The organism is Pseudomonas sp. S32, assembly GCF_016648095.1.
In the GTDB taxonomy this organism is placed as follows: domain Bacteria; phylum Pseudomonadota; class Gammaproteobacteria; order Pseudomonadales; family Pseudomonadaceae; genus Aquipseudomonas; species Aquipseudomonas parafulva.
Genome location: NZ_JACVVF010000042.1, coordinates 1 through 42,344 on the forward strand (window position 1 = coordinate 1; position 42,344 = coordinate 42,344).

Consider the following 42,344-nt stretch of genomic DNA (forward strand, 5'->3'; position numbering starts at 1 on the left):
CTGGTACCCGGCCGCCGGCGAGCCGAGCGACGAGCCGGGTGCGCCCACGCCCTGGAACTGCCCACCCGACCCTTACGGGTTCTCGCGGCATTTGCGTACCGACACCGCACATCCGCTTGGCGAGGCGCTGCCGGGCGCGCAGACCTTGAGCACGCACTATCGTTATCAGGCACTGAGTGTGGTCGCCAGCAGCAGTGCACCGCCAGGGTTGCTGATGGTTAAGGAGGAGCAAGCGCAGATCACTGGCCAGCAACGAGATACACTGCAGGTCATCCACTACCGGTATCTGGACCAACCTGATGTCGCGCTGCTGCATGGACGCCTCGAAACCCGGGTTCACAGTGTCGGCGGGCTGGAAACCACGGTCTGCCATAAGTACGAAAAAGATCCCAAGGTCGGACACCACGTGCTGCAGACGATTCAGACCATCACTGGATTCGACCATGGTACGACCCTGCCGGACGGCAGCGTGCGGGATGCTTGCAAAACCTTGACCCGGCGTGAATCGGTACTGATCGGCCAGCCGTTGCTTGATCGGGATGATAATGACGTCGAGATCGCTTACGAGTACGACGCCCTACGGCGAGTGACCAAGGAAACGGTCGCCCCGAACGACCCTCAATTTACCTCGTCACGTCGTTACGCTTATACCCTGGTGTCACAAGCGGGTGGCAGGGCAGGGCAGACCCTGATCGATGTCAAGAATGTGGCTACACGCAGCTGGGTCGATGGCCTGAATCGCGAAGTCAGCCGGGAACGTCAGGACGCCGATAATGCCTCGACGGCAGCGGCTCAGAACTATCGTCCGGTGCTGAGCGCGGCCTATGACTGCCTGGGCAATCAGATCGCGCAGACCGAATACGATTGGCTCGATTACGATGAGCCCGAGCGACGCCGCGTGCTTGAACTGGTCACTCGCTATAAATTCGACAACTGGGGAAAGGCCTGTTGCGAGACAGGCCCGGATGGCGTCAGCCATTACGAGCAGACTGACCCGATCGGCACGGCTGAATCGTCAGGGCCGATACAGACGGCCTGGAGCCAGTCCACCGATGGCAGTCACAAGAGCGCCGTGATTCAGACCTGGCTGAACCGCTTCAAACTGCCGGTGAGAGTCGAGCGTTTCACACGTGAAGGTAGCTCGTACAGTGACGAGCAGACGTTCTATGACGGCCTCAAACGCAAGGTCCGTGAGGTCGATGCCAGGAAGGAGACCAAACGCTACGCGTATGACGCCTTCGACCGGCTGGTGGATGAGACGTTGGCGGACAACGTGGTGGTGCACCGCGACTATGCCGCGCACAGCACGGAAGACTTGCCTAGCTTGATCAGCGCCGCTGGCATTGTCCTGGGAGAACAACTGTACGATGGCCTCGACAGGCTGGTCGAATCCATCACCGGTGGTCGCCGACGTTTGCACTTCTACGCGCCGGGCCAGCGTCAGCCCATGTCAACGCTGACGCCGTCCGGGCAATACATCGATTACGAATACTCGCTTCAATTGACCGACGAGCCGAGAGTACGCCATATACGCGGCTCGCAAGCGCAGGCTACTTATGTCTTCGACAGCGACAATGCCCGCTTGCTCAGGTGTGAGGAGCAAGGGCTGCAGCTCGAGCGTGGGTATTTCAGCACCGGCGAAATGAAGGTGGAGACGCGGGTGCAAGACGGCCAGGCCTACACCATGTACCACGCTACCAGCCTGCTGGGCCGGGCGCTGTCTTACACGGACGTCAACGGCGATGTCCAGGCCTATCACTATGACAATGCCGGTCGCCTCGAAAAGACCGGGTTAGGAACGCTCACGGCGGAATTTGACTACGATGCCCTCGGCCGTTTAAGCCGTACCCACACGTCGGAGGACGATCAATACCTCACCACCACACTGGACTACGATGAATTCGGTAGGGAGTGCCGTCGCCATTTCGATATCAATGGAGCACCGCAGACGCTCACTCAGGATTACCATGTCACCGACGCGCTGTCGGACAAGTACCTGAAAGCAGAAGACACCCTGCTGCGCCATGAAGTCTATGACTACGACGGTCGCGGGCGGCTGACCCGTTATACCTGCACTGCACCAGACGCTGCCTATGCACCTGTAGATCCCTACGGAAAAGTTATTCAGCGGCAGCTGTTCCGCCTCGATGCGCTCGATAATATTACCCATGTACAAACGGTCTTCCCTGGAGGCAACAACATGGCCACGTACCGGTTCGATAACACCGATCCGGCACAATTGAGCAGTATCGAGAATACGCACCCGGATTATCCTCAACACATTACGTTGTCCTACGACGCCGACGGCAATATGACCCAGGATGAAGCCGGGCGTGTACTTGAATATAACGCGCTAGGCCAATTGTGCAATGTGGCGGATCCAGCGCAGGGGCAGCTGTCCGCGTACGGGTACGATCCGTTGGGTCGATTGGTCAGTCAAGGCAGTGACTCCGGAGAAGCCTTCAAGTAGCACGGTTTGTCGCAACGTCAACCTGATAGAAATGCCAGTTGTGCTTGTGCCGCAGTGATGACGAAATGGGCATGACTGGTGGGTGGCTAACTTAGTTAATTTCACATTCTATTTTTGGGAAGGTGTAGATATGCTCAAGCCATTATTGACTCCGCAACAGGCGCGCGCCATGGCGCGTAAATCACGGGCAAAAGTTTCGTTGGATGATAACCTTGTTGCGCCCTCCATCGATCCAGCGCTGTTGGCAGACCCGGCAGATAACACGGTGTGGCGCGCTGTATTGAAAGAAGGCGGGGATGATTTTGTATTGTCCATTCCGAAATGGGCATTGAGCGGACGCAAGGACACGGTCGTTCTTCATGTCGAGGGGTCGGAGGACGAACTGTTCAGCGGTGAGTACTCTCGGGCGGATGAGGCTGACTTTCCCATTCCGGCAAAGATTGAAAAACCGCTGCTGGACGCCATGGCGGAGGGCAGGCATGCTTTTGTCTACGAAGTAATAGCCTTCAATGGATCGGTCAAGGTTTCCGAGCCGCTGGCATTGATCTTCGACCGCATGGATCCTTATTACGGAGATGTGCCTCCTGCGCCTCCCGCCATTACCGATGTGCTCGAGGCCAACAAAGACAAAGTCAAGGTGACTATTCCGGCCAACCCTAACTGGGCGGAAAAGGACACGGTTCGTGTCTTTTGGCTGGCCAAGGTTCCGGAAGACCCTCTGAAAACGCCTCCCGCCGCCACGGCGGTCCTTAATTCGGCAGCAGCCCAGACCCTCGATATACCGCAGGCCCATATCGAGGCGACGGGTGATGGTGGCATATCGGTTTTCTACGTGCTCATCGACAAGGCCGGCAACTTCTCCCACGTGTCCGAGCCCGTTCAGGTCGGTGTTGCACTGGGCGCTTTCCCAACCGCATTTGCCTTGCCGGTAGTGGACTTGGCGGCGGATGGACTGATCGATCAGGCCGACGTCGCGTTGGGTGTTGTCGTGGACGTTCTGCGGTTCGACAATCACAAGGCCTCTGACGAGGTGCGTGTACTGTGGGGCAGTGCTACCAGTGAGTGGCGTGCCATTGGATCGGACACCTTTCCGTTGCAATTCAGTGTCAGCGCGCTTGATATCCTTACGGAATACGGTGGACCCTCCGCTCAAGGTGAAAAGGTCGCCAAAGTGGCATACGAAGTACGCCGCGGTACTGTCCTGCTGACCAAGCCCAACCCCACTATCGATGTGAAGGTCAATCTGGAGCGATTTGGCCCTGGCAACCCCGACTGGCCGGAGCCGATCAATCCAGACATGCTTCCCGCCAAGGTATTCGGTCGAAATTCCAAGAAAGAGAACGAGCTGATCGACACCGATGCAGGCCAACCTGCTGACGTGCTGATCGAGATCGATGCGGCGTTCGCTGACAAGGATGTGGTCTCGCTGTATTGGGATGGCGTGCATGTTGCCGAGGCCGACCATCCGCTCACCGCTGCTGAGATCGGTACGGAAATCTCGCTGAGCATTCCGTGGGCGTACATTCTTTCAACCGGTAACAGAACCGTGCCCATGCATTATGAAATCAGGCGTGGGTCGAACCCCAATGCTGCGCGACCTGAGGAAACGCCCGTGGTGGTGGACGCTGTCGTCGTCGTGCCTGATGCTCCGCAATTCGACGGCAAAGCGAGTAACGGCATGTTGCGTTGTGAAGCGATCTGGAGTGATCCACCGCATGCGGATGATCCTGCCATCCGCGTTGTCGTCGCAGAGCTTTCGCAATGGGGGCTAGCTGCGGGTGACACGATCAAGATGATCTGGCGAGCGACCACCGAATTAGACAAAACGCCAATTCCGGAGGCTGGGCATGAGGAAGAGGTGACGCTGGATGCGGAGACGCTGAAGGGGTTCATCTGGCGCATCCCTTATGTGGATTATGTTCTGCCGATTTATGAGGCTGATGAGGATGACCGGGATGGCTATGGTTATGTGCGGTTTGAGTTCACGCTGAACGGCAAGCCAGGGTCGTCGAAAGAAGAAGAGGTCTATGTCTCCATGCATGATGCGGGTGGGAGCTGTGCGCTGCCTTCGCCCTGACATTTATCGGGTTGCATCAATAGATCTGACTTTTCCTACAGGAATTTAGGAGAGTGGATCGTACGCTTGTGGGCAAAAGGCCCGGGTGGCCGATCCCTTTCTATAACCTGAGGTAATTAGCCTAATGGCGATTTTACGCACTTTCACCCTTGCGCCGCTGGCTCGCGCCATCCTCCGGACCTCGGCATTTTTGCTGGTCGCCGGTCCGGCGGGTGCTGTGACCGTGGTGGATGAGTCCCTCACCATCGACGAAACCACTGCGCTGGACCGCTACGTGCTCAATCCCGGCGCGACGTTGAACGCGACGGGCGCTAGCGTCGAGCGTATCGATGCGCGCGATAACGCGCGATTGAACCTGCAAGGCACCACGGTGAACGCTTCGGGCGCCGATGCCATCATGCTCAGGGCGGGCGCGCAGGCGGCCATTGGCAATGACACGCGTATCATCAGCGATCGCCTGGGGTTGCGTTTGCAGCGCGTTGGCACTGCAGGCTCGACCGCTACCGTCAGCGACAGCCGTATCGAGGGCGGGCAGGGCGGTGCTCTGGTTTCAGGGGCATCGACGCTGAACTTGGTCAATAGCACAGTGGTGAGCAACGGTGAGTTTGCCGCGGTGGAGTTGTTCGGTAATGGTGTATTGAGCGCCCAGGGCAGTACGCTGACGGGCGCCAACGCCGGCTTGAGCATCCAGGGCGATGCCGATTTCGACGAGGCGGCCCAGGTGCGGTTGGTCAATACTCGCGTTCAGGGATTGAATGGTTCGGCGATCGTGGTCGGGGAAGAGCTGCTCGACCCCGCCAAAGCGAGCATCCTTGTCGGCCCCGGTACAACCCTGGAGGGCAGCAATGGGGTGTTGCTCGACGTGGTTGCCAACTCTGACGCCACCTTGCAGGTCGACGGCGCTCAGTTGGTTGGCGATGTACGCGTGCAGACCGGCTCCACGGCGAACCTTGCCCTGGACAACCAGGCCAGCCTTACCGGTCGCCTGGAAAACGTCGCGGGTCTGACGCTGGCCAACCAGGCCCGTTGGACCATGGTCGAGGACAGTCAGGTCGGGGCGCTGACCCTGAGCGGTGGCGCTGTCCGCTTCGGTGAGGCCGACCAGTATCAGCGTTTGTCGCTAGGCTCGCTGTCCGGTAATGGCACCTTCATCATGGACGCCGATTTCAGCACGGGGCAGACCGATTTCCTGGACGTGGGTACCGCGACGGGCAACCACACCCTGTTGGTGGGCAGTAGCGGCGCGGACCCTGTCACCGAGAACGATGTGCACCTGATCCATACGGCAGCGGGTGATGCCTCCTTTGCATTGCTCAATGGGCCGGTCGATGTCGGGACCTTCTCCTACGAACTGGTGCAGCGTGGCAACGACTGGTTTCTGGATGGGGCGAGCAAGCTCATCAGCCCAGGCACGGAATCGGTACTGGCACTGTTCAATACCGCGCCGACCGTCTGGTATGGCGAACTCACCAGCTTGCGCAGCCGGATGGGTGAGTTGCGTTTGAACGAGAGCAAAGCGGGGGCGTGGGGGCGCGCCTATGGCAACAAGTACAACGTCGATGGTGCCGCCGGCAGCGCTTACACGCAGACCCAGCAGGGCTTCTCGCTGGGTGCCGATGCGCCGCTGTCGGCGGGCGATGGCCAATGGTTGATCGGCGTCATGGCGGGCCACAGCACATCGGACCTGAACATGTCCCGTGGTGCCTCCGCTCAGGTCAAAAGTTACTACCTCGGGCTCTACACCACGTGGCTTGATGCTCAAAGCGGCTACTACTTCGACGGTGTGGTGAAAGCCAACCGCTTTGCCAACGACTCGAAAGTCACGCTCAGTGACGGTGCGCGTACCAAGGGCCGCTATGACAACCTTGGCGCAGGCGTTTCAATCGAGTTCGGTCGCCACCTCGCATTGGCTCAGGGTTACTTCATCGAACCTTACACGCAGTGGTCCGCTGCGACCATACAGGGCAAGGATTATCGTTTGGATAACGGCATGCGGGCCAATGGCGACGATACCCGTTCGCTGTTGGGCAAGGCCGGGGTCACCCTGGGCAAGACCTTTACGTTGAGCGAGGGGCGTCATGTGCAGCCTTATGTACGGCTGGCGTATGCGCATGAATTCGTGGACGACAACGAAGTGAAGGTCAACGCCAACCGTTTCAACAACGATGTGTCGGGTTCTCGGGGGGAGATCGGTACGGGTGTCGCAGTGTCATTTAACGACCGCCTGCAACTGCATGCCGATTTCGACTACGCCAGCGGTGGGCGCGTCGAGCAACCTTGGGGCGCCAACGTGGGATTACGTTTCAGTTGGTAGCAGAGGGGCGGGGTACTCCCCGCCCCTTTTTCTTTTTGCCGCTACGTCATAGGGAGCACAGAATGGTCAGCCATGAACTGCCGGAGCAACAGGCGAGGCCATTGCCGCCCGCCAGCGCCCCAGATGCACTTGAAGACATTCCTGGCGCGGACCCGAACTTGCTGCCGGTGAGCGTTTTGTCCGCTCCACTGCGCATTGAGGTACCGATGTGGCTTTCTTCAAGGCCCAGCCCTGAGCGACCTGAAACGCTGAGACTGTACTGGAACGGCGTGGAGGCGGGATGGAAACGCTGGACTGCACGCGTGCCAGCAGATGACCTGTATATCGAGGTGCCGGTGGCGTTCCTCAATCACGGGTCAGCGATCGTGAACTACACGGTGGAACTTTACAACGGCTCGGTCGCCGATTCTGAGAGGCTGGTGCTCACTCTCGACAGGCAGCCACCGGTGTTGGGGGCGAACAGAGGCCAATTGGTGTTTCCGGAGCTGGTCGGAAGTGAGGTGAACGCCGATTACCTGGAGGATCACGGCGATGTGCTCCATGCGCAGGTGCCCGATTACGATGTGCCGGCACCCGGTGACACCATTGTCTATTACTGGAACATCGAGCCCTTTTCGCCATTGCTGGCGGGGGAACGAACGCTGAGCCAGGAAGATCTTGGCAAGCCGTTGATCATCGACATCCCTGGCAGCCTCATTCGTGAGCGGGGGGACGGGCCGCGTTACGTGTTCTATGCCATCCGCGACAGGGCGGGTAATCTCAGCAGCGACGCTTTACCCCAGACATTGACCATCGCGGCGCAGCCGGCGCCACGCGCTTTGCCCCTGCCTGAAATTCCCGCGGCCACAGGCTCCGGGCGGGATGTCTCTCTGAATCTCGTGGAGGTCGGGGCGTCCATCACGGTGAAGATTCCCCAGGACGCCGACATTCGTGCTGGTGAGGCATTCGGCTTGCAATGGGGAGATCCGGAGCTTTTCCGCAGTAACCGGTTCAATGGCCAGGCGGGCTTGCGCACATTCACCATCCCGGCTCGCAATGTGGCTGCAATGAGCGGCAAGGTCGTGTCCGTCTATTACGACGTCGAGGTGCGCGGTCAGCTTCAGTGTTCGGAATCACGCAGGCTCAAGGTCATCCCGATACCCATGACCAGCTTGCCCATCCCCAGGCTCGCTGGGCTGAGTGGTGGCACCTTCGACAGAGCTCGGTACACGTTCGACCCCCCCTTGACACTGGATAAGTGGAAGCTGATCGGGGTCGATCAGCGAGTCAATATCGTAGTCATCGGTGCAGGAGGGAAGCGACACCAACTCCTTGACAATCATGCGGTAACTTCCGATGAGGTCAAGGATGGTATCGGCAAGGCAGGAGACGTCACAGTCCCCCTGACTTTTCTGGATGAGCTTCCCGTCGGGCAACTGTTTTTCATTGAGGTCACGGTCAGCTTCGATGCCGGACAAACATGGCCGTCTGAACACAATTTCGAACGCCTGGAACTGGTGATGAGATAGTCCTTTACCAGGTCAAGGTTCGATGTGATCGTGCAGTGGCACTGTTATCGCGGTGGTGCTGCCGCCATAGTCGTTGATGGTTGTGAAGGTCAGTGTTGACGTCGCGGGCGGCACGGGGAACTCCAGCTTGTAACGCTGCTGGTTCATCGGCATCGCCATGGCTTTGGTTTCCACTCGATTTTTTTTGCCGTTCACATCGATCTCTACCCGGCCGAACGTGAAGTGGTAAGGCGACGGGTTGTTCACCACCAGATAAGACTGCCCACCCTCTTTTTGCAGGGACCAATCGAGCTGCTTGAGGTGATCTTGCGGTTGGCCCTTGAGCTGGCTGGGGCGATAGAAAACTTTCAAGCGTGTGCGCAGGGCGATGGTAAGCGCGTTGTCCTGCATGTCTTCTTCGACCTGGGGTATTTCCTGGACGTTGAGGAAAAAAAGGGACTCGCGGTCTTGCGGCAGGTCGTTGGGCAGCCGATTGATTTTTACGATCTGTTCTTCATTCGGCGCCAGGCGAAAAAGGGAGGGCGATGCCAGCAATGGTGTCGGCGTCGTGATGTCGTCAGCTTCTGTATTGACCCAGGCTTGTGCTGCGTACGTGCGGGTACTGGGGTTCGCGACGTTGATCGAGCTGCTCGCTTTATCGCTCCCATGAATGATCCGGGTCTGATTGGTGATCAGTGCTGCCTGTGCAGTGCAAGGTATGCCGACAAGGGCGAACAGGGCGCTTCCCCATAGCCAGCGTTTTTGATAGAGGGAGGGCATGGAAAGTCCACGTTTCAAAAGTGTAGGATCCGGGTGTTGGAGCACCCGGAACTGAGATCAAGGCAGTGCGACAGTGAAGCCTACATCTGCCTGGGCAGCGCCCTCAGTCACAGGAACCTTGATGGCCTCGTATTGCGCATAGAAGGCCATGTGGGTAGGGATGTTTTCAAAAAGCGGATACTTTCGCGAATCATCCAGAGGCGCTAACTTTTTATCGTCGGCATCGAAGATCGCGATTCCCAGGTCCGGGGTTCCGCCCGATGACAACTTGTACAAGTCGCTCTTGGGCCCTGTGGCACCGCCTCTGGAATCGAAGGCTACGCTAACCTCCGTACCTGGATTGATGACGCAAACGCCCGGTGTAGGGGTGACTTTGAGGGTGAACTCCATCTTTTTGGACGTCGCGCCTACGGCGTCGAAGTAGGTGCTTGGAAAGTGCCCCAACTGCACGGGTGTACCAATTCCGCCGCCCGGATTCACCACTTCGATCGGGCAGGGCCCGCCCGCGTAAACGCTGCCGTTGAAATTCACCACGCCGATCTCTGGCGCGGCGAATGCCGTACCAGTGACACAGGTGAGCGCTACTGCAAGGAATTTGCTTTTCATCGAACTATCCATATTGCCGAGAAAGTTGACTGCGTCGTACAACGCAGCACCCGGGCAATTGCTCCTGGTAAGGAACAAACGCCTGAGCGCCAACGATCATAGGCAAACGGGCAGGCCATTTATGTAGGTTCAATGCTCGACCCGGCCTGGGTTTTTTCTACGTGGCGTCTATCATTGCGGCGTTTGCGCCGCTGTGGCTAAAAGACCGAGACGGTGTTTTTGCAGGTGCCAGTCGAAGTCTTCACCGTTTTCGTGCGCGGCGTGGCGCTGCTCATCCAGTTGTTGGTAGCGGTCGAGTTCTTCGTCGGGCATGAAATGCAGGCAGTCGCCCGCAAAGAACCACAACAGGTCGCGCGGCACCAAGTGGGCGATTTGTGGATAGCGCTGGATCACCTGGCAGATCAAGTCCTGCCCCAGGTACTGGCTTTCCAAGGGGGCTTGCGGTAGCACGGTCAGCAGCTCGTCGAAGCGTTCGAGAAACAGAACGTGACTTTCTTCCGGGACCTGATCGGCTTCACCGACTGCTGCCAGGATGGTACGAAGGTGGTGGAGCAACCGCAGGTGGTAGTCCAGGTGATGATCGGCCATGCCGGGATCCTCGGTGTCAGCAGAACGGGGGGAGGATCATACGCTTGATGGCTGCTTGGGTAAATTTCTTACCGCACAAGCGGCATTACCTGGCATTTTTGCCAGTTGTCGAATACTCAGTGCACGCTTTGAATGGCAGCGTAATTATTTGCCCGGGCGTATTTATGAACAGTGCTGAAGAGAGCGAAAAAGAAGGTGTTTTCTCTGACGATCTCTTTGGGTGGAGCGGGTATTTACGTTGCTATCTGGAGCATGTGAATACGGCATCTGAGGAATTCAGTCAACGCTCAGCTAGCCAGCGATCAACCTTTGAAATGGTCATTACGCCCGGTAGGCAGTGGTTCGCTTTCAGCGGTCAGCTGACGGCGCCGCTACTCGCGTTCAGTGTTCGCGGCAATCGACAAGGTTATGTGTCAGTGAGCCGTCGCGTTTCGAATGCTGTACACCTGCTGTTGGGTAAAGAGCCGGGCGCAAAGGTGAGGGAGGTCCGTCGGGTCGAGGTGTACTTGTCTCAAGCGACCGTTGGAGTGGAGTCAGAGCTGTGGAATACGCTAGGCAGTTATCGGGTGGATGGAAATGTCGTGTTGAGTTGGCAGGCGCCACCCCGCTTATATTTCATACGGGACGGCCAGGATGACCCAGCACTGGCTGCAAGATTCAATGATGGCATGCGTGAAACGGAGCGTCCGCTGGGTTGGTTGAGTCAGCAACAGCACTATTCCCATTTACTTGCTGGCGCGACGTTCAGGGTGGTATTGGAGTCGTCAGGTTGGGCGCCTAAGATTATTCTGTATTTTGCCGTTTCAGGCCGTAGCCAAGGTCAACTACCACCCGCCAGTCAGACGGCATTGCCATGTGGCGTCGCGGGGGAGCGTTCGTTGCTTGGGTCAGGGGACGTGTTGTGTCATGTTGATACCAAGGTGGGGAACATCGGTGCGGTGTCGAGTGAAAGTGTAAATTTGCCAAATGATTTGTTGTATTTACCTGACATAATCTATCCACATCGCACTCAGCACCTCAGGTCAATAAAAGATCTTGATAATAAAATCATAGAGGTGGAGTTTGCGTCCAGTTTGGTAATGGCGCAGGCCTCAAGCGCACCCACACCGACGATGAGGCGAAACCTAGCGCTTATTCCGGCCATGGTCATCAGCCAGCGTGGTGGTCAAGCGATACCGCTGACGGTAGATATACCTTATAAGCCTAATTCATTCAGGCACAGCCAGCGCACACCTCAGCATGGCGTGGTTCGGATGTTGGACGGTGAATTATTCTATGAGCCGCCCCCTGCCTTGGCCCTTGTCCTTGCCTGCGACGAAGGCAGTAAAACAACAACCAGTGCTGCGCTCAAGACTAACCAGCTTGGCCTTGTCAGTGTTGATATCCTTGACGTGTACCATGCTCGCAGTCCTTTCATCCCCGCAAGTGCAGCCTTTTTAATCTATAACACGCCGACCACTCATTTTTTCCGCATGAGTAAAGCGGGGGACGCTTTGCGTTTGACCCTGCATTATGTGGATAAAAGGGGCAACGAGTTGGCAGTCGACCCTGCGGACATCGAGTGGAAAGTGTTGGCGGGTGATGGCGCGATCTCCCAGGAAGGGATTCTTACGCCAAGCCAAGGGTACAGCGGTTGCACGGCGATCCAGGCTGTTGAATACGATGATGTACGGTGGTACTGGTCAGCCATCATCATTCCACCGCTGAGCGTTGATGAGCTGTTGGCGTTGCAGTGAAACGATCTATATAGCCCTGCACCCGTCGCCATGGCGATGGCGGCGGGCGTGGGTTTATTTTTAGCGAACGCTGCCCGTTGGCAGTAATGCGTCCTTGTCGAATGCATCGACGTCGATGACTACGCGGCGTGCCTGTTCTGCCAGTTGTAGTGTGTGCACTTCGTCTGCTGTGAGAATCCCGGACTCCAGGGCGGACTGGATTAAAGGCTGGCCGATCGAGCCACGCAACTTTCCGTCCCTGACAGCCTGATTCAGTGCCTTGCGAAGCGGCGCGATGTCTTCTAATGCGTCACTGGCCCGCTGCAGCGCTGCCACTGAATCACCCTCTGCCTGCGGCCTGAAGCAACCGGCGAGCAGCTCTTCCAGCGCCGGGTCGCCTTTGCTGCGGCCAATCAAGGCGGCTACCTCGGCGTCCAGTTCATCGCTCGGTCCGGTGTACCGCCGCCCGAACGGGAAGACCAGCACCCGAAGAGCGCAGCCAACGACGCGGTTCGGGAAGTTGTCGAGCAAGCGATCGAGTGCATGCTCTGCCTTGCCCAGGCTTTCTTCCATCGCCCAGCGCAGCAACGGCTGCATGTATTCGGGCGAACCTAGATCGTGGTAGCGCTTTAGCGCGGCCGAGCCCAGGTAGAGGTAGCTCAGCACATCGCCCAGGCGCGCGCTAAGACGTTCACGGCGTTTGAGTGCGCCGCCGAGCAGCATCATCGACAGGTCCGCCAGCAGGGCGAAAGCCGCCGCCTGGCGATCCAGAGCGCGGAAGTAGCCCTGGCTCAGGGCATCCCCCGGCTTGCGCTCGAACCGTCCCAGGCCGAGGCCGAGCACCAGGGTGCTGGCGGCGTTGTTGACGGCGAAGCGGACATGCTTCAGCAGCAGATCGTCGAATGCCTTGAGGGCCTGCTCGCGATCCTGGATGCCGGCCACGGACATTTCCTTGAGCACAAAGGGGTGGCAGCGGATCGCGCCCTGGCCGAAGATCATCAGGTTGCGTGAAAGGATGTTGGCGCCTTCGACGGTGATGAAGATCGGCGCCCCTTGCCAGTTGCGCGCCAGGTAGTTATTCGGGCCCATGATGATGCCCTTGCCGCCGTGCACGTCCATGGCGTGCTGGATGCATTCGCGGCCGCGTTCGGTGAGGTGGTACTTGAGGATCGCCGACAGCACCGAAGGTTTTTCGCCCAGGTCGACCGCCTTGGCGGTGAGCAGCCGTGCGCTGTCCATCAGCCAGGCGTTGCCACCGATGCGTGCCAGCGATTCCTGGATGCCTTCGAAGGCGGCCAGCGGCACGTTGAACTGTTCGCGGATGTTGGCGTATTGGCCGGTCACCAGGCTGGTGTATTTGGCCGCGCCCGTCCCGACGGCGGGCAGGGAGATAGAGCGGCCCACCGACAGGCAGTTCATCAGCATCATCCAGCCCTTGCCGAGCATCTGCTGACCGCCGATGAGGAAATCCAGCGGCACGAAGACATCCTTGCCGCTATTGGGCCCGTTCATGAAGGCGGCGCCCAACGGCAGGTGGCGCTTGCCGATCTCCACACCCGGGGTGTCGGTGGGGATCAATGCCAAGCTGATGCCCAGTTCCTCGTCCTCACCCAGCAGGTGGTCAGGGTCGTAAGCTTTGAAGGCCAGCCCAAGCAGCGTGGCGACGGGGCCCAGGGTGATGTAGCGTTTTTCCCAGTTCAGGCGCAAGCCGATGACTTCTTCCCCGTTCCATTGGCCCTTGCAGATGACGCCGCTGTCGGGCATGGCCCCGGCGTCAGAGCCTGCCAGTGGGCCGGTGAGTGCAAAGCAGGGTATTTCTTCACCACGGGCCAGCCGGGGCAAATAGTGATTGCGTTGTTCGTCGGTGCCGTAATGCAACAGCAATTCGGCCGGGCCCAGGGAGTTGGGCACCATCACCGTTGAGGCCAGATCCCCGCTGCGGGTGGCCAGCTTCATCGCCACCTGGGAGTGTGCATAGGCGGAGAACCCTTTGCCGCCGTACTCCTTGGGGATGATCAGGGCAAAGAACCCGTTCTGTTTGATATGGGCCCAGGCCTCGGGTGGCAGGTCGAGGTCCTGGCCGATCTGCCAGTCACTGACCATGGCGCACAGCGCTTCGGTGGGGCCGTCGATAAATGCCTGCTCTTCATCGGTCAATGTCGGCGCGGGATAGGCGAGCAGCGTGCGCCAGTCGGGGCGGCCACTGAACAACTCACCATCCCACCAGACGGTGCCGGCGTCGATCGCTTCGCGCTCGGTTTGCGACATGGGCGGCAACGTGCGCTTGAACCAGTCGAACACCGGCGCCGTAAGCACTTTGCGGCGCCATTGCGGCAGCGCTACCACGGCCGACATCAACGCCAGCACGAGCCACAGCACCACCAACAGCCAGCCAGGGGCATTACTGAAAATGCCCATCAGCAGCACGTACCCCGCCGTGATGCCCAGGATCTGCAGGGGCGCCATGCGCCTGTGCAACAGGTACGCCGTACCTATCATCAGCACTACCAACCACAACAGCAACATAATCGGTCCTCCTTGGAACCAAAGGCTTGAGCCGTCCCAGACAGCTTAGACGCTACGCTGTGAACGACCGGGTCAGAACAGTGACAGGGTGTGGCGGTGGGAGTTTCAGTCTGCTACTTGGCTGTCTTGCAGTAGACTGGATCACCTGCGCATTCATCAAGGACATTGCCATGCTGAAGATCTGGGGCCGCAAGAACTCGAGCAACGTACGCAAAGTGCTTTGGATAGCCCATGAGCTGGGCCTGGACTTCGGGTGTATCGACGCGGGCGGCGCCTTCGGTGTGGTCAACGAGCCGCAGTACCGTACCCTCAACCCCAATGGCCTGGTGCCAATGCTCGAAGATGGCGACCTGGCACTGTGGGAGTCCAACACCATCGTGCGCTACCTGTGCGCAGCCTATGGTGCAGAACAGGGCTGGTATCTGGAGAATCCGCGTGAGCGCGCGATGGCCGACAAGTGGATGGACTGGACGACCTCGTCCTTGGCCACGCCGTTCCGCCCACTGTTCTGGGGCTTGCTGCGCACGCCAGAAGACCAGCGCGACTGGGTGGCAATCAATGCAGCGCATAAACAGTGCGCCCAACTGCTGACCATCGCCGATGAAGCATTGGCCAAGCAGCCTTACCTGTCCGGTCAGCAGATTGGCATGGGTGACATCCCGTTGGGTAGTTTTGCCTACGCGTGGTTCGAGATGCCCATGGAGCACCCACCCATGCGCCACCTGCAAGGCTGGTACGAGCGCCTGAAAGCCCGCCCCGCCTACCAGGCCGGCGTCATGAGCGCACTGACTTGATCGAACACCTGGTGTTCCTTGATAGTCACTATCAATGCACGTAACTGTACTTAGGCTGCCCGGCCAAGCACCATAACTGCACCCACTGCGCCGGTGATCTGCCCCGGCGTGCCTCGACCCTCTTCCGGTAAGTGATCCGCTATGAGTTCTGCCCTGTCCATCCGGCAGCTGACCAAAACCTACGGTAACGGCTTCCAGGCCCTTAACGGCATCGACCTGGATGTTGCCGAAGGCGATTTTTTTGCTTTGCTCGGCCCCAATGGCGCCGGCAAATCCACGACCATTGGTATTTTGTCGACGTTGGTCAACAAGACCAGCGGCAGCGTCAATGTATTCGGCCATGACCTGGATCGCGAGCCGGCGGCCCTCAAGCGCTGCCTGGGCGTTGTGCCCCAGGAGTTCAACTTCAACCAGTTCGAGAAGTGCTTCGATATCGTCGTGACCCAAGCCGGTTACTACGGCATCCCCCCGAAAATCGCCAAGCAGCGGGCCGAGCAGTACCTGACGCAGTTAGGCCTGTGGGACAAGCGCGACGTGCCCTCGCGGTCGCTGTCTGGCGGCATGAAACGCCGCCTGATGATTGCCCGCGCGCTGATTCATGAGCCGCGCCTGTTGATTCTCGACGAACCCACGGCGGGTGTGGACATCGAGTTGCGCCGTTCGATGTGGAGCTTTTTGACCGAGCTGAACCAGAAGGGCATCACCATCATCCTCACCACCCATTATCTGGAAGAGGCTGAGCAGTTGTGCCGTAACATCGGCATCATCGACCACGGCACCATTGTCGAAAACACCAGCATGCGCCAGTTGCTGGGCAAGCTGCATGTCGAAACCTTCGTTCTCGACATCAAGCAGGATTTGGCCACGGCGCCTGCATTGCAGGGTTACCCATGCCGCTTGCTGACGCCGCATACCCTGGAAGTTCAGGTAGACAAGGACATTGGCATCACTGCGCTGTTCAGCCAGTTGGCAGTGCAGAACATCGAGGTGCAAAGCCTGCGTAACAAGACCAACCGGCTGGAGGAGCTATTCGTGTCCCTGGTAGAAAAAAACCTGTCGAAGGTGGCCGTATGAGTGTGGAGCTGCGCACCAACTGGGTGGCCCTCAACACCATCGTCTACCGCGAAGTGCGGCGCTTTCTGCGCATCTGGCCGCAGACCCTGCTGCCGCCTGCAATCACCATGGTGCTGTACTTTGTCATCTTCGGTAACCTGATTGGCCGGCAGATCGGCGACATGGGCGGCTTCACCTACATGCAGTACATCGTGCCGGGGCTGATCATGATGTCGGTGATCACCAACTCGTATGGCAACGTGGTGTCGAGCTTTTTCGGCAGCAAGTTCCAGCGCTCCATCGAAGAGCTGATGGTGTCGCCGGTGTCACCTCACACCATTCTGGTGGGTTATGTGCTGGGCGGCGTGTTGCGGGGTCTGGCCGTAGGGGTCATCGTTACCATCCTGTCGATGTTCTTCACCGACCTGCAGGTGCATCACCTGGGTGTGACGGTCATCGTGGTGCTGCTGACCGCTACTATTTTTTCGCTGCTGGGTTTCGTGAACGCGGTATTCGCTCGCAATTTCGATGATATCTCGATTGTGCCCACCTTCGTGCTGACGCCCCTGACGTACCTCGGTGGGGTGTTCTATTCGATCAACCTGTTGCCCCCGTTCTGGCAGACCGTGTCGTTGGCCAACCCTGTGCTGCACATGGTCAACTCGTTCCGCTACGGCATTCTAGGTGTCTCGGACATCAGTATCGGTACCGCCATCACGTTCATGCTGGTGGCCACCGCGGTGCTGTACCTGCTGTGCGTGCGCTTGCTGGTCAGTGGCCGCGGCATGCGTGCCTGAGCACCGCCCCTTGCGCCGGCGCCACTGCCGGCCAATCCACCAGCGCCAGTAAAGCAGCGTGGTGAAATACGCGGCAACGCCCAATACCACCCCACACACCACCGAGCCCAGCAGGAACGGCTGCCACACGGTGGCCAGTTGATCGGTGATCCATTCGAAGGTGAGCTCCTCCGGCAGCGTGCGCGGCGGCACCTGCAGCAGCCATGCGCCAGTCATGTAGGTGACGAAGAACACCGGGGGCATGGTCAGGGGGTTGGTCAGCCACACCAGGCTGACGGCAATCGGCAAGTTGGCCCTGACTGGAATGGCCAGCGCAGCGGCCAGCAGCATTTGCAGGGGGAGGGGTATCAGCGCCGCGAACAGGCCCACGCCCATCGCCCTCGCGACGGAATGGCGGTTGAGATGCCAGAGGTTCGGGTCATGCAGCAGCTTGCCGAAAAAGCGTAAGGACTTGTGTTCGCGAATGCTCGTCGGGTCTGGCATGTAGCGTTTGAAGAGTCGGCGCGGCATCTGGGCTCCCCGGGGGTTTGAGCGGGGAGTATGCCCTTATTCCCATTCAGCCTCGTTTAGAGTTTGTGACAATTGTTGAGCGGCGCCTGCTGCCATCTGGGCTATGCCTGAGGGCGTGGATCGGTTGCGGAGCTCTACCTTATGCGCACAGGGATGTTGGCGCTTGCGCTCGGGCTGTTGTGCCTGGGTTTTCTCCCCGCCTTGCCGTCGGTCGGATGGCTTGTTGTTCTGGTGATCGTTGGCGGCGCCTGCCTGTTCGGTCGGCTGTGGCCGCTCGGTGTGTTCTTGCTAGGGTTGAGCTGGGCGTGCGGGTCTGCGCAGCTGGCGCTGAACGATCGCCTGGCTAAGGCGCTGGATGGCCGCACGGTATGGTTGGAGGGCCGGGTAACAGGCCTGCCCACGCGTACCGGGCAAAGCGTACGTTTTGACCTGGAGGCGCCGCTGAGCCGCCGGGGTGAGCTGCCCAGGCGGGTGCAGGTGAGCTGGTTCAAGGGGCCGGAGGTCCGCGCGGGGGAGCAGTGGCGGCTGGCGGTGACCGTGCAGCGACCGGCCGGCCTGCTCAACCCGCATGGCCCGGATCGGGAAGCGCAGTTGCTGGCGCGCCGTGTCGGGGCGACGGGCACGGTCAAGGCGGGGCATCGGGTGGCGCCCGCCGATGGGGGGTGGCGCGACACTTTGCGCCAGCGCCTGCTGGCAGTCGAAGCCCAGGGGCAGCAGGCAGCGTTGGTGGCGCTGGTGCTGGGTGACGGTGCGGGGCTGTCGCGGGAGGTGTGGCAAACGTTGCAGGCCACCGGTACGGTGCACCTGCTGGTGATTTCGGGCCAGCACATTGGGTTGGTGGCCGGCTTGCTTTATGGGCTGGTGGCGGGTTTGGTGCGGTGGGGGCTGTGGCCGGCACGGCTGCCCTGGCTGCCTTGTGCCTGCGCCCTGGCCATGGTGGCAGCGCTGGCCTATGGCTGGCTCGCCGGTGCGGGGGTGCCGGTGCAGCGGGCCTGCCTGATGCTGGCTGTGGTGCTGTGCTGGCGGCTGCGTTTTCGCCACCTGGGCGCCATGCTGCCGCTGCTGATGGCACTGGTTGCGGTGCTGCTGGTTGAGCCGCTGGCGGCTTTGCTGCCGGGCTTCTGGTTGTCGTTTGCGGCAGTGGCCACGTTGATCTACTGCTTCAGTGCCCGGCTGGGTGGCTGGCGGCCCTGGCAGGCGTGGACTCGCGCGCAATGGGTGATTGCCATCGGCCTGCTGCCGGTCTTGCTGGCAACTGGCCTGCCCGTCAGCCTGAGTGCGCCGTTGACCAACCTGCTGGCGGTGCCCTGGATCAGCCTTGCGGTGCTGCCGCTGGCATTGCTGGGCACGTTGCTGCTGCCCTTGCCCGGGGTAGGTGAGGCGTTGTTATGGCTTGCCGGCGGCCTGCTGGACCTGCTGTTTGGCATGCTGGCTGTGGTTGCGCAGCAACACCCGGCCTGGGTGCCTGCGGCCCTGCCATTGTGGGCCTGGCTGTTTGTAGCCTTGGGTGCGTTCTTGGTACTGCTACCCAACGGTGTGCCGCTTCGCGGCTTGGGCGGGGTGATGCTGCTGGCCTTGTGGGTGCCGAGGGAGGCCATCCCACTTGGGCAGGTGGAGGTGTGGCAGCTGGACGTCGGCCAGGGGCTGGCGGTGCTGTTGCGAACCCGCAGCCACACCGTGCTGTACGACGCCGGCCCGGCCATGGGTGACAGCGATCTGGGCGAGCGGGTGGTATTGCCGACCCTGCGCAAGCTGGGCGTGCGCAGCCTGGACCTGATGCTTATAAGCCACGCCCATGCTGATCACTCCGGTGGCGCTGGGGCCGTTCGGCGTGGGCTACCGGTAGCCCGGACAATGGGCGGCGAGGAGGTGGACGGGCTGCAGTTGCAGCCTTGCGCCAGTGGTGAGCGGTGGGTGTGGGATGAAGTGCAGTTTTCGCTATGGCAATGGGACCGTGGGCGCAGTAGCAATGATAGGTCGTGTGTGCTGCTGGTGGAGGCCCGTGGTGAGCGGTTGCTGCTGGCTGGTGATATGGAGGCAGGTGCCGAGCGGGCGTGGCTGGCGGCCATGCCCGCCACGGGAATAGATTGGCTGCAGGCACCCCATCATGGTAGCCGCAGCTCATCCACCGAGCCCTTCATTCGCGCCACGGCGCCGCGAGGTGTGCTCATATCGCGGGGCCGCAACAACAGCTTTGGCCACCCCCATGCGCAGGTGGTGGAGCGTTATCGGCGGCACGGGCTGGAGGTGCATGACACCGCCGTAGACGGCGCGCTGCGGCTGGTGTTGGGGCGCCACGGGGAGGTTGAGGGGTGGCGACGGCAGCGGCGGTTCTGGCGGGAAGCTGGGGAGGGCTGATAGGAAAGATCGGGGTCGGGCCCTGCTGCGCAGGGCATCGCGGCCTGCGGTCGCTCCTACATGGGGAACAGTGGTGTGGCCGGCCGATTGGCTGACTTCTGGCAGATGAGGGCCCGACCCGCCTATGGTAGAGTGTTCGCCTTTTTCGACGGGGGCGTTAACTGTGTGGGAATTGGTCAAGTCCGGTGGTTGGATGATGCTGCCGATCATTCTGAGTTCCGTCGCTGCCATGGCAATCGTCGTCGAGCGCCTGTGGACGTTGCGGGCCAGCCGGGTTACGCCGCCACACCTGCTGGGGCAGGTCTGGCTGTGGATCAAGGACAAACAGCTCACCAGTGACAAACTCAAGGCGCTGCGGGCCGATTCACCGCTGGGTGAGATCCTCGCCGCCGGCCTTGCCAACTCGCGCCACGGCCGCGAGATCATGAAGGAGTGCATCGAAGAGGCGGCTTCCCGCGTCATTCATGAGCTCGAACGCTATATCAGCACCCTCGGTACCATCGCCGCCATGGCGCCATTGTTGGGCCTGCTGGGCACCGTGCTGGGCATGATCGACATCTTCAGTGCCTTCATGGGTTCACAGATGACCACCAATGCGGCGGTGCTCGCCGGCGGTATTTCCAAAGCACTGGTCACCACTGCCGCAGGCCTCATGGTGGGTATCCCTGCGGTGTTCTTCCACCGTTTCCTGCTGCGACGCATCGACGAGCTGGTGGTCGGTATGGAGCAAGAGGCCATCAAGCTGGTGGAAGTGATCCAGGGTGACCGTGAAGTGGAAGTGGCGGGAGGCAACGCGTGAAGTTCCGGCGCAACCGCCAGCGCGAGAACGTTGACATCAACCTCGCCTCGTTGATTGATGTGGTGTTCGTGTTGCTGTTGTTCTTCGTGGTCACCACCACCTTCACCCGCGAGAACCAGCTGCGTGTCGAGCTGCCTGAGGCGTCCAGCGCCGAACAGCCCCCTGCGGACGAAGGCAAGCTGGTGGAAATCACCATCAGTGCCGAAGGCGTCTATTCGGTGAACAACCACCTGCTGCCCAAAAGCGACCTGGCCACCCTGAGTGAGGCCATAGAGCGCGAATCCGGTGGCGATAACAAGCTACCGCTGGCCATCAGCGCCGACGGCAAGACACCCCACCAGGCGGTGGTCACCGCAATGGATGCTGCCGGCAAGCTCGGTTTCAGCCAGTTGCGCATGACCACGGTCGAGGCGGCACAAGGTACGCCTTGATGGCTGTTGGCGATCGCCTGCTGGCAGCCTGGTATGCCGGCCACCCCGCCCTGGCAATGCTGCGCCCGCTGGAGACCTTGTACCGGCGGGTAGTAAACCGCAAACGCGCGCGCTTCTTGAGCGGTGAAACACCCAGCTACCGCGCGCCAGTGCCGGTCATTGTGGTGGGCAATATCACGGTGGGCGGAACTGGCAAAACACCGATGATCCTCTGGCTTATCCAGCATTGTCGTCAGCAAGGCTTGAAGGTGGGTGTGGTCAGCCGCGGTTACGGTGCGAAGCCGCCACAATTGCCCTGGCGCGTGCACGCCGACCAGCCTGCCAACCAGGCGGGCGATGAGCCGCTGTTGATTGTGCAGCGCACCGGCGTACCGTTGATGATCGACCCGGACCGTGCTGCTGCGGTGCGGGCGCTGCTGGCCAGTGAGCCGCTCGATCTGATCCTGTGCGATGACGGCATGCAGCACTACCGGCTGGCCCGGGACCTGGAGCTGGTGCTGATCGATGCCGCCCGTGGTCTGGGCAATGGCCGCTGCTTGCCGGCCGGCCCCCTTCGCGAGCCTGCCGAGCGCCTGCACGCTGTTGATGCGGTGCTGTTCAATGGCGCTGCCGAAGACCCCGCCGAGGGCTTCGGCTTTTGCCTGCAACCGGCTGCGTTGGTCAACCTGCGCAGCGGTGAGCGACGCCCGCTCGATCACTTTGCGCCAGGGCAGCGGCTGCATGCGGTGGCTGGCATCGGCAACCCGCAACGTTTCTTCAATACCCTGCTGGCGCTAAACTGGCAGCCGGTCCCGCACCCATTCGCCGACCACGCGCAGTTCAACGCCCAAAGCCTTGCCTTCAGCCCGTCGCTGCCGTTGGTCATGACCGAGAAGGACGCGGTGAAATGCCGGGCTTTCGCGGCTGACGATTGGTGGTACCTGGCGGTGGATGCACAGCCCACACCCGCTTTTACTGCCTGGTTCGACAGCCAGCTGCAACGCTTGCTCAGCACCCCCTGAGCCTTTATTCCATTTTCGGCCACGCGGCCCAAAGGACGCTTTCAATGGACACCAAACTGCTCGACATCCTGGCCTGCCCGATCACTAAAGGTCCGCTCAAGCTCAGTGCCGACAAGACCGAGTTGATCAGCAAGGGCGCAGGCCTGGCTTATCCGGTGCGCGATGGCATCCCGGTCATGCTGGAAAGCGAAGCGCGCACGCTGACCGATGACGAGCGCCTGGACAAATGAGCCTGAACTTCATTGTGGTGATTCCGGCCCGTCTGCGCTCCACGCGCCTGCCGGGCAAGCCGTTGTTGCCGATCGCTGGCAAACCCATGGTGCAGCACGTATGGGAGCAAGCGCGCAAGAGCGGCGCCACCCGCGTGGTCATTGCCACTGACGATGCCAGCATCGTCGATGCCTGCCAGGCGTTTGGCGCAGAAGTGCTGCTTACCCGGGCCGACCATGAGTCCGGTACCGATCGCCTGGCTGAGGTGGCCGCCCAACTCGGGTTGCCGGCCGATGCCATTGTGGTGAACGTACAAGGCGACGAACCGTTGATCCCACCTGTGATCATTGACCAGGTGGCCGCCAACCTGGCCGCACACCCGGAGGCGGGTATCGCCACCTTGGCTGAACCCATTCCTGACCCGGCAACCGTGTTCAACCCCAATGCCGTAAAAGTTGTCAGCGACAAACGCGGCCTGGCCCTGACGTTCAGCCGCGCCCCCTTGCCCTGGGCCCGGGACACGTTCGCCAATGGCCGTCAGCAGCTGCCGGAAGGCGTGCCCTATCGCCGGCATATCGGTATGTACGCCTACCGCGTCGGCTTTTTGCAGGACTTCGTCAACTGGGGCCCTTGCTGGCTGGAGCAGGTCGAAGCCCTGGAGCAACTGCGCGCCCTGTGGCACGGCGTGGGTATTCACGTTGAGGATGCAATCGAAGCACCTGCCGTGGGCGTTGATACACCCGAAGACCTTGAGCGCGTCCGGCGCTTGCTGGAGGCTTGATGCGCGTTCTGTTCGTTTGCCTGGGCAACATCTGCCGATCGCCTACAGCCGAAGGCGTGTTGCGCCATCAGTTGCAGGCTGCCGGGCTGGCCGACCATGTACAGGTGGCGTCTGCGGGTACTGGCGACTGGCACGTTGGCAGCCCGCCAGACAGCCGCACCTGCAAGGCGGCCTTGGCCCGGGGCTACGATCTTTCCGGGCAGCGGGCTCAGCAGGTCAAAGCCGGGCATTTTGCCGAATACGACCTGATCCTGGCCATGGATGAGAGCAACCTTGGCCACCTGCGTGCAATGCGCCCCGATGCGTCCACTGGCGAACTGGACCTGTTCCTGCGCCGTTATGGGGCTGCACTGGATGAAGTCCCAGACCCTTACTACGGCGGTGCTGACGGCTTTGAGCAGGTGCTGGACCTGATCGAGGATGCCTGCAAGGCGCTGGTGCTGGAAATCAAGGGGCGGGTATGACAGTGCAGTGGCAGGAGCAGGTATCGCTCAAGCCTTTCAATACCTTCGGCATCGACGTGAAGGCGCGCTATTTTTGCCAGCCCCACGATGATGAGCAAATCCGCGAGGCGCTCAATCGTGCCCACGCCCAGGGCCTGCCAGTGCAGGTGATCGGCGGTGGGAGCAACTTGCTGCTGACCCAGGATGTGGACGCCCTGGTGCTGCACGTGGCCAGCCGCGGCGTGCAAGTGATCAGCGACGACGGCCACGCTGTCATCGTGGAGGCGCAGGCCGGTGAGCCATGGCACCCCTTTGTGCAGTGGACGCTGGGGCAAGGTTATTGCGGCCTGGAAAACCTCAGCCTGATCCCCGGTACCGTGGGCGCTGCACCAATGCAGAACGTGGGTGCCTACGGGGTTGAGATCAAGGATGTCTTTGCGGGCCTCACCGCGTTGGACCGTGAAACGGGCGAGTTGCGCGAGTTCGACCTTGCGGCCTGTACCTTCGGTTACCGAGACAGCGTGTTCAAGCGCAACCCGGGCCGCTGGTTGATTTTGCGCGTGCGCTTTGCCCTGAGCCATACCCTGCAGCCGCATCTGGACTACGGACCCGTGCGCCAGCGCCTGGCTGAGCAGGGGAACGCCGAGCCGACTGCCCAAGCGATCAGTGACGCCATCTGCAGTATCCGGCGGGAGAAGCTGCCGGACCCGGCAGAACTGGGCAATGCCGGGAGCTTTTTCAAGAATCCGGTGGTTTTGGCTGAATGTGTTGAGCGTATCCGTGCCCAGCACCCTGGCGTGGTGGCGTACCCACTGGCTGATGGCCAGGTCAAGCTGGCGGCAGGCTGGTTGATCGAGCAGGCGGGCTGGAAGGGGTATCGCGAGGGTGATGCTGGCGTCCATCGCCTGCAATCACTGGTGCTGGTCAATTATGGCCAAGCGAGCGGGGCGCAGATGCATGCGCTGGCGCAGCAGATTCAGGCAGATATCCTGCAGCGGTTCGGTGTCGCGTTAGAGATGGAGCCTAACCTGTGGTAGGGGCGAGCGGGGTGTAGGGGAGGCTGCTGTGCAGCCTATCGCGACCTTTGGTCGCTCCTACAGGGAAATAAAAAGCCCCGCCAGTTTGCGCTGGCGGGACTTTTTATTCAGCCGTGGTTATCAACCGTGATGAGGCTTGTGCTCATCGGCGGCTTCCAGGGCTGGCTGCTGCTGCGCGGCCTTGGCGGCAGCCTCGGCTTCGCGCTTACGGCGGCGCACTTCACGCGGGTCGTTCGGCGCGCGGCCGTTGGACAGCATGACGGTGGCAGGCTCTGCTGCTGCCGGGGTTTCAACGGCGGCGGCTTCCTCTTTTACAGGCTCGGGCTCGGCCACTACTTCCGGTTGAACCTCTGCAACAGGTGCAGGTTCTTCAACCACAGGGGTGGCTTGCGCAGCAGCCTGTGCCGGCTCGACAACGACCTGGGCCGGTTCGGCATCAGCCACTGGCGCCTCGGCTGGCAGGTGGATGACCGGCGCCGGCTCAACAGCTGGGGCTGCTTCAACAGCAGTCTGCGGTGCAACTTCCACCACGGGCTCTACAGCCGGCTCCACCACTGCAACAGGCTCGCTCACCGGCTGCTCGACCACCGGTGCGATGGCAATGGCCTGCTCGGTGGTTACAGCCTCGGGCTGTTCGGCAGGCTGTGCAGCTTCGGCGCTTTCATGCTCGACGACCGGAGCCACTTCAGCGGTGGCGCGCTCGGCCTGCTGATGGGCCTGGGCCTCGGCATTGGCGCTGATGTTGCTGGTGGCCACGGCTGCAGTGACAGCAACGCCTGCGGCGAGCTCGGCACCCAGTTCGGTTGCGCCGTGCTGTTGAGGCTGCTCTTCGTTGCCTTCTTCTTCGCTGCCATCGATCAGCTCGCCATTGGCGTTGCGCTGACGCTCGCGACGATTGCTGCGGCGACGCTGGCCACGGGACCGGCGGCGTGGGCGCTCGTCATCGCTGCCTTCCTGGTCATCCTGCAGATGCTCTTCGTTCGGCAGTTGCTCTTCGGCCAGTTCGGCGGCCTGTTCAGTGGCTTCTGCGGCAACCCGGGGCTGGCGTTCTTCACGCGGCGGGCGAGGTGCGCGCTCTTCGCGTGGGGCGCGTTCTTCACGCGGAGTACGCTCTTCGCGGGGTGCACGCTCTTCACGCGGAGCGCGTTCCTCGCGGGGTGCACGTTCTTCACGCGGAGCGCGCTCCTCGCGGGGTGCACGTTCTTCACGTGGTGCGCGCTCTTCGCGCGGAGCTCGCTCTTCCCGGGCTACACGTTCTTCACGTGGCTGGCGCTCTTCACGCTCGGCAGGTGGGGTGGCGTCCAGCGGTTCACGCAATTCACGCACACGCTCTTCGTTTCGGTTGCCGCGGCGGTCTTCACGTGGCTGGCGCGGTGCACGTTCTTCACGCGGAGCACGTTCTTCGCGAGGCGCTCGGTCTTCACGCGGGGCACGCTCCTCTCGTGGCGCGCGTTCTTCACGCGGTGCGCGCTCGGCACGTTCCTCGCGCGGTTTGCGCTCTTCGTCACGGCGGCCGTTGCGGTTGCGCGATTGTTGGCGACCGTTACGGCGCTCTTCATTGCGCGAGCTACGCTCGGCAGCCGGCTTCTCGGCAGGGGTAACGACCGGCGCGGCAGCCGGCTCTTCCTTGCCGGCGAACAGGCTGACCAGCGACTTCACCAGGCCCTTGAACAGGCTGGGTTCTGGCGCGCTCGGTGCTGGCGCCACCGGAGTGGCAGCAGGGGCCTCTTCGGCGGCGGCCGGAACCGGTGCATTGGCGCGGGCAGGTGCAGTTTTCACCGCCGCTTCCTGGCGTACCAGCGTGCGGGTGGCGGTCGGCTGCGGCGCTTCCTCGGTTTCGGAGGCAGCGATCTCGTAGCTGGACTGGTTGTTCAGCACTTCCGGGTTGTCGTCGCGCAGGCGCTGGACTTCGAAGTGCGGCGTTTCCAGATGATCGTTAGGCAGGATGATGATGCGTGCACGGGTGCGCAGCTCGATCTTGGTGATCGAGTTGCGTTTCTCGTTGAGCAGGAACGCGGCAACCGGGATTGGTACCTGAGCCCGCACTTCGGCGGTGCGATCCTTCAGGGCCTCTTCTTCGATCAGGCGCAGGATGGCCAGCGACAGCGACTCGACGTCGCGGATGATGCCGGTGCCGGAGCAGCGTGGGCACACGATGCCGCTGCTTTCGCCCAGCGATGGGCGCAAGCGCTGGCGAGACATCTCTAGCAAGCCAAAGCGCGAAATGCGGCCAACCTGCACGCGGGCACGGTCGGCTTCCAGGCATTCACGCACACGTTCCTCGACAGCGCGCTGGTTCTTGGCGGGCGTCATGTCGATGAAGTCGATGACGATCAGGCCGCCAATGTCACGCAGGCGCAGCTGGCGGGCGATTTCCTCGGCCGCTTCCAGGTTGGTCTGCAGGGCAGTCTCTTCGATGTCGCTGCCTTTAGTGGCGCGCGCCGAGTTGATGTCGATGGACACCAGGGCCTCGGTAGGGTCGATCACGATCGAACCACCGGACGGCAGTTCGACCACGCGCTGGAAGGCGGTTTCGATCTGGCTTTCGATCTGGAAGCGGTTGAACAGTGGCACGCTGTCTTCGTACAGCTTCACCTTGCTGGCGTATTGCGGCATGACCTGGCGGATGAAGGTGAGGGCTTCTTCCTGGGCATCGATGCTGTCGATCAGCACTTCGCCGATATCCTGGCGCAGGTAGTCGCGGATGGCGCGGATGATGACGTTGCTTTCCTGGTAGATCAGGAACGGTGCCGCGCGGTCCAGGGACGCTTCCTTGATGGCGGTCCACAGCTGCAGCAGGTAGTCGAGGTCCCACTGCATTTCTTCGCTGCTGCGGCCCAGGCCCGCGGTGCGCACGATCAGGCCCATGTCGCCGGGTACGGTCAAGCCGTTGAGGGCTTCACGCAGTTCGTTCCGTTCTTCGCCTTCGATGCGGCGGGAAATGCCACCCGCACGCGGGTTGTTGGGCATCAGGACCAGGTAGCGGCCGGCCAGGCTGATGAAGGTGGTGAGGGCTGCGCCCTTGTTGCCACGCTCTTCCTTTTCGACCTGGACGATGACTTCCTGGCCTTCGCTGAGCACTTCCTTGATGTTGACCCGGCCTTCAGGGGCCTTCTTGAAGTATTCGCGGGAGATTTCTTTCAGCGGCAGGAAGCCGTGACGTTCGGAGCCGAAGTCGACGAAAGCGGCTTCGAGGCTGGGTTCGATGCGGGTGATCTTGCCTTTGTAGATGTTGGCCTTTTTCTGTTCACGCGCGCCGGACTCGATGTCCAGGTCGTACAGACGTTGACCGTCCACCAGGGCTACACGCAACTCTTCGGGTTGAGTTGCGTTAATCAGCATTCTTTTCATGTTGTACCGTCGGTTTCCGGGCTGCCGGAAACGGCGTTCGGCACACACGACGTCTCATGGTCGGTGCCAAGGTGCGCAAAGGATGGCCGGGCCATCCCCGTGTCGAGCGGCGTTCGGCACCAGCCGGTTGCCCAGCCTGCCGTTGTCGCGACGACGCGTCCTGTTTGCTGCGGTGCCTACCCGGCCCCGGTGGCTTCGAATTGTTATCCGAATCAACCAAGCGGGCCTGGTGCACTCAGTCAGGAGGAGGAATCAACCGTCAGCCGTGGACGCCCGCAGGCGTCTGTTCAGGACCTTATCCGCTCACCCGCCATTGATTGAGGCGAGGGGCCGGACGCGGTGCTACACGGTCCGAGGGCTGTGCATCTCCACCCTGCACGTATCCCTGATAATTCGGGTGCTGCCGCGCGCTGAATCCGCAACGGGTTGCATTTTTCGCCAGCGCAGGTTCTGCGCTGGCGCCATTCATGTCCAAGGCAGGTATTTCCGAAGTATTCGCCGTGCGTTACGTGAAAGCGACGGGCGGGTAGAGGTGCAGCGAAAGAAGCGGGTAAGCAGGTGAAACACCGCACTTGTCGTTTTTTTCGGTCTTCTCTACGCAGCGCTGGTGGCGATTCCAGGCAATTCGGTAAACTGGCGAAAACCCCGTAGGACGGCCTCGCGTCCTGGAGAATTGCGAAGGTCAGGGACCGGCAAAAGAGCCTGGTGCCGCTGGCCTGCCGCTTATGGCGGCGTTCGCGACTATAGCAGCAATGATTAAGTGCTTCAATTCCATAAAAAATTGTTATGATCCCGCCATGACGACCAATACCCCTCCGACTTCCGGCGTTCAGCTGATCGAAGTCGCGCCGGAGCTTGCCGGCCAACGCATCGACAATTTCCTCATCACAGCGCTCAAGGGTGTGCCCAAGACGCTGGTTTACCGCATCCTGCGCAAGGGTGAAGTGCGGGTCAACAAAGGCCGTGTGAAGCCTGAATACAAGATCCAGGCCGGTGACATCGTGCGGGTCCCCCCGGTTCGCCTGCCCGAGCGTGACGCGCCGGCGCCGGTGGCCCAGGGCTTGTTGCAGCGCCTGGAGGCGGCCATTGTCCATGAGGACAAGGCGCTGATCGTGATGAACAAGCCGGCTGGCATTGCCGTGCATGGCGGCAGCGGCCTGAGCTTCGGGGTGATCGAGGCGTTGCGCCAGTTGCGCCCCGATGCCAAGGAGCTGGAGCTGGTGCATCGCCTGGACCGCGATACCTCCGGCCTGCTGATGATCGCCAAGAAGCGCAGCATGCTGCGTCACCTGCACGCAGCCCTGCGCGGCGATGGTGTCGACAAGCGTTATATGGCCTTGGTGCGCGGCCATTGGCCCACGTCGAAGAAGCAGGTCAATGCGCCGCTGCTCAAGAGCAACCTGCGCTCTGGTGAGCGCATGGTCGAAGTCAACGATGAGGGCAAGGAAGCCTTGACTCTGTTCCGGGTGCTGCGCCGTTTCGGTGAGTTCGCGACCATTGTCGAGGCCAGGCCCATCACTGGCCGGACGCACCAGATTCGCGTGCACGCACTGCACGCCGGCCACATGATTGCCGGTGACAGCAAATATGGCGACGAAGACTTCAGCCGCGAAATTCGCGAACTGGGCGGCAAGCGGCTGTTCCTGCATGCCTACGCCCTGACCGTGCCGCTGCCCGATGGTGGCGAGCTCAAGCTGGAGGCGCCCGTGGACGAAGTGTGGGCCAAGACCGTGGAGCGTTTGAGTGCGCCGTGACTACCAGCTGTTGATTTTCGATTGGGACGGCACCCTGGCCGACTCCATCGGGCGTATTGTCGAGTCCATGAATTCAGCCGCTGCGCGGGCAGGTGAGGCGCCCAGCCCTGAGCAGTCGGTCAAGGGCATCATCGGCCTGTCACTGGCCGAGGCCATCGAAACCTTGTACCCGCACCTGCCGCCGAGCCAGGTCGAGGTTTTCCGCCAGCACTATGCTGATATCTATATGGCGCTCGATCAGCAACCTTCGCCGCTGTTCGAAGGCGTGCGGGAATCGCTGGAGGCCTTCCGTGCCCAGGGTTATCGCCTGGCTGTGGCCACGGGGAAGGCGCGCCGAGGGCTGGATCGGGTTTTGAAGGCCAACGGCTGGGAGCAGTTCTTCGATATCACCCGTGCGGCGGACGAAACCCGTGGCAAGCCCCATCCGCTGATGCTTGAGCAAATTTTGAGTCACTGTGGCGTGCCGCCAGAGCGCGCGCTGATGGTGGGTGACTCGGCGTTCGATTTGCAGATGGCCAGCAATGCGGGCATGCATTCGGTCGCGGTGGGCTATGGTGCCATGTCGCTGCAGGCCTTGGCCGAGTTTGGCCCGCAGCTGTGCATCGATCACTTTTCCCAGTTGCGCCAGTGGCTGGCCGGTAATCCAACATCACTTCCAAGGTAGGTAAGCATGGCAGACGAATGGAAGGCGCCCGAGGCGGAGCCTGAGGAGCGCGAAGAGCGCAAGAGCTGGAAGCTACTGGAGAAAACCCTGCTGGCCAGTGTCCAGGAGCAGCGCAGGTCGCGGCGCTGGGGGATTTTCTTCAAGCTGCTGACCTTCGTCTACCTATTCGGCATTCTGGTGCTGTTCTCGCCCCTGATGGATATCGACAAAGCTGCCTCGCGCAGCGCCAGCCATACGGCGTTGGTCGAGGTGCGCGGGGTCATTGCGGACCAAGAGGCGGCCAGTGCCGACAACATCGTCAAGAGCCTGCGCGAGGCGTTCAAGGACAGCAAGACCAAAGCGGTGGTGATGCGCATCAACAGCCCCGGCGGCAGCCCGGTACAGGCAGGCTACGTGTATGACGAAATCCGTCGTCTGCGCGCCGAATACCCGGCTATCAAGCTGTATGCGGTGATTACCGACCTGGGCGCCTCCGGTGCCTATTACATCGCCAGTGCCGCGGATGAAATCTATGCCGACAAGGCCAGCCTGGTTGGCTCCATCGGTGTGACTGCTGCGGGCTACGGGTTTGTAGGCACCATGGAGAAGCTGGGTGTTGAGCGGCGAGCCTACACCTCGGGCGAGCACAAGGCGTTTCTCGACCCGTTCTCGCCGCAGAAGCCTGAAGAAACCCGCTTCTGGCAAGGCGTGCTGGATACTACCCACCAGCAGTTCATCGCCATGGTCAAGCAAGGGCGCGGCGAGCGCCTGAAGGATAAGGAGCACCCTGAGCTGTTCAGCGGCCTGGTGTGGTCGGGTGAGCAGGCCAAGGCCCTGGGCCTGGTGGACGGGCTTGGCAGCGCCAGTTACGTGGCGCGCGAAATCGTGGGCGAGAAAGAGCTGGTCGATTTCACCGTCCAGGAGTCGCCGTTCGACCGCTTCTCCAAGCGCATGGGTGCCAGTGTGGCTGAGCACCTGGCGATGTGGATGGGCTTCCAGGGGCCGCAGTTGCGCTAAGGGCCTGTCGCGCGTTTTGCGGTGTTTGTGAGGTCGAGCGCTGCTCGCACGGCGTTCAACCTCACAGGCGCCAAAAAACTCAAGGCAGCCTACGGCACTACCACCCCTTCCTCGGTCAGCATATCCACCAGCCGAATCAGCGGCAGCCCGATCAGGCTGGTCGCATCGCACCCGTGAGTGCTTTGGAACAAGCTCACCCCAAGGCCCTCCGCCTTGAAGCTCCCGGCGCAATCGAGTGGCTGTTCCGCTGCGACATAGCGCTCCACTCGCTCCCTGCTCAATTCGCGCAGCGTTACCGTAAACGGCACGCAGTCCACCTGGCAGTGCCCGGTCACGCTATTGAGCACTGCCAGCCCGGTGAGAAAGCTCACCTGCTGCCCGCTGCACGCCAGCAGTTGCTCGCAAGCCCGTTCGAAGGTGTGTGGCTTGCCCAGCACCTGCTCGCCCAGTACTGCAACCTGGTCTGAGCCAATGATCAGGTGTGCGGGGTGGCTGCCTGCCAATGCTTCGGCCTTTTGCCTGGCCAGCCGGCGCACCAGTTCCACGGCGGGTTCGTTATCCCGTTGTTGCTCGTCTATATCGGGGCTTGCCCAGGTGAACGGGAGGTGCAGGCGTGCCAGTAATTCGCGGCGATAGGCAGAGCTGGACGCCAGTAACAGAGGAAGCATGGTAGACTCCTGAATCGGTTGAACAAATTCTATCACGCACGATGCCGCCAATTTCCTTTGACAGGGGCGGGGGGCATCCCTAGAATGCTGCGCCTATGTTGAATGACCCGATTCCACCTCACGTTGACCCGCGCAAATTAGCCGATCGTGGTGTAACCCTTACCGGTTCACTGCAACTCGCTGATTTGGAAAGACTCTGCGACCCGCTTTCCGACAATGTCGGTACGGTGCAGGCGAAGTTCGATTTTGAACGAGATGAACAGCACGTGGTGGTTATCCACAGTGCGCTGGACGTCGAAGTCAAGATGGTTTGCCAGCGTTGTCTTGAGCTGGTCACCCTGCCGATCCATAGCGAATGTACGTACGCTGTGGTGAAGGAGGGTGCGAATACCCAGTCGTTGCCGAAAGGCTATGACGTGCTGGAACTGGGCGAAGATCCTTTGGATCTGCAGGCGTTGGTTGAGGAAGAGCTTTTGCTCGCCTTGCCCATCGTGCCTGCTCATCATCCGGAAGAATGCCAGCAGCCGGCGGGCGCAGACGAGCCCGATTCGAGCAAGGACGAGGTATCGCGGTCCAACCCGTTCAGTGTTTTGGCGCAGTTAAAGCGTGACCCAAACGTTTAGGAGTTAATCAATTATGGCTGTTCAGCAGAACAAAAAATCCCGCTCTGCCCGTGACATGCGTCGTTCGCACGATGCCCTGTCGGAAAACGCACTGTCGGTAGAGAAGTCCACCGGTGAAGTCCACCTGCGCCACCACGTTTCGCCAGAAGGCGTATACCGTGGTCGCAAAGTGGTCGACAAGGGCGCTGACGAGTAATCCTTGTCCGCTCAGATCATCGCGATCGACGCAATGGGCGGGGACTTCGGTCCCCGCAGCATTGTCCAGGCTAGCATTGCCTGCCTTTCTGCAACCCCCTCGCTGCACCTGACCCTTGTCGGTCAACCCTCTCTCCTGGAAGAACTCATCAGTGGCATCTCGGCTACCGATCGCTTGCGCCTTCAAATTGCGCCTGCCAGCGAGGTGGTCGGCATGGATGAGCGTCCATCCCAGGTGTTGCGTGGCAAACCAGACTCATCGATGCGTGTGGCGCTCGAACTGGTCCGCGATGGCAAGGCGCAAGCGTGCGTCAGTGCAGGCAATACCGGGGCGTTGATGGCGTTGTCCCGGTTCGTGCTCAAGACGTTGCCAGGTATTGATCGCCCGGCGATGGTGGCGGCGCTGCCTACGCGTACCGGGTTCTGTCAGTTGCTCGACCTGGGTGCCAACGTTGACTGCACCGCCGAGCATCTCTATCAGTTTGCCGTCATGGGTTCGGTTGCCGCCCAGGTGCAAGGCGTGCAGCGCCCGCGGGTTGGCTTGTTGAACGTGGGTACCGAAGACATCAAGGGCAACCAGCAGGTCAAACTGGCTGCCAGCCTGTTGCAGAACGCCCGCGGGCTTAACTACGTGGGCTTCGTCGAAGGCGACGGGTTGTACCAGGGTGTCGCTGATGTGGTGGTATGCGATGGCTTTGTTGGCAACATCTTGCTCAAGTCCAGCGAAGGGCTGGCGAGCATGATTGGCGAACGCGTCGAGCAGGTGTTCCGGCGCGGCATGTTGTCGCGTCTGGCCGGCTTGGTGGCCATGCCACTGCTCAAGCGCTTGCAGGCAGACCTGGCGCCTGCGCGCCACAACGGTGCCAGTTTCCTGGGCTTGCAGGGCATCGTCATCAAGAGCCACGGCTCGGCAGGTGTACAGGGGTTGCAGAGCGCCATCGAGCGGGCGTTGATCGAGATCCGGCAAGACCTGCCGCAGCGGCTGCATGGGCGCCTGGAGGATTTGCTGCTGTAGCCTCGACCCAGCGAAGGCCTTAGGCATATCGACGATGAAATGCTTAAATGTGACCGCTTGGTCTGTATTTCCATCCAAGTTTTCAGATTCTGCGCCGGGCTCAAGGCCTGTCGCACCCTATCCGACGACAAGATCATAAGGGCTTGTTCAATGTCTGCATCTCTCGCATTCGTCTTTCCCGGTCAAGGTTCCCAGTCGCTGGGCATGCTCGCCGAGCTCGGCGCCGAGAAGCCGGTGATCATCGAAACCTTCAAGGAAGCGTCCGAAGCACTGGGCTATGACTTGTGGAAGCTGGTTCAGGAAGGCCCGGAAGAGCAACTTAACCAGACCGACAAGACTCAGCCGGCCATCCTCGCCGCGTCTATCGCGCTGTGGCGCCTGTGGCTGGAAGAGGGGGGGGCCAAGCCGGCGTTCGTCTCTGGCCACAGCCTGGGTGAGTACAGCGCCCTGGTAGCGGCTGGCAGTATCACCTTGAAAGACGCCGTCCGCCTGGTCGAGCGCCGCGGCCAACTGATGCAGGAAGCCGTGCCTGCCGGGCACGGTGCCATGGCAGCCATTCTGGGGCTGGATGATGCCGTGGTGGTGCAGCTTTGTGCTGAGGCGGCCGAGGATGAAGTGGTCAGTGCTGTCAACTTCAACTCCCCGGGCCAGGTTGTCATTGCTGGCAACAAGGCCGCCGTGGATCGTGCCATGGAACTGTGCAAGGCCAAAGGTGCCAAGCGTGCTTTGCCGCTGGCCGTGAGCGTGCCTTCCCACTGTGCCTTGATGAAGCCTGCTGCCGAGCGCTTTGCCGAGGCGGTCAATGCCATCGACTGGCAAGCGCCGCAGATCCCCGTGGTGCAGAACGTCACTGCCGCCGTTGCGCCAGGCCTCGATGCCCTGAAGCAGGACCTGCTGGCACAGTTGTATCAGCCCGTGCGCTGGGTCGAGTGCGTACAGGCGTTGGCTGCCAATGGCGCGGTCAACCTGGTCGAGTGCGGCCCTGGCAAGGTGCTGGCTGGGCTTAACAAGCGTTGCGCCGACGGCGTGAGCACTTACAACCTCAATACCCCCGACGCCGTCGCCGCCGCCCGCGCGGCGCTGGCCTGAACTGGAGAAACTTGCATGAGCCTGCAAGGTAAAGTTGCACTGGTCACTGGTGCCAGCCGTGGCATCGGCCAAGCGATTGCCCTCGAACTGGGCCGCCAGGGTGCCATCGTGATTGGCACCGCTACATCGGCCTCCGGTGCCGAGCGTATTGCCGCCACCCTCAAAGAGCACGGCGTGGCCGGTACCGGCATGGAGCTGAACGTGACCAGCGCAGAGTCCGTCGAAAGCGTGCTGGCCGCCATTGGCGAGCAGTTCGGGGCGCCCGCGATCCTGGTCAACAATGCTGGCATCACCCGGGACAACCTGATGCTGCGCATGAAGGACGACGAGTGGTTCGATGTGATCGACACCAACCTCAACAGCCTGTACCGCCTGTCCAAGGGCGTGTTGCGTGGTATGACCAAGGCCCGTTGGGGCCGTATCATCAGCATCGGCTCGGTGGTCGGCGCCATGGGTAACGCCGGGCAGGCCAACTACGCTGCTGCCAAGGCTGGCCTGGAAGGTTTCAGCCGCGCCCTGGCGCGTGAAGTGGGTTCGCGGGGCATTACCGTCAATTCGGTAACCCCGGGCTTCATCGATACAGACATGACGCGCGAGCTTCCAGAGGCGCAGCGTCAGGCCCTGCAGACCCAGATTCCGCTGGGCCGCCTGGGGCAGGCAGACGAAATCGCCAAGGTGGTTTCGTTCCTGGCGTCGGAAGGTGCAGCCTATGTGACCGGTGCTACCGTGCCGGTCAACGGCGGCATGTACATGTAATATCGCAACTCAATGTGACGGATTCGGTAAAAAAAGAGTCATACTGCGAGCCTAAAATCCGTTATAAAGCTGCAATCAGATTCCGGGCAGCGGGTGCGGTGCTGAAGGGAGAGGCGCGTTTAGCTTGAAAAGCAGGCGTTCTTCTATAAAATTAGCCACCGGCCAGCTGCCCGACATATATCCATTAGGAGTAAACCTAGGTATGAGCAAGATCGAAGAACGCGTCAAGAAAATCGTCGCCGAGCAACTGGGCGTCAAGGAAGAAGAAGTGACTAACGAGAAGTCCTTCGTCGATGACCTGGGTGCCGATTCTCTTGACACCGTTGAGCTGGTGATGGCTCTGGAAGAGGAATTCGAGACCGAAATCCCTGACGAAGAAGCCGAGAAGATCACTACCGTTCAAGCTGCTATCGACTACGTCAACGCCCACCAGGCCTAAGACGCTGCAGTCGACGCTTCTTGTCGGGAAAAACCGCACTGCCTTTGCCGGCGTGCGGTTTTTTCTTTGCAAGCGTCCCGTTTCAAACGATGGGGTGTCCGGCCCCGGGCATCGAGAGCTTGTTGCCATTTCATTTCCATTGCGTTGAATGCAATGGCAAGAAACTCTGTCATTAGAAAAGGAGAGTACTGTGTCGCGTAGACGCGTCGTGGTCACCGGTATGGGCATGCTGTCGCCACTGGGTACCGATGTACCGAGCACATGGCAGGGCATTCTGGCTGGCCGTAGTGGCATCGGTCCGATCGAACACACGGACCTTTCTGCCTACTCCACCCGTTTTGGCGGCTCGGTCAAGGGCTTCGAGGTCGAGCAATACCTGTCGGCCAAAGAGGCCCGTAAGCTTGACCTGTTCATCCAGTACGGCCTGGCCGCAGGCTTCCAGGCCGTGCGCAATGCCGGCCTTGAAGTGACCGACGCCAACCGTGAGCGCATTGGCGTTGCCATGGGTTCTGGTATTGGCGGGCTGACCAACATCGAAGAAACCAGCCGCACGCTGCACGATTCCGGCCCACGGCGCATTTCGCCGTTCTTCGTGCCGGGCTCGATCATCAACATGATCTCGGGCTTCCTATCGATTCACCTGGGTTTACAGGGGCCGAACTACGCCATCGCCACCGCTTGCACCACCGGTACTCATTGCATCGGCATGGCGGCGCGCAACATTGCTTACGGTGAAGCGGATGTGATGATCGCCGGCGGTGCTGAAATGGCCGCCTGCGGCCTCGGTATGGGCGGTTTCGGCGCTTCGCGTGCGCTTTCTACGCGCAACGACGAGCCGAGCCGCGCGAGCCGCCCCTGGGACAAGGGCCGGGATGGCTTCGTACTGTCCGATGGCGCTGGCGCATTGGTGCTTGAGGAACTCGAGCACGCCCAGGCCCGTGGTGCCACCATCTACGCAGAGCTGGTGGGCTTTGGCATGAGTGGCGACGCCTACCACATGACCTCACCGCCTGAAACCGGCGAAGGCGCTGCGCGGTGCATGGCCAACGCCCTGCGCGATGCCGGTGTTGAGCCGCACGAGGTCAGCTACATCAATGCCCACGGCACCTCGACCCCGGCAGGCGACCTGGCCGAAGTGTCAGCGATCAAGCGTGTGTTTGGCGAGCATGCCTACAAACTGGCCGTGAGCTCGACCAAGTCAATGACGGGCCATCTGTTGGGTGCAGCAGGCGCGGTTGAAGCGATCTTCAGCGTGCTGGCCATCAACAGCCAGATGGCTCCGCCAACCATCAACCTCGACGAGCCGGACGAAGGGTGTGACCTGGACTTCGTGCCGCACCAGGCGCGCAGCATGCCGATCGACGTGGTGCTGTCCAACTCGTTCGGTTTTGGTGGCACCAATGGCTCCCTGGTGTTCCGCCGGTTTGCCGGCTGATGCACAGTTGGGTAGATGGCCAACCCCAGGCTGCGGTTAACCTGCAGAACCGGGGCCTGGCCTACGGCGATGGTGTGTTTGAAACCATCGCCGTGCGTCACGGCCGGCCCAGCCTGCTGGGCGAGCACATGGCGCGTTTGGCACTGGGGTGTCAACGCCTGTCCATTGTGGTGGATGTGGCACTGGTGGCCGATGAGCTTCAACGCTTTGCCAGCCAGCTAGGGGCAGGCGTCGCCAAACTGATCCTCACCCGTGGCGACAGCCAGCGTGGCTACGCGCCCGTGGCGGATGCGCCAGCCCGGCGTATCCTGCAAGCCAGCCCATTGCCGGCCTATCCCCAGTCCTATGGCGATCAGGGTGTGCGCCTTTTTCTCTGCAAGACGCGGCTTGGGGAACAACCCTTGCTGGCAGGCCTCAAACACCTCAACCGCCTGGAGCAGGTGCTGGCCCGTGCCGAGTGGCAGGGCAGTGAACATGCAGAAGGCCTGATGTGTGATGGGCATGACCGGATCATCGAAGGGGTCTATAGCAACCTGTTTCTGGTGCGCGACGGTACGCTGCTCACTGCTGACCTGCAGCGCTGCGGCGTGGCAGGGGTGATGCGCGCCGCGTTGTTGCAGCAGGCCCCATTGCTCGGCATCCCCTCACAAGTGCGTGACCTGCCGTACCATGAGCTTGAGCAAGCCGACGAAGTATTTGTTTGCAACAGCGTGTACGGCATATGGCCCGTGCGCAGTGCAGGCGAGCTAAACTGGTCGCCTGGCCCGCTCACGCGTAAATTGCAGGCTGTCGCCCGTACGTTACTGGAAACCTGAATTCGTGAGACGTAAATTCCTGCTGCTGCTGGAAATGGGCTTGATCATTGCCGGCCTTGCGCTTGGCTGGTCGGCCTGGAAGGTTCACGCTGTGCTGGACCAGCCCCTGCACGTGGAGCAGGAGCGCCTGCTGGACGTGCCCAACGGTGCTACCCCCAACCGCATGTTCTACCGCATGCAGCAGGAGGGCCTGCTGGATGACGCTCTATGGCTGCGCCTGTACTGGCGGTTCAACATGGCCGGCGTGCCGTTGCATACCGGGGAGTACCGGCTTACCCCAGGCATGACCGTGGAGCAGCTGTTCGATGCCTGGCGGCGCGGTGATGTGGTGCAGTACAACCTTACCTTGGTGGAGGGTTGGACATTCCGCCAGGTGCGCACAGCTGTCGCCAGGCACGAGAAGATCAAGCAGACCCTGGACGGGCTCTCGGATGCCGAGGTCATGGACAAGCTGGGTCACACCGGTGTGTTCCCTGAGGGGCGCTTCTTCCCCGATACCTACCGGTTCGTGCGCGGCATGACCGATGTCGAGCTGCTGCAGCAGGCCTACATGCGCCTGGAAGAAGTCCTGGCTAAAGAGTGGGCCGAGCGTACGCGTGACCTGCCATACCGTGACCCCTACCAGGCGCTGATCATGGCATCGCTGGTGGAAAAGGAAACCGGTATTCCCCAGGAGCGTGGGCAGATTGCCGGCGTGTTCGTGCGGCGTCTGCGCCTGGGCATGATGTTGCAGACCGACCCCACGGTAATCTACGGCATGGGCGAACGCTACAACGGCAGAATTACCCGTGCCGACCTGCGTGAGCCCACGCCCTACAACACTTATACCATCACAGGGCTGCCACCCACGCCCATCGCCATGGTGGGGCGTGAAGCCATCCATGCCGCGCTTAACCCGGCGGATGGCACCAGCCTGTATTTCGTTGCGCGTGGTGATGGCAGCCATGTGTTTTCCGATGATCTGGACGACCATAACTCGGCCGTGCGCGAGTTCCAGATAAAGCGGCGGGCGGACTACCGCTCCAGCCCCTCACCTCAGACAACCCAGCCGGGTGGCGAAGCCGCCGCCCAGCCTCAGGCAGACAGCACCGGCCAGCCCGCTGAGCCGTCGCCACCCGCTGAGCCAGCCGGTAATGGCAGCGCCAACGACGCGCCGGCCACCGCGCCGACGACGCCTGAAGTAAAACATTAAGGACTGCCCGTGACCGGCTTGTTTATTACTCTGGAAGGCCCCGAAGGCGCAGGTAAGAGCACCAACCGTGACTACCTCGCTGCGCGCCTGCGCGAGCAGGGGCTGGATGTGGTGTTGACCCGTGAGCCCGGCGGCACGCCATTGGCCGAAAAAGTCAGGGAGCTGCTGCTGGCCCCCAGTGACGAGGCGATGGCTGCCGACACCGAGCTCCTGCTGGTGTTCGCCGCCCGTGCCCAGCACCTGGCGCAGGTGATACGGCCAGCGCTGGCGCGGGGTGCGGTTGTACTGTGTGACCGCTTTACCGATGCCACCTACGCTTACCAAGGCGGTGGTCGCGGCTTGTCGGTTGGGCGTATTGCCACCCTCGAGCAGTTCGTGCAAGGGGACTTACGTCCTGATTTGACCCTGATCTTCGACTTGCCGGTCGAAGTTGGCTTGGCCCGAGCCGCGGCACGCGGCCGCCTGGACCGTTTCGAACAGGAAGGGCAGGCCTTCTTCGAAGCAGTGCGCCATGCTTATCTGCAACGGGCCGAGCGAGAGCCCCACCGTTATAGCCGTCTGGATGCCGCGCAGTCGCTTGACGCGGTCCAGCGGGCCATCGACGGGCTGGTGCCTGGTATCGTGGAACGCTGCCGTGGCTGATGGCTACCCTTGGCAACAGGCGCTGTGGGAGCAACTTGCCGGTCGCGCCCAGCACGCCCATGCTTACTTGCTGCACGGCCCGCAAGGCACCGGCAAACGGGCGTTGGCCGAGCGCCTGATGGCACGGTTGCTGTGTCAGCAGCCTCAGGGTAAGGAGGCGTGCGGCACCTGCAAGTCGTGCCATTTGCTCAAGGCCGGTAGCCACCCGGATAATTTCATCCTGGAGCCCGAAGAGCTCGACAAACCCATCAAGGTTGACCAGGTGCGCGAGTTGGTCGCCTTCGTGGTGCAGACGGCGCAACTGGGTGGTCGCAAGGTAGTCCTGATTGAGCCGGTCGAGGCCATGAACGTCAACGCCTCGAACGCCTTGCTCAAAAGCCTGGAGGAGCCCTCGGGCGATACCGTTCTGCTGCTGGTGACCCATCAACCGAGCCGTCTTCTGCCTACCATCAAAAGCCGTTGCCAGCAGGTGGCGTGCCCGCAGCCCAGCCAGGCCCAGAGCCAGGCTTGGCTGGCCGGAGCCTTGCCAGGCAGTGATGAAAGTGATCGCGCGGAGCTTTTGGCACTGGCCGCAGGTTCGCCACTGCTTGCAGTCAGCCTGCAGGCGCAGGGCGTTCGAGAACAGCGCGCGCTGGTTGCCGATGGGGTGAAGAAGTTGCTTAAACAGCAGGCTTCCCCCAGCCAACTGGCGGAGGCATGGACCGGCGTGCCGCTGCTGCTGTTGTTCGACTGGTTCTGCGATTGGGCGCACCTGATCTTGCGCTACCAATTGACCCAGGACGAGGACGGCCTAGGGTTGGCCGACATGCGCAAGGTGGTGCAATACCTGGCCCAGAAAAGTCGGCCGGCCAAGGTGCTTGAGGTTCAGACATGGACTTTGGAGCAGCGCCAAAAGGTGCTTGGCAAGGCCAACCTGAACCGTGTTCTGTTGCTCGAATCGCTGCTGGCCCACTGGTTGCAGTTACCAGGTGCCCGCTGATTTTCATTCATTTTTGTGTGCGTAGCCCATGCTAGTAGATTCCCATTGCCATCTGGATCGTCTGGACCTCACTGCTCACCAGGGCTCGCTCGATGCGGCGCTGGAGGCGGCACGTGGCCGGGGCGTAGGCCATTTTCTGTGCATCGGCGTGAGCGCCGAAAATGCCGGCGCGGTGAAAGCGCTCACTGAGCAGTACGCTGATGTGGACTGCTCGGTAGGCGTGCATCCACTGGACCTGGCGCCGGGCGAAACCCCTGCGCTTGAGTGGTTGCTGCATGAGTTGTCGCATCCTCATGTGGTGGCAATCGGTGAAACCGGGCTGGATTACCACTACGAGCCTGAAGCTGCCGAGCTTCAGCAGGCGTCTTTCCGCTTGCACCTGGAAGCCTCGCGGCAGACGGGCAAGCCGGTGATCGTGCATACCCGGGCGGCACGGGCTGATACGCTGACGCTTTTGCGCGAAGCAAGCCTGCCTCAGGCGGGCGTGCTGCACTGCTTTACTGAAGATTGGGAAATGGCCAAGGCAGCGCTGGACCTTGGCTATTACATCTCGTTGTCGGGCATCGTCACCTTCCGCAATGCCGAAGCGTTGCGGGAAGTGGCCAGGCAGGTGCCTGCTGATCGCCTTCTGGTGGAAACCGATGCGCCGTATCTCGCGCCAATTCCTCATCGTGGCAAACCGAACCTCCCGCAATATGTGCGTGAAGTTGCAGAGTATGTAGCTTCGCTGCGGGGTGCCAGTTACGAGCAGTTGGCCGAACAGACAACCACCAACTTCAAACGCCTGTTCCCACTGGCAAGGGTCGCCTGAAGCAGTCGATTAACTTTCGTTGCTGTTGCTGTTGCTGTTGCTGTTGCTTCTAAGTGCGCGATAGTCCAGGCAACACAGATTGCGACTTCAGGAGGCCGAGCGGAGGGCTTGCGGAGGGAGGTGACGGGCATGGATGCCCGTCA

37 protein-coding genes and 1 pseudogene are annotated in these 42,344 nt (G+C 61.2%); 31 read left to right on the forward strand and 7 right to left on the reverse strand.

All coding sequences use genetic code 11. The annotated features are described in order from the left end of the window. The 4 genes and pseudogenes from IAE38_RS18930 to IAE38_RS18945 form a co-directional block, all read left to right on the forward strand. Window positions 1-2,470 (forward strand): annotated as a pseudogene (locus IAE38_RS18930) (RHS repeat protein); the annotation flags it as partial. Window positions 2,471-2,600: 130 nt separating this feature from the next. Further along, window positions 2,601-4,547 (forward strand): hypothetical protein, encoded by a 1,947-nt coding sequence (locus IAE38_RS18935; RefSeq protein WP_201218678.1) that lies wholly within the window; start codon window positions 2,601-2,603, stop codon window positions 4,545-4,547. 124 nt (window positions 4,548-4,671) lie between these two features. Beyond that, window positions 4,672-6,861 (forward strand): autotransporter outer membrane beta-barrel domain-containing protein, encoded by a 2,190-nt coding sequence (locus IAE38_RS18940; RefSeq protein WP_201218680.1) that lies wholly within the window; start codon window positions 4,672-4,674, stop codon window positions 6,859-6,861. A 62-nt stretch (window positions 6,862-6,923) separates the two neighbouring features. Next, on the forward strand, window positions 6,924-8,369 hold the full coding sequence (locus IAE38_RS18945; RefSeq protein WP_201218682.1) for a hypothetical protein: 1,446 nt from the start codon (window positions 6,924-6,926) through the stop codon (window positions 8,367-8,369). A 12-nt stretch (window positions 8,370-8,381) separates the two neighbouring features. Here IAE38_RS18945 and IAE38_RS18950 read toward each other — a convergent pair whose 3' ends face one another. The 3 genes from IAE38_RS18950 to IAE38_RS18960 all read right to left on the reverse strand — a co-directional run bounded on the left by IAE38_RS18950 (window position 8,382) and on the right by IAE38_RS18960 (window position 10,322). Beyond that, window positions 8,382-9,128, reverse strand: a complete 747-nt coding sequence (locus IAE38_RS18950; protein WP_201218684.1) for a fimbrial biogenesis chaperone — start codon at window positions 9,126-9,128, stop codon at window positions 8,382-8,384. Window positions 9,129-9,185: 57 nt separating this feature from the next. Beyond that, entirely contained in the window at window positions 9,186-9,734 is a 549-nt protein-coding gene (locus IAE38_RS18955) for a fimbrial protein (RefSeq protein ID WP_201218686.1), read from the reverse strand. A gap of 171 nt (window positions 9,735-9,905) precedes the next feature. After that, window positions 9,906-10,322, reverse strand: coding sequence for a PA2817 family protein (locus IAE38_RS18960; RefSeq protein WP_201218688.1), 417 nt, complete (start codon window positions 10,320-10,322; stop codon window positions 9,906-9,908). A gap of 47 nt (window positions 10,323-10,369) precedes the next feature. Here IAE38_RS18960 and IAE38_RS18965 point away from each other — a divergent pair, with 47 nt between their 5' ends. Beyond that, on the forward strand, window positions 10,370-12,058 hold the full coding sequence (locus IAE38_RS18965; RefSeq protein WP_201218689.1) for a hypothetical protein: 1,689 nt from the start codon (window positions 10,370-10,372) through the stop codon (window positions 12,056-12,058). A gap of 60 nt (window positions 12,059-12,118) precedes the next feature. Here IAE38_RS18965 and IAE38_RS18970 read toward each other — a convergent pair whose 3' ends face one another. After that, the gene (locus IAE38_RS18970; protein WP_201218690.1) at window positions 12,119-14,563 is read right to left on the reverse strand and encodes an acyl-CoA dehydrogenase; all 2,445 of its coding nucleotides are present in this window, start codon (window positions 14,561-14,563) and stop codon (window positions 12,119-12,121) included. A gap of 170 nt (window positions 14,564-14,733) precedes the next feature. On the opposite strand from IAE38_RS18970, the gene IAE38_RS18975 reads away from it, so the two are divergent. From IAE38_RS18975 to IAE38_RS18985, 3 genes are all read left to right on the forward strand, one after another. Continuing rightward, window positions 14,734-15,357 (forward strand): glutathione S-transferase, encoded by a 624-nt coding sequence (locus IAE38_RS18975; protein WP_201218691.1) that lies wholly within the window; start codon window positions 14,734-14,736, stop codon window positions 15,355-15,357. Window positions 15,358-15,498: 141 nt separating this feature from the next. Next, complete coding sequence (locus IAE38_RS18980; RefSeq protein ID WP_028633610.1) at window positions 15,499-16,431, forward strand: ABC transporter ATP-binding protein; 933 nt, start codon at window positions 15,499-15,501, stop codon at window positions 16,429-16,431. Beyond that, complete coding sequence (locus IAE38_RS18985) at window positions 16,428-17,207, forward strand: ABC transporter permease (RefSeq protein ID WP_028633611.1); 780 nt, start codon at window positions 16,428-16,430, stop codon at window positions 17,205-17,207. The genes IAE38_RS18980 and IAE38_RS18985 overlap by 4 nt, the downstream gene beginning before the upstream one ends. On the opposite strand, the gene IAE38_RS18990 is transcribed toward IAE38_RS18985, so the two are convergent. Continuing rightward, the gene (locus tag IAE38_RS18990; protein WP_201218692.1) at window positions 17,091-17,717 is read right to left on the reverse strand and encodes a DUF2062 domain-containing protein; all 627 of its coding nucleotides are present in this window, start codon (window positions 17,715-17,717) and stop codon (window positions 17,091-17,093) included. The genes IAE38_RS18985 and IAE38_RS18990 overlap by 117 nt on opposite strands. Before the next feature lie 141 nt (window positions 17,718-17,858). Between IAE38_RS18990 and IAE38_RS18995 the strand changes: the two genes are divergently transcribed. From IAE38_RS18995 to murB, 8 genes are all read left to right on the forward strand, one after another. Then, entirely contained in the window at window positions 17,859-20,075 is a 2,217-nt protein-coding gene (locus tag IAE38_RS18995) for a DNA internalization-related competence protein ComEC/Rec2 (protein ID WP_201164193.1), read from the forward strand. A 163-nt stretch (window positions 20,076-20,238) separates the two neighbouring features. Beyond that, window positions 20,239-20,874: a MotA/TolQ/ExbB proton channel family protein gene (locus tag IAE38_RS19000; protein WP_028633613.1), complete on the forward strand. Its 636-nt coding sequence runs from the start codon at window positions 20,239-20,241 to the stop codon at window positions 20,872-20,874. Then, entirely contained in the window at window positions 20,871-21,305 is a 435-nt protein-coding gene (locus tag IAE38_RS19005; RefSeq protein WP_028633614.1) for an ExbD/TolR family protein, read from the forward strand. The genes IAE38_RS19000 and IAE38_RS19005 overlap by 4 nt, the downstream gene beginning before the upstream one ends. Further along, on the forward strand, window positions 21,305-22,306 hold the full coding sequence (gene lpxK, locus IAE38_RS19010; protein ID WP_201218693.1) for a tetraacyldisaccharide 4'-kinase: 1,002 nt from the start codon (window positions 21,305-21,307) through the stop codon (window positions 22,304-22,306). Before IAE38_RS19005 ends, lpxK begins: the two co-directional genes overlap by 1 nt. 44 nt (window positions 22,307-22,350) lie before the next feature. Next, complete coding sequence (locus tag IAE38_RS19015; protein ID WP_028633616.1) at window positions 22,351-22,536, forward strand: Trm112 family protein; 186 nt, start codon at window positions 22,351-22,353, stop codon at window positions 22,534-22,536. Next, the gene (kdsB, locus tag IAE38_RS19020; protein ID WP_201164191.1) at window positions 22,533-23,297 is read left to right on the forward strand and encodes a 3-deoxy-manno-octulosonate cytidylyltransferase; all 765 of its coding nucleotides are present in this window, start codon (window positions 22,533-22,535) and stop codon (window positions 23,295-23,297) included. Before IAE38_RS19015 ends, kdsB begins: the two co-directional genes overlap by 4 nt. After that, complete coding sequence (locus IAE38_RS19025; RefSeq protein WP_201218694.1) at window positions 23,297-23,761, forward strand: low molecular weight protein-tyrosine-phosphatase; 465 nt, start codon at window positions 23,297-23,299, stop codon at window positions 23,759-23,761. The genes kdsB and IAE38_RS19025 overlap by 1 nt, the downstream gene beginning before the upstream one ends. Then, window positions 23,758-24,777, forward strand: coding sequence for a UDP-N-acetylmuramate dehydrogenase (murB, locus tag IAE38_RS19030; RefSeq protein WP_201218696.1), 1,020 nt, complete (start codon window positions 23,758-23,760; stop codon window positions 24,775-24,777). Before IAE38_RS19025 ends, murB begins: the two co-directional genes overlap by 4 nt. Before the next feature lie 120 nt (window positions 24,778-24,897). On the opposite strand, the gene rne is transcribed toward murB, so the two are convergent. Next, entirely contained in the window at window positions 24,898-28,128 is a 3,231-nt protein-coding gene (gene rne / locus IAE38_RS19035; RefSeq protein WP_201218698.1) for a ribonuclease E, read from the reverse strand. Between the two features lie 797 nt (window positions 28,129-28,925). Between rne and rluC the strand changes: the two genes are divergently transcribed. From rluC to IAE38_RS19050, 3 genes are read left to right on the forward strand one after another with little or no spacing between them, the layout of a single operon-like run. After that, on the forward strand, window positions 28,926-29,882 hold the full coding sequence (gene rluC / locus IAE38_RS19040) for a 23S rRNA pseudouridine(955/2504/2580) synthase RluC (protein WP_201214867.1): 957 nt from the start codon (window positions 28,926-28,928) through the stop codon (window positions 29,880-29,882). After that, a complete protein-coding gene (locus IAE38_RS19045) occupies window positions 29,872-30,546 on the forward strand; it encodes an HAD family hydrolase (protein ID WP_201218700.1) in 675 nt (224 codons plus the stop codon). Before rluC ends, IAE38_RS19045 begins: the two co-directional genes overlap by 11 nt. Before the next feature lie 6 nt (window positions 30,547-30,552). Beyond that, window positions 30,553-31,542, forward strand: coding sequence for a S49 family peptidase (locus IAE38_RS19050; protein WP_060481523.1), 990 nt, complete (start codon window positions 30,553-30,555; stop codon window positions 31,540-31,542). Between the two features lie 89 nt (window positions 31,543-31,631). On the opposite strand, the gene IAE38_RS19055 is transcribed toward IAE38_RS19050, so the two are convergent. Continuing rightward, a complete protein-coding gene (locus tag IAE38_RS19055) occupies window positions 31,632-32,210 on the reverse strand; it encodes a Maf family protein (RefSeq protein ID WP_201218701.1) in 579 nt (192 codons plus the stop codon). 95 nt (window positions 32,211-32,305) lie between these two features. Between IAE38_RS19055 and IAE38_RS19060 the strand changes: the two genes are divergently transcribed. The 12 genes from IAE38_RS19060 (at window position 32,306) to IAE38_RS19115 (ending at window position 42,201) form a co-directional block, all read left to right on the forward strand. After that, complete coding sequence (locus IAE38_RS19060) at window positions 32,306-32,833, forward strand: YceD family protein (RefSeq protein WP_080667849.1); 528 nt, start codon at window positions 32,306-32,308, stop codon at window positions 32,831-32,833. A gap of 13 nt (window positions 32,834-32,846) precedes the next feature. Continuing rightward, window positions 32,847-33,029, forward strand: a complete 183-nt coding sequence (rpmF, locus tag IAE38_RS19065; protein ID WP_028633625.1) for a 50S ribosomal protein L32 — start codon at window positions 32,847-32,849, stop codon at window positions 33,027-33,029. 3 nt (window positions 33,030-33,032) lie between these two features. Beyond that, window positions 33,033-34,043, forward strand: coding sequence for a phosphate acyltransferase PlsX (gene plsX / locus IAE38_RS19070; protein WP_201218702.1), 1,011 nt, complete (start codon window positions 33,033-33,035; stop codon window positions 34,041-34,043). A 150-nt stretch (window positions 34,044-34,193) separates the two neighbouring features. Further along, window positions 34,194-35,132, forward strand: coding sequence for an ACP S-malonyltransferase (fabD, locus tag IAE38_RS19075; protein ID WP_201164183.1), 939 nt, complete (start codon window positions 34,194-34,196; stop codon window positions 35,130-35,132). A gap of 15 nt (window positions 35,133-35,147) precedes the next feature. Continuing rightward, window positions 35,148-35,888 (forward strand): 3-oxoacyl-ACP reductase FabG, encoded by a 741-nt coding sequence (gene fabG / locus IAE38_RS19080; RefSeq protein WP_201218703.1) that lies wholly within the window; start codon window positions 35,148-35,150, stop codon window positions 35,886-35,888. Between the two features lie 202 nt (window positions 35,889-36,090). Beyond that, window positions 36,091-36,327 (forward strand): acyl carrier protein, encoded by a 237-nt coding sequence (acpP, locus tag IAE38_RS19085; RefSeq protein WP_201164181.1) that lies wholly within the window; start codon window positions 36,091-36,093, stop codon window positions 36,325-36,327. 190 nt (window positions 36,328-36,517) lie between these two features. Beyond that, window positions 36,518-37,762, forward strand: a complete 1,245-nt coding sequence (gene fabF, locus IAE38_RS19090; RefSeq protein WP_028633630.1) for a beta-ketoacyl-ACP synthase II — start codon at window positions 36,518-36,520, stop codon at window positions 37,760-37,762. Then, the gene (pabC, locus tag IAE38_RS19095) at window positions 37,762-38,577 is read left to right on the forward strand and encodes an aminodeoxychorismate lyase (protein WP_201218704.1); all 816 of its coding nucleotides are present in this window, start codon (window positions 37,762-37,764) and stop codon (window positions 38,575-38,577) included. The genes fabF and pabC overlap by 1 nt, the downstream gene beginning before the upstream one ends. A gap of 4 nt (window positions 38,578-38,581) precedes the next feature. Then, window positions 38,582-39,769 carry an endolytic transglycosylase MltG gene (mltG, locus tag IAE38_RS19100; protein ID WP_201164179.1) on the forward strand — a complete coding sequence of 396 codons (1,188 nt, stop codon included), beginning with the start codon at window positions 38,582-38,584 and terminating at the stop codon, window positions 39,767-39,769. Window positions 39,770-39,778: 9 nt separating this feature from the next. Further along, a complete protein-coding gene (gene tmk / locus IAE38_RS19105) occupies window positions 39,779-40,411 on the forward strand; it encodes a dTMP kinase (RefSeq protein WP_201164178.1) in 633 nt (210 codons plus the stop codon). After that, window positions 40,404-41,390 carry a DNA polymerase III subunit delta' gene (locus tag IAE38_RS19110; RefSeq protein WP_201218705.1) on the forward strand — a complete coding sequence of 329 codons (987 nt, stop codon included), beginning with the start codon at window positions 40,404-40,406 and terminating at the stop codon, window positions 41,388-41,390. The genes tmk and IAE38_RS19110 overlap by 8 nt, the downstream gene beginning before the upstream one ends. Before the next feature lie 28 nt (window positions 41,391-41,418). Then, window positions 41,419-42,201, forward strand: a complete 783-nt coding sequence (locus IAE38_RS19115) for a TatD family hydrolase (protein ID WP_201164176.1) — start codon at window positions 41,419-41,421, stop codon at window positions 42,199-42,201. Window positions 42,202-42,344: the final 143 nt, after the last annotated feature.

Bases quoted from the DNA above. Each gene is read 5' to 3' on its own strand.
- IAE38_RS18960 (WP_201218688.1), bottom strand. From the start codon at position 10,322: ATGGCCGATCATCACCTGGACTACCACCTGCGGTTGCTCCACCACCTT.
- IAE38_RS18940 (WP_201218680.1), top strand. From the start codon at position 4,672: ATGGCGATTTTACGCACTTTCACCCTTGCGCCGCTGGCTCGCGCCATC.
- IAE38_RS19015 (WP_028633616.1), top strand. From the start codon at position 22,351: ATGGACACCAAACTGCTCGACATCCTGGCCTGCCCGATCACTAAAGGT.
- IAE38_RS19060 (WP_080667849.1), top strand. From the start codon at position 32,306: ATGTTGAATGACCCGATTCCACCTCACGTTGACCCGCGCAAATTAGCC.
- IAE38_RS18950 (WP_201218684.1), bottom strand. From the start codon at position 9,128: ATGCCCTCCCTCTATCAAAAACGCTGGCTATGGGGAAGCGCCCTGTTC.
- IAE38_RS18990 (WP_201218692.1), bottom strand. From the start codon at position 17,717: ATGCCGCGCCGACTCTTCAAACGCTACATGCCAGACCCGACGAGCATT.
- IAE38_RS18945 (WP_201218682.1), top strand. From the start codon at position 6,924: ATGGTCAGCCATGAACTGCCGGAGCAACAGGCGAGGCCATTGCCGCCC.
- IAE38_RS18955 (WP_201218686.1), bottom strand. From the start codon at position 9,734: ATGAAAAGCAAATTCCTTGCAGTAGCGCTCACCTGTGTCACTGGTACG.
- IAE38_RS18970 (WP_201218690.1), bottom strand. From the start codon at position 14,563: ATGTTGCTGTTGTGGTTGGTAGTGCTGATGATAGGTACGGCGTACCTG.
- IAE38_RS18995 (WP_201164193.1), top strand. From the start codon at position 17,859: ATGCGCACAGGGATGTTGGCGCTTGCGCTCGGGCTGTTGTGCCTGGGT.
- rne (WP_201218698.1), bottom strand. From the start codon at position 28,128: ATGAAAAGAATGCTGATTAACGCAACTCAACCCGAAGAGTTGCGTGTA.
- murB (WP_201218696.1), top strand. From the start codon at position 23,758: ATGACAGTGCAGTGGCAGGAGCAGGTATCGCTCAAGCCTTTCAATACC.
- rpmF (WP_028633625.1), top strand. From the start codon at position 32,847: ATGGCTGTTCAGCAGAACAAAAAATCCCGCTCTGCCCGTGACATGCGT.
- fabG (WP_201218703.1), top strand. From the start codon at position 35,148: ATGAGCCTGCAAGGTAAAGTTGCACTGGTCACTGGTGCCAGCCGTGGC.
- IAE38_RS18980 (WP_028633610.1), top strand. From the start codon at position 15,499: ATGAGTTCTGCCCTGTCCATCCGGCAGCTGACCAAAACCTACGGTAAC.
- acpP (WP_201164181.1), top strand. From the start codon at position 36,091: ATGAGCAAGATCGAAGAACGCGTCAAGAAAATCGTCGCCGAGCAACTG.
- rluC (WP_201214867.1), top strand. From the start codon at position 28,926: ATGACGACCAATACCCCTCCGACTTCCGGCGTTCAGCTGATCGAAGTC.
- pabC (WP_201218704.1), top strand. From the start codon at position 37,762: ATGCACAGTTGGGTAGATGGCCAACCCCAGGCTGCGGTTAACCTGCAG.
- IAE38_RS18935 (WP_201218678.1), top strand. From the start codon at position 2,601: ATGCTCAAGCCATTATTGACTCCGCAACAGGCGCGCGCCATGGCGCGT.
- IAE38_RS18985 (WP_028633611.1), top strand. From the start codon at position 16,428: ATGAGTGTGGAGCTGCGCACCAACTGGGTGGCCCTCAACACCATCGTC.
- fabD (WP_201164183.1), top strand. From the start codon at position 34,194: ATGTCTGCATCTCTCGCATTCGTCTTTCCCGGTCAAGGTTCCCAGTCG.
- lpxK (WP_201218693.1), top strand. From the start codon at position 21,305: ATGGCTGTTGGCGATCGCCTGCTGGCAGCCTGGTATGCCGGCCACCCC.
- IAE38_RS19050 (WP_060481523.1), top strand. From the start codon at position 30,553: ATGGCAGACGAATGGAAGGCGCCCGAGGCGGAGCCTGAGGAGCGCGAA.
- kdsB (WP_201164191.1), top strand. From the start codon at position 22,533: ATGAGCCTGAACTTCATTGTGGTGATTCCGGCCCGTCTGCGCTCCACG.
- IAE38_RS19055 (WP_201218701.1), bottom strand. From the start codon at position 32,210: ATGCTTCCTCTGTTACTGGCGTCCAGCTCTGCCTATCGCCGCGAATTA.
- IAE38_RS19115 (WP_201164176.1), top strand. From the start codon at position 41,419: ATGCTAGTAGATTCCCATTGCCATCTGGATCGTCTGGACCTCACTGCT.
- IAE38_RS18965 (WP_201218689.1), top strand. From the start codon at position 10,370: ATGGCTGCTTGGGTAAATTTCTTACCGCACAAGCGGCATTACCTGGCA.
- IAE38_RS19025 (WP_201218694.1), top strand. From the start codon at position 23,297: ATGCGCGTTCTGTTCGTTTGCCTGGGCAACATCTGCCGATCGCCTACA.
- IAE38_RS18975 (WP_201218691.1), top strand. From the start codon at position 14,734: ATGCTGAAGATCTGGGGCCGCAAGAACTCGAGCAACGTACGCAAAGTG.